Below are 55,111 nucleotides of genomic sequence, written 5' to 3'. Positions count from 1 at the left end.
CCATTCCTACTCCATAAACTCCCATAACTATCACGCCTTTTACGACACTCCCGCTTAGGGTGGCAGTTATAATTGCAAACCCAAGGTAGGGAGCAATACATCCTATCCACGTAGTCCCGAGAGCAGAACCTAAGAGAACGTCGGAAATATAGCCACTACTTGATGAAAGTTTGGATGGAGAAAGGGATAGTGTTCTCATAACCTTTTGATTGAAAGTAGTGCTTATCAATGACGTTCCTACTACTATGAAGCCTAAACCCCCTATGAAGTACAAGGCATTTCTAATTTGAGATACATAAGAGCCCAGAGTACCTGCCAAGGCACCGAGGACGGCAAAAGAAACAACCATTCCTGCTATCACAATTTCAATTTTTCTTTTTGCAAATAAAAGTGAAAAAGTGCCTGCTATCAAGGGAAGCACGCATGGAGAAAATACGCTAAGAATACCTGCCGAGAATATTGGTAAGAGAACAGCTAAGGATAACTTGCTCGGAGGATGTTCTTTCTCTTCTGTTGGTGTTTCGTTCCTTAGAGGGTCTTCTATACTATTTTTTACAAAAAACTCAAGACTGTCTGGGTTAAGAGCCCCTATAGCGAGGCCCTTTAGGATTTTCTCTCCATTTTCAACTTTGAAGATCACCATTGTCGGTGTACCGGGAACTCCTACACCTATTGTCTCTCCCTTTTCTTTCGGAGTATAATAACCACTGTTGTCAGGTTGAAGTACAAGAACTCTATCATAGACTTTGTATTGGAGTGTTGTGAGGGTTCTTCCTTTATACACATCAATGGAAATTAGGTTTATGCCATTTAGGCTTTTTATAGCCTTTTGGGTTGGAAATACACTCTTTTTCATGTAATTACATGCTGGACAACTTTTTGAATGGTAAAAGATAAAGAAGTATTCCCCCTCATGTGCAGAAATTAAAGAATTAAGTTCTTTTTCATTTGAAATTGCTTTAAATTTTAAGCTTCCATAAGTGACATCTTCACCAGCTACCAACTGCCCAAGAGCCACAAGTACAATGAGAAGCAGAACAACCCTTCTCACGTTTTCACCCCAAAAATTGTAGAAAAATGAATTAAAAGGCTTTTCTTGAAGCTTTTTTCATTAAAATGTCATCACAACATAGCCTTCTTTAAGATACTCTGCTATTATCTTTCCCACGTATTCAACTTTTGCATATTTCTCTAGTGAGACCTCAAATCCTTCTAATTCGGCCACTCTCTTACATGCAAGTGGCAGTTTCCCTAATTCTTTCAGCTTTTCTATCCAAGAAAGGAAGCGTTCGTCTCCTTTAGCTATTGCCCTTTCTATTGGGCCAAAGAGAATTACTTCAACATTATCTACCCATCTGTATTTAATAGCATTTACTGCCCACATAAAACCAGGCAGAGCCTTTTCATCGTCACTTGAGAGTATCACCAAAACTTTTACCATGCTTATTCCTCCAGGGCCTTAATAAACTCTTCGAAGGTTTTCACGGAAATTTCTTTTCCACTTGCTATAACATTTATGTTGCCGCATTCATACTTAGCACATAGGCCAATGCACCCTTCAACACTGGTATTGTAGCCCCTCTCTTCTAAGGACTTGATAATATCATCTAATTTATCCCCGGCACAGAACTTACATACTTTAGCTTCCATGAACATCACCAATCTTAATGATTTAGGTTATTTTATTGCGTTTACCTTTATCAACATGAGAAAAGTCGGGGAGGGAGAGTTTTCATTGTGAAAAATCTTAGTTTTCCTTGAAAGTTCACTTGTAGATCTTTTGGTCTTTGTACTTCTGACCTCCTCCCTGTCTTTAAGGTGAGATAGTATGCGGAGAGTTTTGTACGTCTTCTTGTCCGCTGGAAGATGATTCTTTTGCGTCAAGTACATTAGTATCATTAATTACTATGCAACAGAGTAAAAAGTATTTAAACTTTTCGGGCTCTCAGCTCTCCCTTTCAGAAGGGGTCTTCCCATCCAAAAAAGATAAATTCATAAAGCCTTTTTCGTATTTCCTTTCGGTGAGAGGTATGATGGATTTCTCAAGACACTTTCCGATCATTGGTATAGAGGGTCAAAGGAAACTGAGCGAGAGCACGGTTGGAGTAGTTGGTGCTGGAGCATTAGGGAGCTGGGAAGTCTATTTCCTCCATAAACTTGGGGTTGGAAAAATCGTTGTAGTAGATCGAGACTTTGTAGATGATAGTGATCTCCCTAGAACGATTTATACTAAAGAAGACATCGGCAAACCAAAAGTTGAGGTTTTAAAAGAGAGATTTGGTGTTGAAGGGTATTTTGAAGATCTAAATCCAGCAACAATAGGAATTCTTGAGAAGGTGGATTTAATAATTGATGGGACTGATAATATTTATACTCGCCAGATAATAAACGACTATGCTGTAAAGAATAACAAACCATGGATTTACGTAGGAGTTCTGAGTACATATGGTAATATAATGCCGATAATTCCTGGAAAAACAGCTTGTTTTAGGTGTTTTATGCCAAAACTTCCTGAGAGACCAATGCCAACATGTGCCGTCGCTGGGATAATGAGCTATGTTCCTTCATTAGCCGCTTCTATAGCAGTTGGTCTTGCTGCAAAAATCCTTTTGGGAGAAGAAATTAAAAGCGAATTAATATTCTTTGACACGAAAACACTTGAATTCGAGAGGGTTGAAGTTCCTAGAAGAGAAGACTGTCCGGCCTGTGTAAAGAGGGAATTTACATTCTTAGAAAAACATATGAAAATTGAAAGACTTTGTGATGGTTCAATCCAAGTTACACCTCCAGAGAAAATGAATGTAAATTTGGAAGATCTTGCGGGAAGGCTTGAAAAACTTGGGATAGAGTATTTTAAAACTTCTCAGTTTCTCCAGTTTGAGGATGATGAATATGAGATACTAATCTTTAAAAGTGGGAGGATGGTCATAAGGGGAGCTGAGGAAGAGAGAGAAGCAAAGAATTTATTTGCGCGCTATTTAGGTGGTTAAAGTGATAATAGTTAGATACGGAGAAATAGCAATAAAACGTGGAAAAAGAAAAGAATTTGAGAGAAAACTCGCAAAGAACATTGAAAAGGCCTTAGAGAGGAAGGGGATAACTGGGAAAATTAAGCTTATACGAGGGAGAATTCTTGTTGATGCTCCAAATGAGGTTGCAGGAATTATAGCAAAAGTTCCAGGCGTTGTTTCGGTTTCTCCAGCAGAGGTTATGGACTATAACGAGATCTCAAACTATCTTAGAGAGGCTTTAAAAGGGAAATCACCAAGAAGTTTCAAAGTTGAGACGCAGAGGCTTGATAAAACTTTTCTAAGGACCTCTATAGAGGTGAATAAAGAAGTCGGAGCATTTGTTGTAAATGAATTTGGTTGGAAAGTGGATTTGGAGAATCCTGAACTTGTTATTGGAATCGAGATTATTGGTGGGAAAGTATATGTATTCTTTGAAAAGATTAAGGGGGTTGGAGGTCTTCCCGTTGGAACTCAGGGAAAGGTAGTTGTTCTTTTAAGTGGGGGAATAGATTCTCCGGTTGCGGCTTTTCTCATGCTTAAACGGGGTGCTGAAATAATTGCCGTCCATTTTGATCAAGGAATGAATGCGAGAAAGGTTGTTGAGAAAGTGGTGAGGATTTTAAGTGATTACTCTCCAAAGCCTATAGAATTAATAATCGAAAACCATTTTGAGATCCTCAAACCTTATGTACTTACTTTAAATAAGCTTGGCCGAAGAGAGTGGACTTGCGTGGTCTGTAAAGTTGCCATGCTAAGAAGAGCGGCAGAAATAGCAAGAGAGAGGGGAGCACTTGCAATCGTTACAGGGGATTCCCTTGGTCAAGTTGCCTCACAAACGTTAACAAATCTTTACTTTGAAACGATGAGTGTGGATTTTCCGATACACAGGCCACTTATTGGTTTGGACAAAGAGGAGATTGTGGAAATAGCTAGAGAGATAGGAACTTATGGAGCGTTTCTTGAATATCCCTATTGTGACTGTCCATTCAGGCCAGAAAGAGTTGTCACTCAAGGTAAGCTGGAAGAATTTGAGAGAATCAGAAAAGAGTTGAAAAAGGAAAAAATAATTTGAAGTAAATACTTAAATAGTTAGGAAAACAAATTAGTTCTGGTGATGGAATATGTTGACTGAAAAGATGTTAAAGGCCTTGAATGAGCAATTGAATAGAGAAATGTACTCAGCATACCTCTATTTTGCCATGGCAGCGTATTTTGATGATCTAAACTTCGAGGGCTTTTCTAATTGGATGAAAGCTCAGGCAGAGGAGGAAGTTGGACATGCATTAAGGTTTTATAATTACATCTATGATAGAAATGGGAGGGTAGAACTTAAAGAAATTCCCCAACCTCCGAAAGAGTGGGAATCTCCAATTGAAGCTTTTAAAGCGGCTTATGAGCATGAGCAGTTTATAAGCAAGTGTATAAATGAATTGGCTACACTAGCAGAGGAAGAAAAGGACTATTCAACTAGATCTTTTCTTGAGTGGTTTATTAATGAACAAGTTGAAGAAGAAGCCAATGTAAAGAAAATTCTTGATAAGCTGAGATTTGCAGAAAATAGCCCCCAGATACTGTTTATGCTTGATAGAGAACTTGCATCTAGAGGGCCAAAGTTACCGACTCTTTTAATGCAAGGAGAGGGATGAATTCTCATTTTCACTTTACTTCTAATTTTTGTTTCTGAGCAAAGTTTTAAGATCCTCTTGTCTTTTTTGTTATTGCTCATTTTTGAGTAGAAAACTTTTAAAAGTACTTTCTCTTACACAAAAATGTACCGATAATGGACGGTGATGGTCATGTTAAAAGCTGAAAATCTAAAGGTAAAAGTGGAGGACAAGGAAATTCTCAAAGGTATTAATCTCACCGTTGATGATGGAGAGCTTCATGTTGTGATGGGTCCTAATGGGAGCGGGAAATCAACACTAGCCTTAACAATAGCTGGTCATCCTAAGTATCAGGTGATAAATGGGAAAATTATTTTTGATGGAGAGGATATAACTAACTTGCCTCCTGAAGAAAGAGTTAGAAGAGGAATTTTCTTGAGTTTTCAGCATCCTGTTGAAGTAGAGGGAGTGAAAGTTATTCAATTCTTGCAGAGGGTATTGAAGAACCTCAAAAACCTTGATGAAATCCAAGCTTATGAAATTATTTTTGCTGCAGTTCAGGAACTTGGTTTGGACGATTCGATGCTCACGCGCTTCTTAAATGTTGGATTTTCTGGTGGAGAAAGGAAAAAGTTGGAGATGCTACAAGCTTATCTTGTGAGACCAAAACTTCTTATTCTTGATGAGCCAGATAGTGGAGTTGATGTTGATTCTCTTAAGGTTATTGCGAGGATTATAAATAAGCTTCACGAAGAAGGAACTGCAATTTTACTTATAACACATTATGGTAGGATTTTGGAGCATTTAAAGCCCCACAGAGTACACGTGATCAAAGATGGAAAAATAGTTGCATCTGGAGGTATTGAACTGGTTAAGACCATCGAGGAGAAGGGTTTTGCGGCGGTGGAAGCATTATGACTGAACGATCAAGGCTTGAAGAAATTCTAAAAGCTGGTTCGTTAGAGGAAATTCTTGGAACTGCAGTACCTTACCCTAAAGAAATTGAGCTCAAAGGGAAAATAAGTAGAAGTATTATTGAAGAGCTTTCAAAAATAAAAAATGAGCCAGAATGGATGTTCAGACATAGACTTAGAGCATTAGAACTCTTTGAAAAATTGCCCATGCCAAAGTGGGTTGTAGGCATTGAAGAGCTTGATCTTGAGAACCTTGTCCTGTACACGAAACCCGAACTTGAGAAGGAAGTTAGAGATTGGGAAGATTTGCCGGAAAACATAAGGGAAACCTTCGAGAGGTTAAATATTCCTGAGATAGAGAAAAAGTTTCTCTCTGGTTTAACGGCAGTTTTTGACAGTGAGAGTGTTTATTCTCAGCTTAAAGACGAATTTGAAAAGAAAGGAATAGTCATGCTTCCTATGGAGGAGGCTGTTAGAAAATATCCAGATGTAGTGAAACGTTATTTTGGTAAGGTATTTCCTGCAAGAGAGCACAAATTCTCTGCGTTGCATCACGCTCTCTGGAGTGGAGGGGCCTTTGTTTATATTCCCAAGGGAGTTCGTGTTCCATTTCCTATTGAGGCATTCTTCGTCATAGGCTCGGCTTTAGAGGGACAGTTTGAACATACTCTCGTCGTTGCAGATGAGGGAAGTTATGTTCACTTTATCGAAGGATGTTCTGCACCGATGTATAAGGGCTTCTCATTTCACGATGGGATGGTTGAGATTTATGCTCATAAAAACGCCACAGTCAAATTCACCACCATACAAAACTGGAGCCGTAATGTCATAAACTTCAATAATAAGAGAGCGATAATTGAGGAGAATGCTTACGTAGAGTGGATTGAAGGGAGTATTGGCAGCATGATAACATATACGTATCCTTCCAGCGTTCTCAAGGGTGATTATTCGAGAACTGCTCAGTATGTTGTCTCACTTAGCAATGGACCATTCATGAAAGATACTGGTGCAAAAACCTTTCATGTAGGTAAGAATACCAGTTCAAAGATAGTCTCCAAGAGTATAAGTGCTAATGGGGGTATAAACACCTATAGAGGCCTTGTAAGGATAGTTAAGGGAGCAAAAAACTCAACAGCAACTGTCTCATGTGACTCACTAATATTGGATGAGGAGAGCAAGGCTTATACATATCCGCACAACCAGAATGATGAGCCAACAGCCAGCATAATTCACGAGGCAACTACCGGAAAACTTAGTGAGGACAAACTTTTCTACTTAAATGCAAGGGGCATAAAAGAGGAAGAAGCGAAGAGCCTCATAGTTCTTGGTTTCATCAGTGAAATACTTGAAGGATTACCCTTTGAATACGTGGAGGTTCTAAAGAAAGTCATAGAGCTTGAATTCGGTGAAGTAGGAGGTGTTGGGTGATGGTCGCTAAGGAATTTCCTAATGAACGCATAAGTCTCGAAAACCTTGAGTACCAGAAATACGGGGATAGTCCAACAATAAGAAGCTATACTAAGTGGGAACTCTTTGAGGAGAACTCTCCCTTAAAGCTTCCAACTGAAGCAAAAGCTGGAAGCGTCATGGTAAATCCTCATGTGTTGCTTTCTGGAAGTGAGGCCTTCTTCAACTTACCGGAAGGTGTTGAACTTGCTGAAGGAAAATTAGGGCTTTCACATCCAGAGGAGTCGCGAATACTAGGTTTTCACTTCTATGCTTTAAAAAAGTCATATCGCTTGAAGATAACTAGAGATCTAATAAAACCGCTCATAATAGTTTCCCATCTTTCGGAAAGAGCTTTTGTAAGTCATCACCTTAGCATAGAAGCGGATAATATCAAAGTACCCATAATTATTTATGATCTGGCTGAAAAGGGTACTAAGTCTTTTGTAGTTGAGTTAAAGACCAGAGACAGCGAACTTGAGATACTCACTGTAGGGAAGCATAAAAGTATTTCTCACTATCTGCTAAGGGCGAGTCTCGGTATTAATGCTAAAGTCAGAGCTTTTACTGTTATTAGTGGCGGAAAAATGAGTCATCATAGAGAAGACTATTCACTAGAAGGAAGGGGTAGCGAACTTATCCTACGCGGAATGCCGATAGCGATAAACTCTGCCGTGGATTATCTTACTAATGTTCTTCAGCATGGGGAAGGAACTGAGAGTGAAACTAGAGTTCATGGGTTTTCTTATAAAGAAGGTTGGCTTGTACATAGGGGAACTGCGAAAGTCTTTGAGAGTGCTAAAAACTCTTCCAGTAGGGTTATTTCCACCATAACTGTCATGGATGAAGGTTCTCTTGGGGTAAGTGTCCCAATGCTTGAGGTAGATACCGGAGAGATTGATGAAGCTTCGCATTCTTCAGCTATCCATCAGTTTGATGAGGATGCGCTGTTTTATCTACGATCTAGAGGCTTGAATGGAGAGGAGGCATTAGATCTATTTGTACATGGTATAGGGGAGGCGTTGAGTGGCCATCTTGAGAGGCTCAAAGGTAAGGCGAGAAGCAACGTAGTGGAGCTCATTGAAGGGGTGCTTTGAGTATTTTGGTATTTTAATTTTTATCTCAAGATTGTTTAATACTGCCATTCTTTGTTCAGAAAAAGGCTATATAGGTTCGCTTCCAAAACCATATGGTGTTCCTATGTCTCTAAAAGAGGTTCTAAAGGAAGAACCCCATACGGGGTACATGCTGACGAATGAAGCGATTGTCAGGGCCGCTCTGGAAGCCGATGTCAAGGTGACAGCCTTCTACCCCGGCTCCCCCCAGACGGAGATTCTGGACACGTTTGACAGGGTTTCCCGCTACCGCGACGACATCGTGGTCGAGATCGCCGCGAACGAAAAGGTCGCCCTGGAGACCGTCGCAGGAGCGGCTTTCGTCGGTCTGAGGGGCTTCACCTCGATGAAGAGTGTCGGCGGAAACGTTGCCTCCGATACGCTCTACTCCCTCGCGTACACCGGCGTGAAAGCCGGCCTGGTGGTGGTCATAGCGGACGACCCCTACGCGCACTCCTCCCAGTCGGAGCAGGACGGCAGGTGGTTCGGCTACACAGCTTATCTGCCCATGCTTGAGCCGGCAAGTCCGCAGGAGGCCTACGATCTCGTCAAGAAAGCCTTCGAGATAAGTGAGAGGTACGGAAGCGTTGTACTCGTCCGAACCACGACGAGGGTGAATCACCAGAGCGCCCTGGTGAAGGTCGGGAAGCTTGAGAGGAAGCCCTTCGAGAGGGTTTCTTGGAAGGAGAACAGGAGGGGCTACGCGACCGTGGGTTCCCTCGCCAGAAAGTTCAAGGCCCAGCTTTTGGAGAAGATTGAAAAAATGAAGGAAGACCCCGAGCTCTTGGCCCTAAACCGCGTCGAGTTCTTCGATGGAGAGGAGCTCAGGAAGGCGAAGCCAGAAGAAGCGAAGGGAGTCGGCATCATAACCTCCGGCGTTCCGTACTTCTACGTCCTTGAGAGCCTTGGGAAGCTCGATGGAGAAGCCTACTTCCTCAAGCTCGGTGTCCTGAATCCTATACCGGAGAAGCTCATCGGCGACTTCATAGAGGGGCTTGATAAGGTTATTGTGGTTGAAGAGCTGTTTCCCTACATCGAGGGCTTTGTGAGGAAGATAGCCAAGGACAGGAACCCGGAGCTTGAGATCATCGGTAAGAAAAGTGGTCACTTCCTTGAGATGCTGGAGTACAACGTGCCGGTGGTCATAAGGGTTCTGGCAGAAGTGCTTGGGAAGGAGCTCCCATTCGATTACGAGGGGCACTTTAAGAAGATGTGGGAGCTCGCCAAGTTCGCCCCGCCGAGGATGCCCACCTTCTGCGCCGGCTGTCCACACAGGGCCACCTTCTGGGCGCTCCGGAGAGCAATGGGTAGGATAGAGAACTACTACCTAGCCAACGACATCGGCTGCTACTCCATGCTGGCTCTGGAGCATATCGGCTGGACGGACTCCCTCCTGGCCATGGGGGCTTCCCTCGGCATAGCTCACGGCGTCCAGCATTCGGCCGAGGAAAGGGTCGTCGCCGTTGTCGGCGATTCGACGTTCTTCCACGCGGCACTTCCGGGCATAGTCAACGCGATCAGAAACAACTCTAAGATGACACTAATAATCCTCGACAACGCGGTAACGGCAATGACCGGCCAGCAGGCACACCCTGGCAGTCCGAAAAAGGTGAACCCCTATGAAAAGAGGCTCGACATAGAGGCCGTTCTGAGGGGCTTGGGCATAGAGAAGATAGTCGTCGTTGACTCCTTCCAGGCGAGAAAGAACATCGGCAAGTTCAGGGAGGCCCTTAAGTACGACGGCCTCTCCGTGATAATATCTCGTGGGGAGTGTGCCCTCTACCACTTCCGTGAATACCGTCGTGCCGGAGGAAAGATAGTCCCCTACTTCGTGGACAAAGACGCCTGTGAGAGGGCCTACAACTGCATCCGCGAGTTCGGTTGCCCGGCGATAGTCATAGACGAGGTAGACAAGAAGGCCAAGATACTCCCAGAGGTCTGCGTCGGCTGTGGCGTCTGCGCTCAGCTGTGTCCGCACAACGCGATCCACTCGACGGCCACCCTGTACGGCGGCGAGGATAAACCGTACGTGACTATCGAGGACTACCGTGAGCTGGAGAAGATTATGCTCGGGAGGGGGCGGAAATGAACATCATCTACTGCGGTGTCGGGGGACAGGGCATAGTGTTGATGTCCAACATAGTGGGGGAAGCCTGCGCGAGGAAGGGAATTCACGTCGTCAGCGGCGAGCTTCATGGCCTGTCCCAGAGGAGCGGTTCAGTGATAGTCCACCAGCGCATAGGCAGAGGTCTTTCACCGCTCATACCCTACGGCGAGGCGGATGTGATTTTGGCCCTTGAACCCATGGAGGCCCTGAGGTATCTCTACTTCCTCAAACCAGGAGGGACGGTCATAACCAACATGCGCATTATCCACCACCCCTACGAGACAGAGGGCTTTGTGAAGGGGAGGATTAAGGAGTACGTCACCTACGACGAGATAATCGGCAAGATAAGGGACTCGGGGGCAAAACTCTACGAGATAGACGCCCTCAAGCTCGCCGAAGAGGCCGGCACTGCCTTAGCCCAGAACGTTGTCCTCGTCGGTGCCCTCAGCGCCCTTCCCGGGTTCCCAATAGACAAAGAGACCATGCTCGAAGCGGTTAAGGCCAGCGTGCCGGAGAGGGCCGTTGAGGCAAACATCAAGGCCTTTGAGTTGGGCTACGAGGCCATGAAGGCGCTTCTCTGACTTCCCTTTCTTTTGATTGACGTTTTCTCTTTTCCAAGCCTAGCCCTTAGCTGGGAGGAGGTCAGATCCAGAGCGGAACATTTATTTTCTCCGAAGTTTAAGTCCCCTCATGATGAGGTGTCTCAAGTACTCCGGAATAGCCGGCGTTGTAGTCTATTGGCTCTTTGTCGCATGGAGCATAAGCCGAAACCCATGGTTTTCCTTCTGGAGCAACGCCCTGAGCGACCTTGGCTCGCCAGAGATGGCGCGGGCTCCGGGCATATACAACTACGGGCTCGTGATAACTGCTGTGTTCATGCTTGCGTTTTCGGTGTACTTGATGCTCTCCGCGGAAAACAAGCTTAGAACCGTTGGAGGGGCTTACATAAGCATCTCCGCCATCTTCCTTGCGCTCATCGGTGTTTTTCATGCCGGGACGCGGCCCCACGGCTTTGTCTCGACCTACTTCTTCGTGCAGTTCTTCCTTGGAATGCTCATCTACGGGACGGGTTCAAAGGATAGGGCTGTTCGCTACGGTTCAGGGCTTCTCTTTGCGCTGGCGGTGCTGGGGACTTTCATCAACTGGCCGTCGGTGGCACTGATAGAGACCTACGAGATAGCCCTGATAATGGGATTTACGGTTCTCACAGCCATCAGGGGGTGAAGCCTTTTTCGCTTAATTTTTTTCACTTTGCAAGCATAACCGTTAATAAGGCACTCATCTAACTTCCAGTATAAGTCACTTGACGTTCTTCTTGATTTTTAGTGTTTCGTGACTAAAAGGTGTGTTTAACATGAAAGGAAAAACGATAGCAGGCCTTGCTCTGCTTTTGGGAATTGTAATGGTTGGGGCATTTATTTCGGGCTGTATCGACCAGGGAAACGTCACCAAAACGGTAACCAGGAGCAATACTACCGAGCCAACGCAGACTGCCCCGAACGAATGGGAGGCCGAGGAGGAAAAACTCACCTCTCTGATTGACACATACGACAAGGAGATAACGGACGCGAAGGAAAAGCTCATGAAGGTGAGCTTTGAACTTGATAGTCCGGAGATTGATAGCTGGGAGGCCCAATCAAAGAAGCTGCTCGAAATGGCAAAGGCCGAGAGAGATCCGTCGGTTAGGGTTTTGATTCTCCAGGATGCCGCCAAGTTCAAATACTATCAGCTCCTCAACTTGCGCACCCTCGCAGGAATTGGTGCCGTTGAGAGAGCCTACTGGGAGAACGCGACCACCGGCGAACCCATAGAGGCGTTCTACAACGTGAGGGGTTCCTTCTTCTACGCCTCCGAAAGCGAGGTTTCAGAGCTTGGAAGGGCTGAGATGGTTGAGAAGATGGGGGCGGTTAAAGGCTACCGGGTCGAGAGCCTTGAGATATACCACTTCGGCACGGGAAGCACGCTCCGGAGCATTCGGGAAGGTGGAAGAACCATCGGAGCTGGCCAGGCGGCTTTTAGGCTCGGAGCAGAGAACGGAAGATGGCTCAAAGCCTTTGGAAACTCCACGCCTCCGGCTATAAGGCTCGTCGACCTCGAAACGGGAAAGACCATCGCATGGGTTAAACCCGACGAGAACGGCTTTTACATGATACCGCCCGTCAACACGACCATTCTCGGCATCCCTGACGATGACGGCTTTTGCTACAGGCCCCTTCCCCTAGACACCAACACCATGAACACGATTCCAGAGGAGCCGGAAGATCCACTGATATGCCCCTCACCGGAGATAGCGCCGTTTATCTTCGAGCCGATCGGCACCGACGTTACCGAGCCCGTTCCCTTTGAGGATGCCTATGTAATGCCCGGCGAATACACGGTGACGGTTCTCGTGATGAAGGCTGACCTGAAGCAGCTGGCCGAGCAGCTCGTGAACGTAAACGCGAGAATCGGGATAGAAAAGACGGACATCAGGAGAGGCTTCACGACAATTGGTGATCTTCGCTCAGGGCTCGCAAACGCCGGGATCGTAAGGAACGAATTAAAAGCTTCCATAGAGACTGATGTGGGAAGTACCTGCTCTTGCACCTTCAGCCCACTCCTCAGGAGTATCTTTGGAAAGACCTTCGGAGGCGAAGCCTTTGGAGAGGTCTCTGAACCGGAGGTGATCAACGTCACCGACTTCGGGAACGGTCCGTACATCCCGGTTGCGTGGGCGGGGCTTGAGAACTACAGCTCTGTAGTCAAGGTTTACGTCATGAGGAACTCCAATGGGGAGACCCTCGTGGCGGTAAGTGACCCCAGCCTCAAGACTAAGGATGGGGAATTGAACGGGAAGAGGCTTGCACCTAGCTATCTCGACCGCGTTTTCCTTGAGGTCATCACCGGCAGAAACCCCCAGACGGGGAAGGAAATAAAGGTAATCGCCTTCAAAATCCTTAACACGGACGGCACCGTCGGGATAAGGGCAACTGGGATAGTAAACCGTGGAAACGTGAGAGTTCTGGTCTTTCCAGCCGAGTGGAGCTAAAAATGAAAAGGGAAGTCAGTCCTTTTTTTCTCCTCTTTTTTTGATGTTTTACGAGCTTGAGTTCTGCAGCGCGCCGCCGATGGTGCCTATGTAGTACGCTTGGAGCAGTTCGTAATCGTTCTGACTGTGCTCGCGGAAGAAAACATCCGTCGCGTTTGTGCCGCAGTATTTCAGTATGGCTTCCCTGCCGCCGGGGTGCTGGTCTATGAGGGCTGTGACGTTGTACACTTTGTTCTTGACCACCACCCAGCAGTCGGTTTCGGTGTTGTGCTTTGCCACTTCCTCTGGGGTGAGAATCACTGCCGCAGATACCTCGGAGCCGCTTGGAATACCCTCCTGGGGTGCGAATGCCATTAGAAGGAGGGCCGAGATGAGGAACGTCCAGCCGGTGACTGCGGCCTTTCTCATCTCCGGTTTTCTGAGGCTTCCGAACCTTCCTAGGGCTATGTAGATGCCGGCCGCTGTGTGGACGTAAAAGAGGGGAATGAATAGGTATGAAGCTATGGTGTGGACTCTTCTGGCCGTTTCATAGTCCATCAGCGACCCAAGGGCCGACGCCGGGTCATTCATCGCCAGCCCCGTTGTCATCAGCCCCAGGCTGGCTGTTATGAGCAGTTCGCCGGAGACTATTAGGGCTTTGGTTACGCGCTTCACTCTCCCACCTCAACACTCTTTGCAGGTACTTATGCCTAGGATCTTATAGAGAGCACAGAAGCCGGTCAGTCCCGTCACCAATGAGACCAGTCCGACTATCAAAAGCATGGTCTCGTAGGGCACGTCCATGCCCGCCCAAACTCCGAGCAGTGCCATTCCTATAACTATCCTTAGAGCCCTGTCGAGGGTTCCCTCGTTCCTCTCCATTGAAATCACCTCAATTTTTTAGAAATTTCGAAACAGTTATATTTATTTCCCAGGAAATTGAAGGTAAAAGCCTTCAAAATGAAGGTGGTTTTTATGGATGAACGCGATCTGCTGATATACCTCCTGCTGAGGAAGAGCGGCAGAATGAAGGTGTCCGAGATAGCGAGGGAGCTCGGAATAAGCCACCCCTCCGCCAGGGAGAGGCTTGAAAAGCTTGAGAGGCGCGGAGACGTAAGGGTCAAGGCACTGCTGAACATCAGGAAGAAGAACTTTGTCTCCGCGGTGGTGAACCTTCGCGTGAAGAGCATGGACGAGGCGGAGAAGCTGGCGGACGTTTTTGCAAAGTGTCCAAGAACTGTTTTCGTCGCCACGACGACCGGCAAGTACAACCTTAACCTGGCGCTCATAGCGGAGAGCTATTCCGCCCTTGAGGTGACCATAGAGAACACGATACGGCCGATGGAGTCCGTCAAGGAGATGGACGTTTCCCTGGGCTCGTCCCCGGCCTACCCCGAGTTTGTAGACTTCAAGCTGGAGCCGACGGGGAAGGTTGCTCCCTGCGGCAAGGTCTGTACGGAGTGCTACATCTCCGGCAAGAAATGCTCGGGCTGTCCCGCGACGGTTTACTTCATGGGGCTGGAGGGGAGGGGGAATAGGGGCTAGGCTCCCTCTGTCTTCTCCCTTACCTCCTCCCTTATCGGCTTCAGAGCTCTAGCGTACTTCTCAAGGGTTCTGAAAAGCCGTTCAACCCGTTCTTTGTACTTCTCGTTCTTCAGTTCTTTACCCTCGAACAGGTCGTCGACGTTGTAGAAGAGAACCTGTCCCACGGGGATGCAGTGAACTATACAAGGAGAACCTTTGAACTACCGAAACTTTTTTAAACTTACTAGCGTAATAAGGTCTCGAAGAGACCACTCCAAGGGCAACCATTAGTGAGGGTTTCATCGTGTCCCTCCGCCCTCGGAGGGAAGACGCCGTAAGGCGTCCTTTATAATACCACCGCTGAGGTGGTTGAAAACTCTTGGAGTGGCCTCTAAAACGATAACCCCGAACCGCTTTGCGGTAGGGGTAATGGGCCTAAGACCGGGCCTGCGGGCTGAACCGAAAGCGGTAACGCGAGTAAGTGATGGGCCCGCAAACCAATGAAGGCCTTGAAGGGTGAGGGTTATGACTCCCGAGAGGAGCCCTCGCCCTTCAGGGCAGGGAGGAGGTCAGCTTCCAGCGGTGGGTGTAGGCCAGGAGGTAGTCCCTTACATCTATGAGCTCGGCCTCCCAGCCCAGCCCTTTCGCTTTCCTAACTATGTATTCCGCAACCTTTTCGCTCTTTCGCCCCTCCCTTGCTGTTCCGAGAATTATCTTAACCTTCATACTATCACCGAAGAAAGTTATCCATGCGATATTTTAAATTTGCCCTTCAAAATGACATGTTTTGAATTTCGGAACTTTTCATTTTGTTAGGCAAACCCATATAAATTAGGCATGCCTAATAAAAGACGGTGATGTAGAAATGGTGAAGGTTGGAGAAATAGTTCCGGATTTCGAAGCGGATGCATACCTTCCAGAGAAAGATGAAATTGGGAAGATAAAGTTTTCCGACTACAGGGGCAAGTGGGTTATCCTTGCTTTTTATCCTGCTGATTTCACATTTGTCTGCCCGACGGAGCTTGAGGAACTGGCCGACTATTACGAGGAGTTCAAGAAAGAAGGGGCTGAAATCCTAAGCGTTTCTACCGATACTGCCTATGTCCACAAGGCTTGGCACGACACTTCTCCGGCCATCAAAAAGATACGCTACCTGATGCTCGCTGATCCCGCTGGAAAGATAAGCCGGCTCTTTGGAACCTACATAGAGGATGAGGGCGTTTCATGGAGGGCTACTTTCATAATAGACCCCGACGGGAAAGTGGTTCACATGGAGATGCACGATTTGAGCATAGGGAGGAGCGCGAGGGAGATACTCAGAAGGCTGAGAGCTTCCAAGTATGTCAAGGAGCACCCCGGGCAGGTGTGCCCAGCAAGCTGGGAGCCAGGTAAGGAAACACTGGAGGTCAGCCTCGATTTAGTAGGCAAAATCTGATACCTTCTTTTTATTTTGAAAATTTCAATAAGGCTTTTATTGAATTTTGAAGGGTACAGTTTTAGGGATCACACATTTTTGTGGAACTTCTTTGAAATTCTTTAATTGGAAGTTCTTATCTCGAAACCGATATATCTGATATATGGCCTATTTGTATTGCTCTGTTGAGGTTTTATCACTTGAGTCTAAACTCTTCAATTTGGTAAAGGTAAAATTCATAAGCTCGCCGAGATATTTTAGACTGGCCTAAAGTGGAGGTGAAATAGATGATAGGTCAGTTCCTGATAACATTTAGAGAAGCACTTGAAGCTGCCATAATAGTAGCAATTATTATTGCGTATCTTAAACGAACCAAGAGGGGAAATCAGGTTAAAGATGTTTGGATAGGGGCTGGTCTTTCAATATTAGCTAGTGTACTACTAGGTGCAATAATTCTCAAGATCTATGGGGGCCTAGAAGAAAAAGAACTTTTTGAAGGGGTAGCCTCCTATCTAGCTGTTATAGTGCTTACTAGCATGATATATTGGATGGCCACAAAAGGGAAGAATATTAAGATGGAAATAGAGAATAAAGTCAGCAAAGCAATAAGCCCCCTGGCTTTAATTAGTTTCACGTTTATAGTGGTTTTCAGAGAGGGTTTAGAGACTGTTCTGTTTCTCACGCCCTTTGCTACGCAGGATTTTAGTAGTACTTTGATAGGTTTAATAAGTGGCCTTGTTGGAGCATTGGCTTTAGCGTACTTGATTTATGGTGTTGGAATGAGAATAAACCTTAGGACTTTCTTCTATTATAGTTCAATACTTCTTGTATTTGTAGCTGCAGGTTTAGCAGGCTATGGAACTCACGAACTCATAGAATGGGCAGAAGAGGAGGGAGTCTCATTGGGCTTCTTTGAGGAGACAGCATATGACCTTGGAATTCCAAAGGATAGTGTATGGTCTCATAAGGGAGTTATAGGGTCAGTGTTTGCTGTACTTTTTGGATACTCAACAAGTATGGAATGGGGAAGAGTCCTTGTGCAGTTTGGATATCTACTACTTGCTTTATATCTAGTGTTTAGAGCATATGAAAAAGAGCCAGTAGCGAGCATGAGAAATGAGAGACTCAAGAGTTCTGCTTGACTTTTCTTTATTCATTTTTGTCCAGCAAGGCATAAAAAGGGTGAATCACTATTCAGGTTTGGTGAGAGAAATGAACGTGAAAGAGTTCAAAAAGATAGCATTGGTTGGTGCAACTCCGAATCCCACTAAGTATGGGAATATAATCCTTAGGGATCTTCTTGGAAAAGGTTTTGAAGTGTTACCAGTGAATCCAAAGTATGAGGAAATTGAGAATGTAAAATGCTATAAAACTGTGAAAGATCTTCCAAAAGATGTTGATGTTATAGTCTTTGTAGTTCCGCCCAAAATTGGCCTCCAAATAGCAAGGGATGCTGTAGAAGCAGGCTTTAAAAAGCTATGGTTTCAGCCAGGAGCTGAAAGTGAAGAAATTAAAGAATTTTTAGAAGATCAAAATATTGAATATAGTTTTAAGAAATGTATAATGGTAGAGACAGGCGAGAAGAGAATGTTTTTGGAGGTGTGAAAGTGTTCTATTATGTAAAGAAATTTGAGGAGGATCTTGACTTCCTATGGGAACGCTTTAAGAAAAGATTGGAAGAGGAGGGTTTCCTACTCATTGGAGAGAGAATCCCGGTGGCAATTGTCGAAAGAGAAGACGGAATCGTGGCGGATTATCACTTACTTTTCATATGTGATAAGGAGCTTGTTGCAGAGTTGGTAAAGATAGATCCCAACATAGGAGCCCTCTTACCATGTACAGGCTTTGGGTATAGGAGGGAAGATGGTAACTATTTGGGGGTTACTCTACCGAGTGTAGCGTGGAAAATCGCTGGAAAAGAAATCAGTGAATTAATGAAGCCTATGGAGGAGAGAGTGAAAGCAATAATTGATTCTCTATAATATTATCCCCTTTTTAAATTGCTTCCAAGATTGGAGGTATAATGGTTTTCCTCTTTTCTAAAGTCTACCCAAGAGTTTTTTCCATTTTGAGAATAATAAGTTCAATAAACTTTCAATTATATGTTACCTTGGTGATGTGATATGGCGAAAGTAGTTTTGAATATCAAAAACATGAGTTGCCAGCACTGTGTAATGACAATTAAAAGAGCTTTAGAGAAAATTGGGGCAAAGGCGGAAGTCAGCTTGAAAGAGAAGAAAGCTGTTGTTGAGTACGACGAGTCAAAGCTCAAAGTTGAGGATTTAATGAGTGCCATTTCAAAGTTTGGTTATGAAGCGGAGGTGGCTTGAAATGCCTATTGATCCAGTCTGTGGGATGGAAGTTAGTGAAGAAACGGAGCTTAAAGTGGAATTTGAAGGAAAGGTTTATTATTTCTGTTCTCCACACTGCAAAGCCCAGTTTGAGGCAAATCCTGAAAAATACGTTAAGGAAGAGAAAATGAAGCATGAGCACGAAATGCACTCCCATGGGCACGGACACAAGCATAAAAGGCATGGATGTTGTCATTGAGCTTGGGAAAGGCAACAAGATGATTAGCGTGCCATTCAATGCCATCTATTCTTTTTTCGTGTGAAATACGTTTATAACCCTCCTTTCGTATTCCCCATCATGACCCACCACTACGGCTATGTGAGTGCAGTTTTAGCGGCTCTGCTCTTTGGAATGGGCTCAACACTGAATAAAATCGCCCTTAGAAATGTTCATCCGATGATAATAGCGGGAAGCATTTATCTAACAGCGGGGATAGTTTTAATGCTCCTCCGCTTTACGCCGCTCAAAGACAAAATCCTCGAAAGGCTTGAATTTAAGGTTAAAACTCAGGAATACTTCTCAGGGCGAGACCTCTTGCTATTGACTTTTATAGTACTTTTTGGCTCCTTCTTAGCCCCTCTTTCATTTATGTTTGGCTTGAATAAGACAACAGCTGTTAATGCATCCCTCTTACTCAACACTGAGACGTTGTTTACTGTTTTAATAGCCCTTTTAGTCTTTAACGAAAAAGCCTCAAAAAGAAGCATTATCGGAATTCTCTTAATCTTAATTGGAGCTGTTGTGATCTCAACAGAAAACTTTAGAGAAGTAGAGCTAAGCAAAGGCATCCTCGGGAACATTTTAATAATCTTAGCAGGTCTTTCATGGGCGATAGACAATAATTTGAGCAAACTGTTAAGCGTTAAGAGGGATCTGCTTTTGGTAACCTCACTAAAAGGGCTGTTTGGGGGAAGCGCGTTATTAATCTTGGCTTCTCTGATTGGAATTCCCATCCACATTCCGTTTCAAAGCCTTCCATACATTTTAACGGTCGGTGCCTTTAGCATAGGCTTTTCCATCGTGCTATTTCTATTTGCTTTAAGAGAAATTGGGGCTATGAAAACAGGGGCAATTTTTTCAACTTCCTCATTAATTGGCGCTCTCTTTGCTTTTCTAATCCTTGGAGAGAGCTTCACGGCAATTAAAGCATTTTTTGGCCTTTTGATGTTCATTGGAGTGTATTTGTTATCTTTAGAGTGATCCCAAACCCTTATGTGAAAAAACACTCATTAATTTGTGGGTGATGGTATGGAGCTCAAGTTACCGGAACCGAAAACTCAGGGTGAGATGAGCGTTGAGGAGACCATATTTAAGAGAAGGAGCATAAGGAGATACAGGGAAGAATCACTAACTCTTGGAGAGCTCTCCCAGATTCTCTGGGCGGCTTATGGGATAAACGCATGGGGAAAGAGAACCTCTCCGAGTGCTGGAGCAAGGTATCCATTCGAGGTATATGTTGTGGTCAGCAACGTTGAAGGCTTAACACCTGGATTCTACCACTATGATGGGAAAAGGCACGTTCTTAAACTTATAAGGGAGGGAGATTTGAGAAAAGAACTCGTCCAAGCGTGCCTCGGGCAGAAGTGTGTTGCCACCGCTCCGGTGAACATTGTGATGGTTGCCCACTATGAGAGAACCACGAGCAAGTATGGTGAGAGGGGAATAAGGTATGTGCACATCGATGCCGGTCACATGGGGCAGAACATTTACCTACAGGCAACAGCTTTAGGTCTTGGAACCGTTGCAGTTGGAGCTTTTCGCGATGATGAGGTTAAGAGAGTGCTGGATGTTGAAGGAGACCCGCTATACATCTTTCCCATTGGAAGACCTGCAGAGTGAACTACCCTCCCTCCCGGAAGGAATCTTCCCCAAAAGATAAAAAATGTTAAGAAAATTAAAAAACAAGTTCTACCCAATTCTCTCTTTTCTTTTTGTATATCCTAATTAGTCCTTTTTCTTCGAGTCGTTTAAACATCCGCCAGGCAGTTGTTTTTGGGATTCTAAGGACATCTTTGATCTCTGCTTGGGGAGCTTTGCCACCTCTATCGTAGAGGTACAGGAGAACTCTTATCTCGTCTCTTGAGAGATCCATCTCTTCAATTTTCTTTTGGAATTCTTCTCTAGTTAATGGAAGAGGCACAATTTTTTTGGCACTTTTGGGAGACCGTTTCTTAAATAGCAAATATCCTCCGAGAACCAAGATCGCGAAGAGAGGTATTGTGTAGAGGTACCATCGTGTGCCCTGCTGGGATGAAGGAGGGGATGGACTATTTGGGATTTCTGAGTATGAGGCGGTTAATGGGAAATCACTTTCGATTATATATGAAATGCTGATATTTCCTGGGGGCATCGTGAGTTTGTTTTTGTTGATTTTAAGTGGAACTGTATTTAATCCTACTATTACCGCATTTTCTGGGAAGTTTATTGTTATCGGTACGTCAGATGTCAAATTAACACTCCAAAGAGCTCCCTTTTTAGATGTTAGATCAGGAGTATAATAAATCACCATTATGGTGGAGGCATTTTCAAAATATATGGATAGGAGGGAATTATTTAATTTATATAGGAGAGGATCATTATTTTCGTTTCTAACCATTAAACCCTTGATGTTTTTTCCCATTAGGGGAACATCCACCATTACCGTGTATTCCTCAGGAGTAATGATTTGAGCAACTTTAACATAACCATCTTCGTAAATGGTAAGCTCTAAGGTTTCTGTTGTATACTGGGCTAAAGTTAAGGGTAAAAAAAGGAAGAGTAAGAGTATGCTGATCCCAAGTTTCCTGATCACCTGAAACCCCTCCAAACGCTATTAGTTCTCTTCCTCGTTGTCCGAGGAGTCTTCGGACTCATCGTCTGTGGGATTAAGCATGTCGCCTTCTTTTTCCCATTCTTCGGTATAATTCTTTTCATGATCTTCGCTTTTGTCTTTGTCTCTTCTCTCATCCTCATACCATTTTTCTGTATAGTTTCCTTCGTAATATTCCCTTTCTTCCTCATAGTTCTGTTCATATTCTTCTGTGTGGTTATACTTCCCATAGTGTTCATCCTCATATTCTTCCTCATCGTCTTCTTTGTGTTTTTCCTTCTCACTTTCCCATTCACTGTTCTCACAGTACCGCTCATAGTTTTCCTCATCGGAGTGATCCTTATATTTCTCGCAATACTCTTCTACGTATTCTTCATAAAATTCTTTCTGGACTTCTCTGATCTCTTTTATAATGTCTCTTAGCTCTTCATTAAGCTCACTTATCAATTCCAGCGCTTCTTCATATTCTCCTTCTTCTATGAGGCTGTTCACTTCTTCTGTGATCTCTCTCAGCTCTTCCTTATAGTCCTCTAGGATCTCTTTGATCTCTTTCTCATATCCTGGTGGGTATGTAACATTGGAGATCATGGTTAGGTTTTCAATTAAGTTCATGAGTTCAATAGTTCTGTTTAGCTGGACATTTAATTTGGAGATGAACATTATTGCTATTTCATCGGCTTTCATTGAAAGCATTTGTGGAATTAGTTCTTCTTCAATTGCTTCACTTAACTTTTCTTTAAGCTCTTCGGCAATTTCCAGATCCTGTTTCAGTACTGTAATATTTCCATTGCTTATATCAATTGCTACCCTTTTGTATGCTTCTGAGGTTTGGTTGTATAGGTCAAGAAAGATTGAAACATCGATTCCAAGTTGTGAAGCTTCAGTCAAGAACTCTTCAACATAGGAAAGATATTCTTGGGCTCGTCTAAGCTCTTCTTGGGCCTCTACTAAGAGTTCCTCATGTTTTTCGGTTTCATTCTTAATTATTTCTTTTTTTTCTGGCATTAACTCTTCAATAATATCCCTGTAGCCTTCCATAGCTTCCATTGCTAGGGTTATTGCAAGTTGATAATCTGTGCTGTTATATGCCATCCACGCGCTTTCTTTAAGGTATTCTGTTTCATTGAAATTTAGAAGTATTTCATTGTCTATATTGGCTGTGACGCTGATCATAGCTCCAGTATAGTTTGAGAGTCTCTCAATGATGAGGAGCAATCCATATGCCTTCTCTTGCAGGCTTACGTTTAAAGTCATGTTTATAGTAATGTTTCCAATTGTTTCTGTTTTCCCATTAATTGGTGTTGTTTCGTTTGATACGGTAACATTACTTGCTAGTCCTATGCTTCCGAGCAACAACAAAGCGAATATTGAAAGAGTAATTATTTTCTTTGATATCTTCATTGTATCACCCTGTATTATATATTCCTTCCTTACTATTTTAGGGAAACGGCGAAATTTAAAGGTTTCATAGAGTTTCATTAGGTTTCTTTGGGCAAACAATACCCTAACCTTTCTGTGAACTTTGAGCCGGGTTGGCATTCTTTGCTTTTTTCCAACTTGGCCCCCCTACTTCTATCATGGAGAGGTCAATGATAAGATTTATAAATACTTGCACAATTGTTCAAATGTAGAGGTGACAAAAATGACGGAGATATGTAAAGTGTATGAAGAGCACTTGGACAAAATAATTGAAGCTAAAAAGAAACTACCGGAGGAGGAGTTAATTTTGGATGTTGCGGATTTTTTTGATGCTTTAGGCAATCCAACTAGGTTGAAAATACTTTTTGCACTTTTGGAGGAGGAATTATGTACATGTGACCTCTCAAATATTACGGGGCTTTCTGTCTCTGCGGTATCACATCAGCTCAGGATTTTAAAAGATAGGAAAATGGTGACCTACAGAAAGGATGGAAAGAATGTTTTCTACAAATTAAACGATGAACATGTTAGAGAAATTCTGAATGTTGCGTTGAAGCACATGGAGGAGTGAAAATGCCAAAAAAACTTAAGCTCGAGGGCCTTGGCTGTGCAAACTGTGCCTACGAAATTGAGGAAGCGCTGAAAAAGGAAGGCTTTGAGTTTGCGCTGGTGAACTTCACAACGAGTGAGCTGGTTATTGAGGGCGACGTGGAGAAGGCCAAAGAGATAGTGAAAAAGGTCGAACCGAGTGTTAGGATAATTGAGAAGGAAGAGCATCACCATAACCATGACGACAGACATCACCACGATCACGACGAAGACCCAAGAAAGATGCTCTATCTCATAATACCTTCGCTCGTGCTCTTCACAGTGGGGATGCTCTTGAGATACTATTACAACTACGACAATGCCTTTGTGCTTGGAATATTTGTTACAAGCTATCTCTTAGTGGGCTGGAAGGTGCTGAGAAACGCTTTTGTCAACTCGGTGCATGGAAACGTCTTTGACGAGAACTTCCTCATAGCTATAGCCACACTGGGAGCGTTTGCCATCCGTGAATACCCTGAAGCTGTGGGGGTTATGCTGTTCTACATCGTTGGCGAGTTCTTCCAAGATATAGCTGTTAACAGATCAAGGCGCTCAATTAAAGCATTGCTATCTTTGAAAGCTGAGTATGCTAACTTGAAAATTAGTGATAAACTAATTAAAGTCAAGCCGGAAGAACTTAAAGTTGGAGATATAATTGTTATCAAGCCTGGTGAGAGGGTTCCTGTTGATGGGATTGTTTTAGAAGGAAGTTCAAATGTTGACACTTCAGCATTAACTGGCGAAAGCGTGCCAAGGACAGTAAAGGAAGGGGATGAGATTCTCTCGGGAATGGTGAACTTGAGCGGTCTTTTGACAGTCAAAGTTACAAAAGAGCTTAGGGAGTCAACTATTTCAAGGATTTTGGAGCTTGTTGAGAATGCAAGTGCAAGAAAGGCTAAAACGGAGAAGTTTATCACGCGTTTTGCTCATTATTACACTCCAGCAGTTGTGGGGTTAGCTACACTCGTTGCTGTAATTCCCCCATTAGCTTTTGGGGAACCCTTCTCCAAATGGCTTTACAGAGCTTTAGTCCTCTTGGTGATATCATGTCCTTGTGCCCTTGTACTTTCAATACCCCTCGGCTACTTTGGTGGAATTGGGAAGTCAGCTAGAGAAGGAATACTAGTTAAGGGGTCAAACTTCCTTGATGCTCTAGGTAGGGCAACGATTGTCGCCTTTGACAAAACCGGGACGTTAACAAAGGGCGTCTTTAAAGTTACAAAAATAGAGACGAGAAACGGCTTTAGTGAAGCAGATATTCTAAATTCCGCTGCTTTAGCTGAGGCTCACTCGAATCATCCAATTGCAAAGGCGATAAAAGATGCGTATGGAAAAGAAATCAACGAAGCTCAAATAAAGGAGTATGAAGAAATAGCAGGACATGGTGTCAGGACAAAGATAGACAGCGTTGAAGTGATGGTTGGAAATGACAGGCTTTTGCACAAGTTTGGGATAGAACATGACACATGCAGAGTCAAAGGTACTGTGGCCCATGTTGTGATTAATGGCAAGTATGCTGGTTACATAGTAATTTCAGATGAAATAAAGGAGGACGCTCCAAAGGCCGTGAAAGAGCTCAAACGTCTTGGCGTTAAGAAAGTTGTGATGGTCACAGGTGATAACAAAGATGTTGCTGCTGAAATAGCAAGACAAATTGGTCTGGATGACTTCTACGCCGAGCTTTTGCCTGAAGATAAAGTCAAGGTCATTGAAGAGCTTGAGAAAAAGAAGGCACCTAATGAGAAGATCATTTTTGTAGGGGATGGGATAAACGATGCCCCAGTGCTTGCAAGAGCTGATGTGGGTGTTGCAATGGGGGCCTTAGGAAGCGATGCCGCTATAGAGACAGCTGATATAGTTATAATGGATGACAAGCCTTCAAAGTTGCCAAGGGGGATAAAAGTTGCAAGGAAGACACAGAGGATAGTGTGGCAGAATATAATCTTCGCCCTTGGGGTAAAGCTGGCATTTATAAGTCTTGGAATCCTTGGAGAAGCAACCATGTGGGAGGCAGTCTTTGCAGATGTCGGCGTTGCGCTGATAGCAGTCTTCAACGCGATGAGGATTTTGAGGTGATGGAGATGCTCTATGTGCTTGGTGTTATTTTATTTATTTTTCTGTCCCTGTATTCATGGTTTGGGATAAAGAAGGCTTATGAGAAAGGAAATACTCTGGCTACAAATGTTGCAGTTGCTATATGGGCGGGTGATACAATCCACTTTTTCTTGGTTCTTTGGGCGTCGTTAAAGGAACTCTGGCTGATGCCGATTAACAAAACAGTTGCTTTGGCGGGTGGGATAACTATGGCAGTTCTTGGAGTCGCAATAATGCTTCTCGGCATGCTGGAGTTCCGCTCATTTAAGAAAATGTCTGGCATGGAGTCATCAAGGCTAATAACATCGGGGATCTACAGATACAGTAGAAATCCGCAGTATGTCGGATGGTTTCTAGCGCTTTTGGGAATCTCAATTGCGGGGCGTTCTCTCCTTGCGCTTTTGCTTACGATAGCACTTATCATTGGAATTCACTTGTATAATGTTAAGCTTGAGGAGCCCTATCTGGAGCGTGTATTTGGAGAAGAGTACTTGAAATACAAAAAGAGCACTCCAAGATATTTTGGATTCCCAAGGAAAGTTCGCTGAGTATGGGAGAGGTTTAAAAGCAGTCTGGAGTAAATTATCATTAGGAGATGTGAATGGGTGCATACATCTTAATGAAACTTCTTGAATCCGCCCCAAGCAAGTACGATAGGGGCATTCAGATTCTTACACTCGGAAAGCTCGATGAAGCATACGACCGATTGACCGCTTTTATAAAACCAGGCCAGAGGGTGCTTGATTTAGGGTGCGGGACGGGAGCACTCACGATACGGGCCGCCATGAAAGGTGCAGAGGTTAAGGCTATCGACATCAACCCTCAAATGCTTGAAATTGCACAGAAAAAGGTGGAGAAGGTGAAACTTACGCACAGGGTTGAGCTGTGCGAGATGGGGGTTGCGGAGCTTAATACTGAATCCACGGGGAGCTATGATGTAGTGATGGCGGGGCTGTGCTTCTCTGAACTGGGTGAGGATGAGCTAAGCTATGCCCTGAAGGAGATAAAGAGGATACTGAAGCCCGGGGGACTTTTGCTGATTGCCGATGAAACTGTGCCCCAGAATCCTCTGAAGAGGATTATTAATCTGTTGGTCAGATTGCCCCTTGTTGTGGTTACCTATCTTCTTACCCAGACTACAACAAGGGCGATAAAGGATCTTCCCAGAAGGGTGGAGGAAGAAGGATTTATAATTGAATCAATCAGGTGGAGCTGGATGGGAGATTTCGTGGAGATAGTTGCAAGAAATCCCGGGAGATGAGGATATGCTTAGATATATTATTGTAAACATCGTGGGGACTCTTCTAAGGGGGTTTCCAATGCCCTGCAGGACAGGCTTGATTAAAATAGGAAATCCTGATGAAGATTCACCTGTCTTTCTGACTGCCAACTACTGTGTAACGGTTGAGCGGGTAAAAAGGGTTCTTGAAAAGAGTGCTATAGACTGCTACCTTCTAGTAGCCAACAGCAAAGGTATTAATGTGTGGTGTTCCGCTGCGGGAGGGTATCTTACTCATCACGAGGTCATATCAGCTTTAAAAACGAGCGGAATTGAAAAACTTGTAAAGCACAGAAATGTTGTGCTTCCTCAGCTTGCCGCGGCAGGCGTTGAGGCAAGAAAGGTAAAGGAAAAAACCGGGTGGAATATAATATGGGGGCCCGTCTATGCAAAAGACATCCCCGGGTTTATTAAGAATGGCTACAAAAAACCTCCAGAAATGCGAGAGGTTAAGTTCCCTCTGCTGCACCGCATTGAAATGGCGGTTATGTGGGCTTTTCCTTTTTCCATAATAGTGGCTTTTTTGGCATTTTTCTTATGGCGCAGTGCTGTGCTACCACTATTTGCTCTCACATGGCTGCTGCCCATCATGATTTTTATCTCGTTCCCTCTATATTCCAAGTTTTTAAATCTAAGAAAGAATGGCATTGGCGTGAGTAGATACACCGTTATCTTTGATTTTGGTAGAGTTCCCCTAATTCTAGAGGGAGTCTTTATTTTCCTCCTCATTGTGTATGGCTTTTTCACAGGACATCTAAGTTTTGAATTCCTTCTTCGCTGGGGTTTTGTGTCGTTCATCATAATTATGCTCGTAAGCATAGATTTAATGGGCAGCACCCCGGTCTATAAGAGCGGCCTGCATGAGGAACGTCTTTTGAGGGTGGCCCTGGATGAAGAAAAATGCACGGGTTGTGGAGTCTGTGTGCAGGTGTGTCCAAGGAACTGCTATGAAATCGAGCGAGTCGCCATGATGCCCCGAGCGGAGAGATGTGTCCAGTGTGGTGCGTGTATCGTCCAATGTCCCTTTGATGCCCTTTACTTTGTGAGTCCCGAGGGTAGGACAATACCGCCTGAAGTTACCAGAAAGTTTAAGCTCAACCTTATGGGCAAGAGGCTTGTGAGGATATAACTGATGTGTTCCTGAAACACACTTATGAGGAAGTTTCTGGAAGCCGGCATTCTCTTCCTCCTGAAGGGAGAGGCTTAAAAAAAGAAAATGTAAAAGCTTAATTAGTGAATCATCTAATGTTTAAGGGGATACCCATGAGGGAATTTTCCAAGAGAATACTTGCAGTTTTTTCACTAGGTTTCATTCTGATGTTCTACTCTGAAATGATGTTCTGGGCGCGTTGGAGGCCGGAAGATACTATTTTGGGCCTTTTGGTGACGTGGTTTGTTTATTCTGTTCTGGCGTTCTTCGTGCTCCTATTTTTTGAACGTTTTTGTGTGGATGACATTTATTCGATCTTTCTTCTCGGGGCACTATTTGGTTGGCTCGTCGAAGGAGTTGTCGTTCAGACAGCCTATGAGGCCTTTCCTTTCCAGCTCGTATGGACTCCTTTAGCATGGCATGCGCTGATATCTGTCCTTGTTGGTCTCTACTTTGTTGGGAATGCTTTAAGTGAATGGAAGTTCAAAAAAGCAGCAGCTTTTTTTGCACTTATCGGGGTTTTTTGGGGTGTATGGGCAATCTACTGGAAGTTTGAGGATGGTTATGCGATAACCACAGCTGAATTTGCAGTTTATGCATTCTCAACGGGGATTGCTCTGATGGCATCGTATATAGTCTTCAACTTGGTTCACCCTAGAACCTTTGAGCCGACCAAACCAGAAACATGGATTTTTAGTGGGGTTTTGGCGTTTTTTGCTTTATCAACGGTTGTGGCAATTCCATTTTCGCCCCTTGTGCTTTTGCCGCTCCTTGGGGTCTCATTCTATGCTCTCAAAAAGCTTAGTGGAAGAGAGAGTATTCTTTTTCAGTTCTCTAAGATAAATCCTTGCAGATATGTCATGGTCCTCTTCATGCCCCTCTCGGCAGTAATAGTGTATGCATTTCTTAGGGAAGTTTGGCTTGAGGTGAACGTTCTTGTTGCCCTCACAACCTCTAGTGTGGGCATTTTCATCTTTCTGAAAGCTATTTATAAGGCCTTGCAGATTTGACTTTTCATTTTGTAAAATTTGCCTAATGGAAATTTTGTTTCTGATAATGATAATCCTATTAACCTTTCGAATTGATAAGGATATTGAAAATAAAAAAAGGTGATACAAAAATGAAGGATGAATGCAAAGGTCATGAAAAGAAAATAAAGCATGTTCGTGGAATGTCTGTGGTGGAAAACTTGGAAAGTGAATACACTTATGTGAAAGAAGTGGAGTTAAATTTTGAGGATGCTGTAGAGAGAGTTAAAGAGGAACTTAAAAAAGAAAGTTTCGGCGTGCTCAGTGAGATACGTGTGGATAAGTTGTTTAAAGAAAAAATGGGCCTTGAAATAGAGCCGTATATCATCCTAGGGGCATGCAATCCAAACTACTCAAGTCAACTCATAAGTATTGATATCAATAGCGGTGCATTTCTCCCATGTAACATACTGGTGTATGTCAAAGACAAGAAAACATATGTGAGTGCAATGTTGCCGACTAAAGCTATAGAAATCACAGGAAATGAAGAGTTACTAAAAGTGTCAGAGCAAGTTGAAAGAATTTTGAAAAATGTTGTTGACAAAGTTTAATTTTTTACTGTTATTAATTAAAAAGTGTTATTAAGGATCTAAAGTATATATGAAATATATGGTGGTCAATATGAAAGAGAAAAAAATTGATGAGAAACACGGAAATATGGAAAATCATGTAGAAATGAACCATGAGAGACATGAAAAAGACCATATGCAGATGGAACATGAGAGCACGCATGAAGAAGTAGAACATGGAGGGCATGAAATGCATGCTCACGAGGAGCACGAGATGCGTAAACATGAACATGGAGAGCACAAACATTCACATGCAGAACATCACAAAATGATGATGGAAGATTTCAAGAGGAGGTTTATAGTTTCTGCAATACTCACAATTCCCATATTACTTCTCTCTCCGTTAATTCAGAAGTTTTTGGGATTTACATTCACATTTAAGGGAGACCATTATGTCCTCTTTACACTTTCGGCAATAGTGTACTTCTACGGAGGTTGGCCATTCCTTAACGGCATGATAGATGAGCTCAAGAAAAAATTACCTGGAATGATGACTCTCATAGCCCTAGCAATTACAGTAGCGTTTTCATATAGTGTTGCTGTAACCTTTGGACTTCCGGGGAAAACTTTTTACTGGGAGCTTGCAACACTTATTGACATCATGCTTCTGGGCCACTACATAGAGATGCGTTCTGTTCTTGGTGCATCGAGAGCATTAGAGGAGCTAATAAAGTTAATGCCAACTGAAGCCCACTTAATAACTCCTGAAGGAGTTAAAGATGTCCCAGTAAGTGAATTGAAAAAGGGAGATATTGTTCTTGTTAAGCCTGGAGAGAAAATACCTTCAGATGGTATTATAATAGATGGAGAAACAAGTGTAAACGAGGCAATGCTCACAGGTGAGTCAAAGCCAGTTTATAAGAAGGTAGGAGACGGTGTAATAGGTGGTTCAATAAATCTTGAAGGTGCTATAAAAGTTAGGATAGAGAAAACTGGAAAGGATACATATCTAATGCAGGTGGTTGAACTTGTAAGACAGGCCCAAGAGACGAGATCCAGGACTCAAGACTTAGCAAATAGAGCAGCTTTTTGGCTTACTCTTATAGCGATAACTGCAGGGAGCATAACTCTTGGTAGTTGGCTTTACTTAGGAATGCCATTTGTTTTTGCTCTTGAAAGAATGGTCACCGTCATGGTTATAACCTGTCCGCATGCGCTTGGACTGGCAGTTCCTTTAGTGGTTTCGGTCTCCACATCAATTTCAGCGAAGAAGGGAATACTTATTAGGAACAGAGAGGCCTTTGAAAGAGCAAAGGATGTTCAAGTGGTTGTATTTGACAAGACAGGAACACTTACCGAGGGAAAATTTGAGGTAACTGACGTTATTCCACTTGATGAATTTGAGGAGGGAGAGCTAATAAAATATGCTGCTACTTTAGAAAGTCATTCCTCTCACCCAATAGCTCAGGGAATAGTAGAAAAAGCTAAAGAGCTTGGCATTGAGTTCTATGATATAGAAGAATCCAAAGTTCTTCCAGGTAAGGGCGTTCAGGGGATTATTAATGGTAAAGAAGTGTTCGTCGTGAGCCCAGGCTTTCTAAAGGAGAAAGGCCTTTGGAAAGATGATGAACGTGTTAACAAAGTTCTCGAGCAGGGCAAGACAGTGGTATTCTTGCTTATTGATGGTAGGCTCGCAGGTGCTTTGGCTTTAGCCGATAGAATAAGGCCAGAATCCCGAGAAGCTGTGAAGAGGCTCCATGAGATGGGGATTAAAGCATACATGCTCACAGGCGACAATGCTAAAGTCGCAAAATGGGTGGCGGAGGAACTTGGTTTAGATGGATTCTTTGCTGAGGTACTGCCACATCAGAAATCTGAAAAAGTACAAGAGCTCCAAAAAGAAGGTTTAATTGTTGCAATGGTAGGAGACGGAATAAACGATGCTCCAGCTTTGATTCAAGCTGATGTAGGGATTGCTATTGGAGCTGGAACTGACGTGGCAATAGAAAGTGCAGATATAATTTTAGTTAAAAACGATCCCAGAGATGTCATAACAGCGATACATCTTGCAAGGGCAACCTATGGGAAGATGGTGCAGAACTTGGCATGGGCTACCGGATATAATACGTTTGCAATCCCTTTGGCAGCGGGGACACTTTACAGCTATGGAATACTATTAAGTCCAGCAGTTGGTGCTTTGTTAATGAGCTTAAGCACAGTTATAGTGGCAATAAATGCGAGGTTTTTGAAAGTCTAATGTAGTCACATTGGATTTTCTCTATTTTTATCATTGTTTTGTTTTCTAAGGGGTTAAGTTTAAATAGTATAATGACCGACTGGTCGGTAGGTAAGAGGGGATTGAAAATGCAAAAAATAGTTAAATGGATTGCTTTTCATCCAAAAAGTGCTATAGCACTGGTTTTGGTCATTACACTTATCTTTACTTCTTTCACTGCTAATCTACAAGAGGAGACTAGTTTAGAGAGTCTGTTTCCTAATTACCCTGAAGTGGGAATAATGGAAGATATACAAAATGATTTTGGAAATCAGGAACCGGTGATAATACTTATTCGGGGGGAAGATGTCTTAACGCCGGAATATTTTAGGAAAACAGCAGATATCACAGAGAAAATCTGGAAAGATGCCATCATTAACTCTGCTTTAATGGAGCCCAAAGATGAGAGTATAACGTCTCTTCCTGAATTTTTGGCTGTCTATCAGCTTTCACTGAAAGGAAACTTTAATCCTTCCAAAGAACAGGTTTTGGAAGAAATACGCTCTTTTGTATCAAAAGACGAGATAATCAGAACTTTTAACGCTTTTCTGGAGGACCCAAACGTTCCTCAAGTTATGAAAGATTATGTTCTCGTTTTTCTGCCGAAGACCTTTGATGGAGATGTTATGAAAAGTAATAAGATGGTGATTTACATATCTTTAGATGCCGCCCTCTCGAATGGTGAGCTTGAGAAGACCGAGCTTAGAATTGAGAGCACAGCCAAAAGCGTTGATGCAAAAACTCTAACCTACGGTTTCAAGCTCTTGAACTACTACTATGTAAAAACGGAGGAGCGTTTAATTCCTGCATTTTTAATTGCGTTGATTTTAATCCTAGCCTTGATGATACTTAACTTTAAGGGCTTAAGCGATGTTGCAATCTCGCTAACAACACTCTTTTTAGCGATGCTTTGGACTTTTGGTCTAGCTGGGCTTTTGGGATGGAAAATTGACGTAATGGCTGGCATGGTGCCCATATTAATTCTTGGTTTGGGCATAGACTTCTCTTTTCACGTGCTCATGAACTACAGGGAGAAGCTTAAGGAAACTTCTGACCCTAAGAAGTCCGCTTATTTAGTGCTCTCCACAGTTGGAATTGCTCTTCTTTTGGCGATGGTTACAACTGTTGTAGGCTTTTCATCGAATGGAATTTCTAAAATTCCAAGCATGAGGCATTTTGGATTTCTTTCGGCTTTTTCAATTCTGGCGATTTTTGTGCTAAACTTAACATTTGTCCCTGCTATGAGGGAGTTGCTGGACTTAAGAAAAGCCAAAAGGCAGTTTAAAACCTCTAAAAAAAGAGAACTTGTTAAAAATGGTGTAATCAAAAGGCTTCTCTGGCTCATTAAGAAGCCTTCGATAGTGGTTATCTTTCTTATCATAATTTTTGGTGTAGCTCTACCTGGCTGGGTTTTGGGTTTTGGAATGAAAGCTTCGTATGATCCCACAGGGGAGTTAGCTACAGATTTAGACATAACCAAAGCTCATGATATCTTAAATGAAGAATTCGATGTTGGCACGGAGACTGTTTTCATACGGGTTGACGGCAAGTTAACGGACCCAAAATTCTGGGAAGAACTTGAAAAAGCTGTTGAAAATATGAACGATGACAAATATGTTGTTGTCTATGATGGAAAAGCTCGTGTGGAATGGATTTTAAGCCTGGTTCCATTCTTCACAATGGAAGATCAAAGAGTTGCGGGCGCTTACATCTTAGTGGATAAAAATAGGGATGGTAAAATCGATGGTGATGTAACCCCTGCAGAGCTAAAAGCTTTCTTAAGCGCTCTCTATGAGACTCCAATGGGGAAGTATTATCTCCACAAGGATGAAAATGGAAACTTTGATGGCTTAATAATAAGGGTTGCAACAAGGACAAAGCTTGGTTACCATGGCAAAAAGCTTTTGGAAGAGCTTAAAGAAGACTTTAAGGCCATTAACGCGAATGTAAGCTTTACGGGGATGCCAATAATCTGGGCCAGAGGGCTGGATGACATTAGGGATTCAATGGCAAACTCTATTTTCTTATGCTTAGCATTTGCTTTCATAGTGCTCCCAATAGCGTTTGGTCTTTTCCACCGTTCCCTATTTTTAGGATTCCTAACGGCTCTCCCCCCATTCATAACCATTGGATGGCTCTTTATGACGATGAAGTTCTTGGGAATTCCACTAAATATGATGACTGCAATGGTTGGAGCAATAATAGTTGGTATAGGAATAGATTATCCAATTCACATAGCAAATCGCTGGGCACTTGAAAGAAAAGAAGGTAAAACTCTGGAGGAGTGTTATGCAATTTCTCTATCTAGCACAGGAAAAGAGGTGCTGTACTCTGCTCTAACGACTCTCGTTGCCTTTGGAGTTTTTATTCTTATACCCATACCAGTAATTACCCAATTCGCCATTACAACGCTCTTTGGATTAATATACAGTTTTGTGGGGGCAGTACTAACTTTACCACTTCTCTTGAGGTTATTTTGGCACAGGGGTGATTGAAGTTGTGGAGATTATGGGGGGGTTGTTGAAAAATGAGGAGGAAAGAAACTAAAGAGAGGATTTTAGAGGTTGCTCTTGAACTTTTTAGCGAGAGAGCTTATGATAATGTTTCAATGGAGGAAATTGCGAAAAAAGTTGGACTCTCAAAAGGAGGGCTTTTCTATCACTTTTCCTCAAAATATGAGCTTGCTAAAGAAGCGTTGTTTTATGGATTTGACCAGTGGGCTAAGACAATATTTCCTAAAATTCTAAGTGCAAAGTCGCCGGAAGATAAGTTTAAAGCGCTGGTTGATTATTCATTTGAGTTTATTTTGAATAACCCAAAACTTTCGCGTTTTTTCTTAGAGGTTTATGAAGAGAGTATCAAACATGGAAACGAGTTGGAACAGTGGAAGGGATTTTATGAGGAGTATTTAGAGCTCTTCGATAGTATTTTTGAGGAACTTGGAGTCTTAAATCCAAGGGTAAGGGCAATACTTTTTGGGGCTCTTTTGGATGGTTTGACCATCCATTATCTAATGGCAGGGGAATATTTTGATATCAGAGATCTGAAAAAGGAAATTCTTGAAATCTTTCTTACTGGGAGAAAGGCCTGAGGGGTTGATGTTCATAATACATTGAAGATAGTGGGGTTAAAAAGAGGTAGGAGAGAGGGAAGGGATTCTAGACTGAAAGTAAAAAACTTATATTACTTTATTTTTTGTGAAATTGTAGGTTGTTATTTTTGCACTTTGGTAAAAATAAGAGATATAACTCTTTATAGATAAGTAATGAGTGAGGCGAGCAAAAATGATGTTTGAAAATTTTGGAAATTATCTCGTTCACATGGGAGAATTTGAATGGGGGTGGCACGACATGATGGGATTTGGTTACTTTGGGATCGTCGGGGCAATATTCATGCTCTTATTCTGGGTTGCAATAATAGTGGCAGTAGTATGGTTCATTAAGTGGATAATCGAGCAGAGCTCAAGTGGAGCTACAAAGACATCAAAAAATCGAGCACTTGAAATACTTGACGAGAAATATGCAAGAGGAGAAATAGACGACGAAGAATACGAGAGAAGAAAGAGGAAGCTCCTAGAAAGTTAGTTCATCCCATTTGTTTGCATATTTTTATATTTTTTAAGTTATCCCTCTAATTTTGTCAGAATATAGATGAATCTGCTTGATAAATGAAGGCGGTGGGAAATGAATTCTAAAAGATACGACGAGCAGGAGATTCACACAATTGTTAAGAGCCTTAAAAATACACAGGTTGAGTTTTTAGAGTGTAAAGCACCCCGAGGTTTTTCTCATTGTGTCAGGATAGCAGTGCTTATTGATGCAAGGGTTGAGGAGGTTTTTTCCCTCGTGTCCAACATCAACAATCACGCGCTGTTCTGGCCGGAATATGAGTTTAAATCGGGGGATGAGGGAAAATTGAGGAAAAACCTAATCTATCACACCCGCGAAAAAGGAGCAGAAAAATGGACAAAATATCAGATTGTAGACTTCAAGGAAAACTCTTTCTATTCCGGGGAGATGATGGAAGAGGAGACATTTTTAAAGAAATTGAGGTATGAACACTATTTCATCCCTGTGGATAATATGACCCTAAGTATTGAGAGCGTATATTACTCCCTTCGCTATGGTTTTCTGGGAAAAATCTTGAACCTCCTCATGGCAGAGCGCATCATCAAAAAAAGGCTTTTAAAAGCTCACTTAAAGCTAAAAGAAGTGGCAGAAAAAAGAAAGCTCCGCAGTTAAGCAAACACTGCTTTGTATAATCCAACTATTGCGTCGCCGACCTCACAATAGACATCCATATAGCTGGCTTTCACTTCCTTGAATATCTTTGAACCCATCTCTTTTATCTCCTCTAATGAAAACCCAAGGTGGGTGTCTTTTAAAGTTTCTTTGAGCTCCTCATGCTCATGTTTGAGGACATCAACTATTATCACCCTACCGCTTTCTTTTAAAACGCTCTTCATACTTTCTAGTACTCCGTTAGGATTGAGGAAGTGGTGGAACGCCAGAGTGGAGAGCACGATGTCGAATTCTTTTGGAGCATTTATGCTGTAGTGCTCGTTGGCAATCTCAATCGACTCCTTAATTTTCTCGGCAACTCCCCAAATGGGGGTTATGCCTTTTTCATTAAGCCTTTTCAGCATGCTTGGTGTTATGTCGAAGCCGTAGACCTCGACTTTTACGTCCTTTTCCTCAAGCTTCCTCTTGACTCTCTCCGTGAAGAACCCTGAACCAGCTGCGACGTCAAGAAGCTTAATTTTCCCCTTGTTTAGCTTCAGAATTTCTTTAACGATGTCGTTAACTATCGTTTCTATGCACTCGTCTCTGAGATACTCTCGCACTATGTCGTCTCTCTCCGGCGCTTCGATCTCGAAATATTCTATCTGCTCAACGAGCTCTTTTGCTGACTTCTCGTCAAAACCGAGCTTTTTCAAGAATCCTTTAACCTCACTGATGCTTGGTATCATTTTCTCACCGTCCCAAAGCCCCTCTCCAGGTCTTCAATGAGATCCTCAATGTCCTCTATTCCAACTGAAACTCTGATAAGGGAGTCTTTTATACCAACTTTCTCTCTTTCCTCCTTTGGAAGAGAGGCATGGGTCATCAAAGCTGGAAGCTCGATTAGTGATTCCACTCCTCCCAAGCTTTCAGCCAATGCAAAAATCTCCAAGCTCTCTACGAACTTTATTGCTTCCTTCAATCCTTCTTTAAGCTCGAATGAGAGCATTCCTCCAAAGCCGCGCATTTGCCTCTTCGCGAGCTCGTGCTGTGGATGTGAAGGCAAGCCTGGATAGTAAACCCTCTCAACCAATGGGTGCTCTTCCAAATACTTCGCAATCCTCATGGCGTTTTTCTCGTGCCTCTCCATCCTAACAGCAAGCGTTTTAATGCCTCTCATAACGAGCCAGGAGTCAAAGGGTGACAAAATTGCACCGACTGCGTTTTGATGGAACTTCAACTTTTCATAAATCTCATCACCATTTACCATCACGGCTCCTCCAACAACATCGGAGTGCCCTCCTAGGTATTTAGTGACGCTGTGGAGAACTATGTCAGCACCTAAGTCAAGGGGATTTTGGAAGTAGGGACTCGCAAATGTGTTGTCCACAACCACGAGTAAATCTCTCTCATGAGCAATCTCAGATATTGCCTTGATGTCAGCGAGCTTTAAGAGGGGATTTGTGGGAGTTTCGAGCCAAATCATCTTTGTGTTCTCTCTTATTGCACTTCTAACATTCTCAGGTTCTCTTGCATCAACGTAGGTAAACTCAATCCCAAAGCGCTCCATAACTTGGTTAAACAGTCTCTTAGTGCCACCGTAGAGATCGTCGAAAGCTACAACATGGTCTCCTTTCTTTAGTAATGCTAAGAGTATTGTGGATTCAGCAGCTAACCCTGAGGAAAAAGCCAACCCATACTTAGCGTTTTCAAGTGCTGCTAATTTTTTCTCAAGGTTATCCCTTGTGGGGTTGCCGCTTCTTGAGTAAACATAGCCTTCCTCAACTTCTCTCACACTTTTCTTTGCGAAAGTGGTTGAGAGGTGAATTGGGGAAACCACATCTCCATGCTGCATCTCCTTTGGATCTTCACCAACATGAATAGCTTTAGTTGAAAATCTCATCTCAATCCCTCCAGAACTTTTTCGTCATCAATCTCAAAACCGTTCTCAAGAAGCCATTTATCATTGAATATCTTTGTTAAATAGTTCCTTCCAGTGTCTGGGAATATTATAACGACCTTTTTTCCTTTTACTCCATTTTCTTTCAGATATTTTATTGTCCCATATAAAGCAGCTCCTGAAGAGCCGCCAACTAAGATACCTTCTTTCCTCGCCAAGAAGCGCGTCATTGCAAAGGCTTCCTGATCATTGACGACAACTATATCATCCACTAGGCTCAAATCAACGGTTTCTGGGAGAATGTCTTCTCCAATTCCTTCTACCAAATATGGATGGGCTTTTTTCACAGCCTCTTCTAAGCTCATTCCCTTCTTTACGAGATTGTATATTGAACCGACAGGATCAACGCCTATTATCTTCACGTCCCTTCTCTTTTCTTTTATGTAGCGTCCAATGCCAGTGATTGTTCCACCGGTACCGATGCCAGCGAATAGATAGTTTATGCTCCCTTTTGTTTGTTTCCAAATCTCTCTTGCTGTGGTTTCATAGTGTGCCAGAGGGTTGTATTTGTTGAAGTACTGGTTTGGAATGTAAGCGTAAGGTGTTTCTTCAATTCTCTCATCTAGAATTTCCCTAAGTTCATCAATCTTCTCCTCTTTTACAAGCTTTTGTACGTATTCCACTATCTCTTTAAGTTCTTCTCGAGTTACTGGCCTTTTTTTCTTCCAGATGAGGTTTCTTACAGCCTCAGCTACCTTGTAGTAAGAGTTTGGATCACCTGGGGCAACAGCAGTAGGTGTTCTGATCACGAAAGCTCCTAGGGCTTTGAGAAGAAACTCCTTTTCAAGACTCATTTTATCTGGCATCGTGAAAACTGTTAAGTATCCTTCATCTGCCGCCACCAGTGCTAAACCCAAGCCAGTATTCCCTGAAGTAGGCTCTATTATAACCCCGCCTTCAACTATTTTTCCTTCTTTTTTAGCGCCTTCAATCATGTATTTACCTATTCTGTCTTTTATACTTCCTCCGGGGTTGAAAAACTCTACTTTGGCATATAGCTCATTCTTGACGTTGAAGTACTTCTCTATCTTTTTAAGCCTGACTAAGGGGGTCTCTCCGATAGTCTGTACGATGTCATCATAAATACTCAATTTTGTGTAATTTTCTACCATCTTAACCCTCACCTACCCATTAATGAATAAAAATGCATATATATCTTTCGGTTGTGGCAAAGCCGCTTTTTGAAAAATTGAAAATATTTCGGCTAGATTTAACAAAAGGTTTGGAATAAAAGGTTTTGGACATAAATGTAGAATGGAGAAATGTTATTCATCCTGAAGACAAATTATAAAATGGTATATAAGGATGCTACCTTGATTATTTCTCTGTAGGTTTTGTGGCAATTATGAGCCTCACGATGTCAAAGAATAAATTCTCGACCTTTTCTACCTTAAAACCTGCTTTTTCAATATTTTTTTGAGTTTCCCTGAGCATCGAAGTGCCGAGAAGTGTTTTGATGAAAGGTTCCATGAGATAGAGGGGGATATTTAAAAATCTCGAGTTGCTTTTCATATGTTCCAAAAATATGGCAGTTCCTCCGGGTTTCAGGACCCTATATGCTTCTTTCAGTCCTTTAATTGGGTCAGGAACTGTACAAAAAACAAAGGTGCTTACAACAGTATCAAAGATATTGTCATCGAACTCCATATTTTGAGCGTCCATGTAGAGCAACTTAACATTATCTAATCCAAGTTCTTTCTTTCTTTTTTCAGCTTTTTCAAGCATTCCTCGACTGAAATCTATACCTATTACTTCAACACCTTCTGGATAATATGGAAGATTTTTTCCAGTTCCAATACCGATCTCAAGAACTTTGCCTTTAGCTAAGCTTAAAGCTTTCTTTCTATACTTTGAAAATGCTCTCATTTCCATAGGACTTTCAAAAAGATCGTAAATTTTTGAAAACCGATCATATTTTTTTGCTGGAGTATCCATTTTCTTCACAGTTTAGAGTTATGAAAACTTTCAATTAAGTTTATTCCTTCGATTTGGTAAACTTTACTATGGTTAATTCTCATAATGCAAATAATAAGCCTATTATCCATCGCCATCTTATCTGAGTGTGAGGATATAAAAAAGGTGATGTAGAAATGGAATGGAAGTCAATATTAATCGGGTTTATAATTGGAGCGCTCATAGCACTTCCTTATGGTTTAGCTCATTCAGGAGCATTTGATGAGGATGAAAGGGACGGTTTTTGGAATAAATTTGGACCAATGATGGGTCCTATGCATGGTGGAATGATGGGACATGGCATGATGGATGAACATGAGGAGATGGAGGAATACATGGAGACAGGCAACTTTGCTGAAATGCACGAGGAAATGGAAGAAGAGATGGAGGAGTACATGAGTGAAGACTGGAAAGAGATGCATGAATACTGTGAAAGGTTTATGGGTATAGAGGAAGATTCAGAAGATGAGTGAATTGATTAGCATTTTTATATTTTTGTAACCTTTTTTAGGAGGAAAGATCATGAGAAAGGGCCTTTTTGGGATTTTAATTTCAGTAGTACTAGTTCTGTCCATCTCATACTACGGCTTGGTTTCTAAGGGCCAATATATTTTTTCTGGATACATTGTTGAAGGTAGGCCTGTCGAGGTTCAAAATGCCATAGTTCTTGCTGACACTGATTGTATACCTGATAAAGAGTATACGACTCTTACATGCACTGCGATAATTGATATTGGGGGAGAAATTCTGAAAGTACGTTACACCCACCCTATTGATGTGCCATGCCTCTCAAGAGGGGATAAGGTTAATATATCTATAGAAGGGGATTCAACACTGAGGCTCATACGTGTAGGTAAACCCTCAATGGAGCACTAAATTGCCCACTAATCTAAAATTACTCTTTAAGGAGTGTGGAAAAATGAAAAATAGGGCTATTTTAATATTGTTTGGTATATTGGGTGTGGGAAAAGGTGCTCTAGCAGAAAGTGTTAATGAGTTTACTAGCCTAACAACCTTTTCAGTAATAGCACTTGGGATTCTAAATGCATTTAGGCCTTCTGTTTTCTTGATGATAGTATTTCTCTTATCAATGATAGCTCTACTGGATGAAAATAAAATACTTAAAGTGGGCCTTTCCTTTACTGCAGGCGCTTTTCTAGGTTATACCATAATAGCCTCTGCTTTGATGAATCTTCACGGAAAATTCCTGTTTTTAAGGTATTTTGTAGTAGCTTTTGGGATTATAGTAGGAATTTATAAAATACTTTCTTCACTTGGCTATGTGAAAATCTCTCCTAACAATCCTTTGAGAGAAAAAAGTAATAGGATACTAGAAAAAGCGACTTCACCGTCTAGCGCTTTTTTAGTAGGAGGTCTCATGTCTTTCTTCTCGCTTTCATGTATTCTTCCTTCATACCTCTTAGTGACTTCTCTCCTTTCGGATGGATTTTCATTAGGTGTTAGAGCAGCTCTTTTGGCTATATTTGTTGGGATATCAGTCTTTCCTCTGGTCTTGGTCACCCTAGGGTTCCATTACGGCAATAAGTATACAAAACTTGGAGTAGCAGTCGACAAACTCTCAAAGATGAGCGGAAGAGGGGATCTAGCCATGGGTGTGATTTTGGTTACTGTGAGTATTCTTTATCTTTTGTTCCTTGGATAGTCTAACCTTCTCTAAATTCTCTCTTGCTTTTTTAAACTCTCTAAAACAAGTTTCGCAGCAGAAGAAGTACACTTTATTGCGATACTTATATACTATAGGTTCCTCGACAATGTCCTTTCCACAATAATCACATTTAAATGGGACTCTTATCTTTATTGGTCTCTCTCGTTCTCTCATCTCTAGTACTGGCATTATCTCAATTACTTCAAACCCGGCCTTCTCAACAACTTGCCTAAGCTGCTCCATGTTTTCTACTGCAATCTTTATAATATACTTTTTGCTTGTAAACTTATTAATCTCGATAATCTCATCAAATTCTTCAAGTTTTTCAGGAGTTTCGGTTTTGATGATCATTATTACTATATTCTCCGCTCTCTCAAGTTCTGGAGAAATTTTTATTGTATACCCTCTGATTATTCCCTCTTTTTCTAATTTTTCTATTCTTGCTCTTACAGTGGGCCTACTTACTCCTAAAATCTCTGCTAATTCAGAGATGCTAAGCCTTGAGTTGTCTCTCAGTAGATATATGAGTTTTAAGTCAATTTCATCAAGCTTTACCATTTAGACCCTCCTGCAGGTATTCACATTTATCATGGTTATCAAACTATAAAAATTTTCCTATGTTATTTTACATTTTGTTAAGAAATAACTTCAATAATTCTTCTAATAGACTATATAACAGAGGTGAATCTCATGGACGTGAATATTAAAATTACCGGAATGAGTTGTGCTTCCTGTGCTAAAACTATAGAGGTAGCGCTTAGAGAATTAGAGGGTATAAAGGATGTTAAAGTAAACTTAGCGACAGAAAGTGCGTATGTTAAATTCGACGAATCTATGGTTAATATAACTCAAATCATTAGAGCAATAGAGAGTGTTGGCTATGGTGTCGTAAGAGAAAAGAGAGATGCAGTAATTAAAATCGGCGGCATGACCTGCGCCTCATGTGTAAAAACGATAGAAGTTGCTCTAAAGGAGTTGCCAGGAGTACTGGATGTTAAAGTAAACCTTGCCACTGAGAAGGCAACTGTCAGTTATGATCCAACATTAGTGGATATGGAAGATATTCAAAAGACCATAGAAGAGTTTGGTTATCAATTCTTGGGTGTTGAAGGGGAAGAGAGTGTGGATATTGAAAAAGAAGCAAGAGATAGACATCTAAAAGATATGAAGAAAAAGCTTATTGTCGCTTGGACATTCGGCGGAATTATAACTCTAATGACTTATAGATGGCTTTTGGGCTTTGACTTTGAGATTCCTTACATGCTTTGGATACAGTTTGCCTTAGCAACGCCAGTCATAGCATACTCAGGAAAAGAAATGTTCCTAAAAGCAGTTAGGTCTTTAAGACATAAGACGCTCAACATGGATGTGATGTACTCAATGGGTGTAGGCTCAGCGTACATTGCTAGTGTGCTTGCAACACTTGGTATTTTGCCCAGAGAATACAACTTCTATGAAGCTAGTGTGCTCTTATTAGCATTCTTGCTTTTGGGTAGGTATTTGGAACACGTAGCAAAAGGCAGAACTAGCGAGGCAATTAAGAAGCTCATGGGTCTGCAGGCCAAGAAAGCAACTGTAATCAGGGATGGAAAGGAAATTGAGATACCTGTAAGTCAAGTTAAAGTTGGAGACATTGTGATTGTTAAACCTGGGGAGAAAATACCGGTCGATGGTATAGTCCTTGAAGGGGAAAGCTATGTTGATGAATCTATGATTACAGGAGAACCGATTCCAAATTTGAAGAAGAAAGATGATGAAGTTATTGGTGGAACTATAAACAGAAACTCTGTCTTAAAGATTGAGGCAAAAAGAGTTGGAGGAGACACGGTTTTAGCTCAAATAATTAAACTCGTTGAGGAAGCTCAGAACACTAGACCACCAATACAAAGGATAGCTGATAGGATAGTGACTTACTTTATTCCTGTAGTATTGACAATAGGCTTAATTTCCTTTGCATATTGGGGATTCATAGCAAAGCAACCTCTTATCTTTGCATTCACTACGCTGATCAGCGTCTTAGTGATAGCATGCCCATGTGCCTTTGGACTGGCAACTCCAACGGCCCTAACAGTTGGAATGGGCAAAGGGGCTGAGATGGGAATTTTAATTAAGAACGGTGAGGTCTTGGAGATAGCGAGAAAGGCCACAGTAGTGCTCTTTGACAAGACAGGAACCCTAACTAAAGGAAAGCCAGAGGTTACGGATATAGTGACTTTTGGCATAGACGAGAAGGAGCTTTTAGAATTGGTGGCATCTGCCGAAAAGCGCTCAGAGCATCCCTTGGGAGAAGCAATCGTTAGAAAAGCCCAAGAGCTTGGCTTGGAGTTGGAAGAGCCTGAACAGTTTGAGGCAATTACTGGAAAAGGTGTTAAGGCTAAGGTGCATGGAAGAGAAGTCTTAGCTGGAAACAGAAAGCTCTTCAGAGAGAACGGATACTCAATAGAGCGCATTGAAAAGACGCTCCACAAGCTCGAAGATGAAGCGAAAACTGCCATAATAATAGCTATAGACGATGAGATAGTCGGCATCATTGGAATTGCAGACACAATAAAGGAGCATGCAAAGGAAGCTATTGAGGAACTGCACAAAATGGGCAAGAAAGTAGGCATGATTACTGGGGACAATAAGAGGACTGCAAATGCAATAGCAAAGCAACTCAACATAGACTACATCCTTGCCGAGGTCCTTCCGCAAGACAAAGCCAACGAGGTCAAGAAGCTCCAAGAAAAGGGAGAAGTGGTCATTTTTGTTGGAGATGGTATTAATGATGCCCCAGCACTTGCTCAAGCAGACATAGGCATAGCAGTAAGCTCAGGAACCGATATAGCAATGGAAAGTGGTGAGATAGTCCTTATGAAAAATGACATAAGGGATGTTGTCAAGGCAATAAAGCTTAGTCAAAAGACCCTTTCAAAGATCAAGCAGAATTTCTTCTGGGCAATGATATACAACTTAGTCCTAATCCCAATAGCTGCAGGACTGGGTTATATCTTACTTGGAATCCAGTTCCAGCCAGAGTGGGCTGCAGGTGCAATGTCATTAAGTAGTGTGAGCGTTGTGAGTAACTCCCTCTTATTAAAGAGGACTAGGATTTGAGGTGGTTAAGAATGATTAAAGAATTTGATGGAGATTTTGAAGTGATCAAGAGGGCTAAATATACCCTCCTTTGGTTTTCTTCTCCCGGCTGCCCTCCATGCAAGATGATTGAACCATTTATGCATGAACTTAGTGAGAAGTACAAGGAAGTAGAATTTTGGGAAGTTGATATAGAGAAATATCCTAGGGTGGCCCAGACTTTTGAGATATTGAATGTTCCAACGTTAGTTTATCTAAAGAAAGGTGGAGAAGTTGACAGGCAAAACTTAGTGAGGAGAAAAGAGGAAGTGGAAGAAAGACTAAAAAAGCTACTCAAAGTTTAACTTCAAACGAGTTTGAACCTTTCGCCAAGCTTTTATATTTTTAAACGAATCCTAAATTGGTGAACATTATGAGAAAGCCAATTGTTATTTTAATTTTAATTTTCATTGCAGTTGCAGGTTTAGTGTATTTCCAGAATTCTTCTAGGGAAAATAAAGAAAGAATAATAAAACTTAAAGCTACCTTTCGAATGGGAGGGGCTATTTATAAGGGTTATGAGATGCGAGAAGACACGCTTGTTTTTAAATTTGAAAGAAAAGGAGATTTCTTTACTCAGGCCATAGAAACTAAGGAAGTCACCACTGGGGAGAAACTTTCCCCCAAGAGGGTTATTATGGAAGTCACAACTAATGGGGAAACTAAAACGTACGAGGCAAAATTCATTGATGAAAGTGAGGAAATAGCACTTTATGAAGCTTCTGAATTGGAGTGAGAACTTGTTCCTCTTATCCTCTTTTAACCCCCTATTTCAACTCTAGGTATTTTTTGAGCAAAATTAAGAATGTTCCGATACCAACAATGGACATACCAAAAATTCCATTAAGTTCTAGTACTATATCATAAAAAAGAAGAAATGGGCCTAAGAGCCCCAGCACAAGCGCAAGTAGTTGTTTTGTGTTTAAATTCCTCATTTGGCCGTATAAATGGACAGTGATTACAGGGCCTAAAAGCAATGGAATTACAAAAGGAATTTTTGTATTTGGTATGATCAAATAGAGAATAAAAAGGGAAATAGTAAAGAATGTTCCATATAACATTGGGTGTCTTTGGACAAACTCCCACTCTATGGATAGGTTTTTTCTTATTCTTTTTACCTCGAAAATCAAAAAAAGAGCAAGCAGAAAAGTTAGGAAATACTGAATCAATGGGGGTGAATAGGGGTTCAACAGGAAAAACGTTATTATCAAAGCAGATACAAAAGCTACAAACGTTATTTTCAATCCTCTTTTTGCTAATAATGATTTTTCTTTAAAGTCTGGATAAAAAATCTCAATTAAGAGAATTGGGATGGAAATACTGAAGACTGCGTGAAAAATGGAGAGCCAAACTGCCCATACCATATTTGTCTCGAAGATTCTACCATAGGTTGCCAAAACTCCTAAATCCATCCAGTTTGGGTCAAAAAAGGATTTAACAGCCAAGCCTTCTTCTATGATGCCATATGCAATTCCAAGGAGCATAAGTCGGAGATAACCTCTGTCCCATCGTATCCATGCTTCTCTAATTAAAAGAACACCCCCTCCATAAAAGGCCCATAAAAAGAGGAGACTGAAGGGGTTTATGATTTCCAGAGGGGGAGTTGATCCACTCATTACTTCACCGAAGAAAGGTGACAGTAGTGAGAGGAGCAAGGCAACTTTGAGTTTTCTCTCCATGTATTAAGAATAACAACAAAGATATTTATCATTTAGGGAAGACCCTCCCGGAGGGGTTGAAAAGCCCAATCAAAATGGGCTTTAATGAAGCTCCTCAAACCTCCCCACCTTAAAAAACAGGGAGGAGGTCAGGGATGTGGTGGGGACATATGCATGATGGATTATGTAAACGGGTTATGGGTGAATCCGAGAAAGGTCCCAAATATAAACAGCGAACTTAATGAGGATCAGCCTTTCATAACTCCAGAGGGCAATGAATTATGGTTCACCGGGCAAAGTCGGCTTGGATATCCCGGCCCTGCAATATTTAGATCTTTGAAAACAAAAGACGGATGGAGGGAGCCAGAGGAAATAGTTTCTAACTTTGCTGGGGAGCCGGTGCTGGATGCGCAGGGGAACTTATATTTTGTGCATCATTATGTCACAAAAAATATGAAAATCATAGAAGCAGATATTTATGTGGCTTATAAAAAGTGAAACTCATTGAACTTTTCTCCTCCCTGTATTTTTGTTTCAATAGTGATATGAGGGCCTCTGTTTCAAAGTATGTTTATAATCGGGCGGGAAGACCTCTTTCGGAAAGGGATAAAAGGCCGAAAGGTTTAAATACTCTTACCAATAGTAACGACTGGTTCAGTGATTTAAGAGGTAGCCGGCGATTCCTCCGTTGGGAGGATAGCTGGTAGTGGCCGCGTGAACCGGCCCGTGAGAGTGAGGCTACCGGTAACGGGATGCCAAATGAACTCTCACGAAGCCTCGTCCGTAAGGGCGAGGTAGTTCACTTAGGTAGAGAGAAGTTTAGGTATGACAACTGTGTTCGTGGTGTCCTTCTCTCTTTTTGTCTTCTTCAATCTTCTTTTTCCAGTAGGGATCAATTTCAAGAACTTGGTGAATAAATGCCTCAACTATATCTTTGATTTTGCCATGAGCTCCAGTAATAACTTCAATACCGAGGTTGTTGAAATATTCTATTGCTCTCCTTCCCATTCCATAAGCTAAAATTACTTTGCTGTCGTTCTCCTTGATGAAATTTGGCAAGTCTCCAGGTCCATGTTTATCAAAAGGCACTTCCACAACTTCAGTATTTTTAATTTTACCATTTTCAAGATCAACAAAAACAAAGTATTTAGCTCTTCCAAAATGCCTACTTACGTTGCTTTCTAGGCCTTTGTCATCCTCAGCAGGTATTGCTATTCTCATTTACACCACCAAAATAATGAAAGAGGTTTCAAATATAAACTTTGTGCATATGCACATTTTTTGTGAACCTTTGGTTAGTAACACTAATATTTAAAAAATATTAAAAATGTGTCACTATAATGGCTCTTGGTGATACCGTGTTCATGATCAATCAACTTATTAAGGAAGGAAAAGTTGAAGAAATCCTTGAATACGCTAGGCAATTTCATGGACATGTCTGTCCGTATCTTGCTCTTGGCATTAGGGCTTCATTAATAGCTATGGAAGAGCTTGGCGTTAGAAGAGTTGATCATTCTGAAAGTGTTGATGAAAGCATCTTGGCAATAGTTGAGATTAATAGTTGCTTCACAGATGGTGTTCAAGTGACAACAGGCTGTACATTGGGAAACAATTCTCTTATATATTGGGACCTCGGAAAAACTGCTCTCACGCTTGTCAAACGCTCAACCTGGGAAGGAGTTAGAGTTTATGCTGATGCAGAAAAATTGAGAAAGCACTATCCCTCGGGCGCTGTGGAACTCTTCACTAAAGTTGTCAGAGAAAGGAAAGGAACACCTGAGGAAAGAAAACGCCTTTGGGAACTTTGGGAAGAGGCGGCAAGGGCCATGTTAAAACTCCCAAAAGATGAATTTAAGATTGAAAAAGTTAGGGTTCCGCCAGTTGAACAAGCTCCAATATTTGAAAGTGTTCGCTGTGCTAAGTGCAATGAGCTTGTAATGTCTACAAGGGCAGTATCTTTCGATAGTGAGCAAGTTTGTTTGAGATGCGCGGGAGAAAGATATTATGCCGTAATTGGGAGGGGGATAGTGGAGGTTAATAGTTTTAGGAGGTGATAAAATGAAGAAGATTCCACTTTTGCTCGGTATGTTGTTGATTCTTTTAATCAGTGGATGTATAAATAGCTCACAAAGCTCAATAACTAGCAGCACTTCTACAAGTACTCAATACATCACTGTCACTGATTTGCTGGGAAGAAACGTTGAGGTTCCATCAGAGGTCACTAAAGTTGTTGCGACAGGACCTGGTGCTTTAAGACTAGTGGTTTACCTAAATGCCACTGATAAGGTGGTAGGTGTCGAAGAGTTTGAGAAGCGTTATTCTTATGGTAGGCCCTACATAATGGCTCATCCGGAACTTAAAAATCTCCCTATTATAGGACCCGGGGGACCAGGGAAGCTTCCTGATCTCGAGGCATTGATTAATCTCAAACCAGATGTTATATTCATAACCTATGTTGATAGCAAAACAGCCGATGAAATACAGGAGAAGACCGGTATCCCAGTAATTGTCCTTAGTTATGGCCAATTGACCACATTTGAAGATGAAGAGCTATTTAGATCTATTGAATTAGCAGGTAAGATCCTTGGAAATGAGAAGCGTGCTGAAGACGTTCTGAACTTCATTAGGTCTATACAGGAAGACCTCATAAAGCGTACTGAGAACACTAAAAGTCCCAGTGTCTACATTGGGGGTATAGGTTATAAGGGAGCACATGGGATAGAGAGCACCGAAGCCAAATACCCGCCTTTTGTCGTATTACATGCCAATAATGTGGCCGAGGAGCTTGGCGAAGGTCATAAGTTTATAGACAAAGAAAAGCTCCTTGAGTGGAACCCAGAATATCTATTTCTTGATGAAGGCGGGTTAAGCCTCGTGCTTGATGACTACAACAAGAATCCAGAGTTCTATAACTCATTAACTGCTGTAAAAGAGGGTAACATCTATGGTATACTACCATACAACTTTTACACAACCAATATTGGGACTGCTCTAGCAGACACGTATTTCATTGGGAAAATACTATACCCGGAGCGTTTTAGGGATGTGGATCCAGTAGAAAGGGCTGATGAAATATATACATTCCTAGTTGGAAAGCCAGTTTACAAAGAAATGGCCACTCAATTTGGCGGATTTGGTAGAATTGAATTGGCAAATGGGACTGTTGAATATTCCTTACCCACTTCACCGTGATGCATATGAACTATGAGCATTACATTGCTAGAAAAGTGTTGGTTGGTATTTTTCTTTCTTTTCTTCTTGTTTTTGTTAGTCTCTATTCCATAGCGCGTGGTGGTTATAGACTTTCCTTAGAAGAGGTTTTCAATGCGCTCGTTGGAGTAGGAAGTGAAAGTGCCCATCTTGTCATTTGGAATATTCGTCTTCCTAGGGTGATCGCAGGAATTATTGTGGGAGCATCTCTGGCCATAGCAGGAGCAGTTATGCAGGGCTTTCTTAGAAACCCTCTGGCGACCCCATTTACAATGGGGGTTTCTCATGGGGCTATGTTTGGCGCATCCTTTGCTATATTATTAGGGGCAGGTTATGCAGAAAGTTCAGGCAGGATAATCCTAGACAATCCTTATACAGTTGTTCTCTTTGCTTTCTTTGGAGCAATAAGTGCTACAATAGTTATCCTAGCTCTTGCTAAGCTAAAAGGTCTGAGTCCTGAGGCAATAATTCTAGCCGGGGTTGCTATGAGTTCCCTTTTTATTGCCCTAACAACACTTGTCCAGTATTTTGCTAATGAGTTGCAACTTGCTGCCATGGTTTATTGGAGCTTTGGAGATCTTGGTAGAGCAACATGGCAGGAAGATATGATACTTTTAGCTGTCTTTATTCCCGTGCTCACGTACTTCATTATAAAACGCTGGGATTTAAATGCCTCTGCTATAGGAGATGATGTGGCTAAATCAGTTGGTGTTGATGTTGAGAGAGTTAGATTGATCTCTACCTTCCTTGCGGCCATGATTACGGCAGTGAGTGTAGCTTTTGTGGGAGTTATAGGATTTGTGGGGTTGATAGCCCCACATGCTATTAGACTCTTAGTCGGAGGGGATTATCGCTTTTTAATTCCATTATCGGCTCTAGCAGGAGGTCTTCTTCTCCTTGTGGCTGATACTGTTGCAAGGTTAGTCTTTTCACCAATGACCCTACCTGTTGGTGTTGTAACGTCTTTTCTTGGTGCCCCCATGTTCATTTACCTTCTTATAAGGATGGAGGGACGGCGATGAAAGCTGTGAAAGTTAAGGGACTTTATTTCACATACAATGGTTCTGATGTGTTAAAGGGGATAACTCTTGAGGTTGAGGAGGGAGAATTTGTTGCTATCCTTGGGCCGAATGGTGCTGGAAAAAGTACTCTATTAAAGTGCATTGCAGGGCTTCTTCAGTGTTCTGGAGTTGAAGTCTTGGAGAGGTCTATTCAAGAATATTCTAGAGATGAACTGGCAAAACTTCTTGCATACGTCCCACAGAGGATTATTCCTGGGTTTATGACAGTTTTTGACATGGTTCTTCTAGGTAGAAGGCCATATATGGGTCTTAGACCTTCTAGAAGAGATATAGAGGTGGTGACTAGTACCCTCAAAAAGCTCGACATCTCACATCTTGCTTTAAAACATAGCAATAGGTTGAGTGGTGGAGAACTCCAAAAAGTAAGTATAGCGAGGGCCTTGGCTCAAGAACCGAAAATCCTTCTAATGGATGAACCAACTAACAATCTTGACTTAAAAAGCCAATTAGATGTCATGGAAATAGCAAAAAATTTTGTGTCATCTGGTGGAACATCAATAATCGTTATGCATGATGTAAATCTAGCTCTTCGTTTTGCTGAGAGATTTATTTTCATGAAAAATGGAGAAATAGTAGCTGATGGAGGTAAAGAGATTCTCAAACCAAGACTCTTTGAAGAAGTTTATGGAGTAAAGGTGGTTATTCACGAAGTCTCTGGTGTCCCAGTGGTTATTCCACTTCATAAACATTCTCTGCCATAGGCAAAGATTTAAAGAGTTGAGATGTGGAATATGCTCTCCATCAATCTTCCGAAGAGATAACTCAAAAACGCTGCTCCCAGTCCAGTTGTTACCATCTCTCCTATCTTTTTTCTTATTGAAATTCCTGAAAGGATTGAGATTGCAGTTGCAACAAGAGCTAACGCTGTACCAGCTAATAGGATTGAGAATGGCAATGCAATAAGGGAGGATGAAGCGAGAAAATAGGGAACCACTGGGAAGGCAACTCCGGTTAGATATGCTAGACCTGTATAGATGGCAGAACGGATTTCATTTTCTTCTCCTCCCTGCACAAGAAGGTTGATGATTGCATTTTCATTTGAAGAGAGTTTTTCCGCGACTTCTGTTGCAATATTTTTTGGCATTCCACTTTCGAGCAACTTTGTCATAAGTTCCTCCTTAGCCCTTTCTGGGGAAACTTTGAAAAGAACTTCCAGTCTCTGTCTTACGCTCTCGTTTACCTGTCGCTGGGAGCGAACTGAAATAAAAGCTCCTATTCCCATGGAAAGGGCTCCAGCAACCCCTACTATTAGGCCGCTTATTCCTACTATCTTGGGATTATAGAGGTAAACTGCTGAAAGTCCTGTAACTGCTCCTAAAAGCTCAACAAGTCCATCGTTCATTCCGAGGACAAAGTCCCTTACGTGCTCAACGTGAAAACGTTTTTTGCTTTCATAGAAAAAGCGCTCATGCTCGAGTTCATCTAGAATTATGCTTGAGACTATCTTTTTTTCTTCATCATTGAGTTTGTATTTTGTGAGAAATTTGAAGTATTTTTGAATGGCAGAGTTCTCACCCATTTCGAGAAGTGAAACCATTGTACCTGGGCCTAGCAATTTTCTAAGAAACTTTACATAGAAAAGCTTAAACTTGCTGATTTTGACCTTTTTTGGTACAATCTTCCTTCTAACTAGGAAATCATACCAGAACTTTGCATGGCTTGACTCTATCTGGGATAATCTTAAAAACTCTTCTTTTAACTTTGGATCCTTCTCTCCTCTGCTGAGGAAAGCGTATAGTACTGAGTCGCTATATTCGTCCTCATAAAAATTACTTGCTTCTTTTAACATTTCCTCCATTTCAACCCCCAAAAGATATAGAAGAGCTTTGAGTTAATAAAATAAACGGAAGACTCACTCAGCTGGGGCATAGTAGCATCTCTTTGGAGATATGATCTTCCCTTCTTTTTTGAGCTTTTTGATTGCTTCACTAACTTCTTTTTTATCTAGCCCGGCAATTTTAGCTATATCTCCGGGTCTCAGAGGTTTTCCAGCTTCTTTCAAAACTTTGAAAACAATTTCTTCACTCATGTCATTCACCTCTTAAGTTCGGTATTAAACATTAATAAGTTCGAATTTATAAATTTAGCGGGAGAGTTAGGGGCAGTACAGTTCTTCATGATCTTGAAACTTTTACCCTTTAGGAGCAGTGATGCTTCTGCTCTCCTCCCGTCTTGAAGGGCGAGGCTTCCAACGAATTAACCCCTTCCCCACCCTAAAGAATGGGACTTTCAGAAGGGGTAACGCCGAGACTCCAGCCGTAATCCTTATTAATTTACTGAAAGATATTTCATTTGGTGAATTCCATGGGCTCTCCAATAGAGGAGTTTATGAGAGAGGTAGATGTAAAAGAGCAGATTAGAGAGAGGTTAAAACGAATTGCGAGTTTGTCTCTTAAAGATATTTTGGCCTATGCAATTAGCTGTGAAAAAGAAGCAACAAAATTATACATGTTCCTTTATGAAAATGTTCCTACTCAGTATCAAAAGGAGTACTTTAAACAATTTATTGATACAGAACGTTCTCATGATGAGAAGGTTGAGAGAATATTCAAAACATTGTTCCCAAACGAGGAGCCTAAGATTGTAGAGTCTGGTATGTGGAGGAAACTATTTGAGAGGAAACTGAAGACAGTAAAAGATTATCTCGATATTCTTAAAATTGCAATGGAATCAGAAAAGTTAGCAGAAGAGATGTATCTGATATTACAAAAACATTCTGAAAACTTGGAGCATAAAAGAATATTTATGAGACTTGCAAACGATGAAAAAGAGCATTATATGTTTGTAGCAAAGGAGTATGATTTTTATAGAAAACTTAAAGCGGAGAGTGAGTTAAAGGAACTAATTAGTGAAATTGCTAGGGAAAAGGAAAAAGAAAAAAAGCAGAACACTGAAAAAGATTCATATACTCAAATATACTCCCAAACACCATAGCCCTTAAAGTTGTGGACTATTGTCTTTGTGGTTGTTAATTGTTCTACAGAGTAGCCGATTCCTTCTCTCCCAATACCACTATCTTTCATACCTCCAAAAGGATAATAACCAATTCCATGCCTAGGGTACTCATTTATGAAAACACTCCCCACCTCAAGCTTTCGTGCAACTTTCCTTGCTCTCTTCTCGCATTCGCTAAATACTGAGGCATCTAATCCAAAGCGGGAAGAGTTTGCAATTTCAACAGCTTCATCTTCATCTTTGACTTTAATTATAAGTGTTAATGGTCCAAAGACATCTTCTTGAAACGCTCTTAGGTCTTTAACTATCTTTTTATCAGCTTCTAGAAGAATAGGCCATACATAGTTTTCTTTTCTCTTGAATCGAGTTAATGGCTTTGCTCCTTTTCTAATAGCATCCTTGTAAACTTCTTCAATGTAATCTGCGGTCTTTTTATCAATAAGGGGTCCCATTATGGTATCTTCATCTTCAAGTGGGTTTTTTGGCTCTATTTTTTTGAGTTTCTCTATTATCTTAGTCTTGAGTTCCTCATAAATTTCTTCTTGGGCCAAGATAAGTCTTATAGCATCGCACCTCTGTCCAGAGTAGCTTACCATCCCCTTGATTATTTTTTCACTTGTTAATTCTAAGTCAGCATCATCAAGAACTATTGCTGGATCTTTTCCACCGAGTTCTAAATGATATGCTTTTATTCCCCCAGTTTTTATGATGTGTTCTCCCACTTCAGTGCTTCCTGTGAATGTAATGGCTCTTATGCGTTTGTCTTTTACAACTACATCCATTAGTTTGCCGGGAATCGTTAGGAGAGCAAAGCTTTCTTTTGGAAACCCGCTTAACTCAAGAACTCTTATGAAAAGAATTGCCGCTAGTGGATCTATTGAAGCGGGTTTCAGTATCACGGCATTTCCACTAAAGAGTCCAGGTATGACTTTTGTTGCAGATATAAATAAGGGGTAGTTAAATGAGCTTATGGCTAAAATCACACCATATGGCTCTCGTTTTACAATTCCCTCACTTTCAAGTGTTTCTTCACTCCAATCTCCTGGAACGTAATCACCAAGCATACGTCGTGACTCAAATGTGGTTTTTTCTAATCTTTCAATTGTGGCTTTTGTTTCTCCAATTGCATTTGTTTTTGGTTTTCCTGCGTCCAAAATAAGGACGTTTACAAAGTCTTCAAAGGCATCTTTCATAAGTTGAGCTGCTTTTAGAAAGCTTTCTATTCTCTTTTCTCCGGGATACTCTCTTATTTTCTCGCGACCATACTCATAAATTCGTTTCATGACTTCTTCTACTTGTTCTTCACTAAGTTTTGAGACTCTTGCTATTACTTTTCCATCTATAGGGCTTTTAACTTCATAAAAACTCTCTCCGTAAGTCCACTCTCCTGCTATGTAAGTTTTGAACTCAGGGATGCCATCTTTTCCAATTTGGTATATCTCATTAAAAATCCTATGCTGGACTAAATTATTCATTTTTAACCACCATTATCCATTTATGCACAATACTATATAAGTATTTATTTGATCAAATTGCAAAGTTTTATTCGATTAGAGCTTTCAAAATACCCAATTTATTTCGAAAATATTAATAACCCTGAAGACAAAATATATATGGTGGTATTATATGGAGATAACGGATAAAGAAG

Annotated in this window: 64 protein-coding genes (2 of these 64 cut by a window edge); 44 read left to right on the top strand and 20 right to left on the bottom strand. The window is 41.9% G+C overall.

Translation table 11 applies throughout. The features are described from left to right. The 4 genes in view from K1720_RS01480 to K1720_RS01465 are tightly spaced (at most 60 nt apart) and all read right to left on the bottom strand, a layout consistent with a single transcriptional unit that may run on beyond the window. Nucleotides 1–1,051 carry the 5' portion of a cytochrome c biogenesis protein CcdA gene (locus tag K1720_RS01480; protein ID WP_251949467.1) on the bottom strand. The gene continues 215 nt to the left of window position 1, outside the view, so only the first 1,051 of its 1,266 coding nucleotides appear in the window; the start codon lies at nucleotides 1,049–1,051; the stop codon falls past the left edge of the window. A 60-nt stretch (nucleotides 1,052–1,111) separates the two neighbouring features. Next, complete coding sequence (locus tag K1720_RS01475) at nucleotides 1,112–1,441, bottom strand: hypothetical protein (protein ID WP_251949466.1); 330 nt, start codon at nucleotides 1,439–1,441, stop codon at nucleotides 1,112–1,114. Between the two features lie 2 nt (nucleotides 1,442–1,443). After that, nucleotides 1,444–1,650, bottom strand: a complete 207-nt coding sequence (locus K1720_RS01470) for a hypothetical protein (RefSeq protein WP_251949465.1) — start codon at nucleotides 1,648–1,650, stop codon at nucleotides 1,444–1,446. Between the two features lie 27 nt (nucleotides 1,651–1,677). Then, complete coding sequence (locus tag K1720_RS01465; RefSeq protein ID WP_251949464.1) at nucleotides 1,678–1,899, bottom strand: hypothetical protein; 222 nt, start codon at nucleotides 1,897–1,899, stop codon at nucleotides 1,678–1,680. 134 nt (nucleotides 1,900–2,033) lie between these two features. Between K1720_RS01465 and K1720_RS01460 the strand changes: the two genes are divergently transcribed. From K1720_RS01460 to K1720_RS01415, 10 genes are all read left to right on the top strand, one after another. Further along, complete coding sequence (locus tag K1720_RS01460; RefSeq protein ID WP_251950443.1) at nucleotides 2,034–2,990, top strand: ThiF family adenylyltransferase; 957 nt, start codon at nucleotides 2,034–2,036, stop codon at nucleotides 2,988–2,990. A gap of 1 nt (nucleotide 2,991) precedes the next feature. Next, nucleotides 2,992–4,083, top strand: a complete 1,092-nt coding sequence (gene thiI, locus K1720_RS01455) for a tRNA uracil 4-sulfurtransferase ThiI (protein WP_251949463.1) — start codon at nucleotides 2,992–2,994, stop codon at nucleotides 4,081–4,083. A 49-nt stretch (nucleotides 4,084–4,132) separates the two neighbouring features. Next, nucleotides 4,133–4,657, top strand: coding sequence for a ferritin (locus tag K1720_RS01450; protein WP_251949462.1), 525 nt, complete (start codon nucleotides 4,133–4,135; stop codon nucleotides 4,655–4,657). Nucleotides 4,658–4,807: 150 nt separating this feature from the next. Continuing rightward, complete coding sequence (sufC, locus tag K1720_RS01445) at nucleotides 4,808–5,533, top strand: Fe-S cluster assembly ATPase SufC (RefSeq protein WP_251949461.1); 726 nt, start codon at nucleotides 4,808–4,810, stop codon at nucleotides 5,531–5,533. Beyond that, entirely contained in the window at nucleotides 5,530–6,957 is a 1,428-nt protein-coding gene (gene sufB, locus K1720_RS01440; protein WP_251949460.1) for a Fe-S cluster assembly protein SufB, read from the top strand. Before sufC ends, sufB begins: the two co-directional genes overlap by 4 nt. Next, the gene (locus tag K1720_RS01435) at nucleotides 6,957–8,072 is read left to right on the top strand and encodes a SufD family Fe-S cluster assembly protein (RefSeq protein WP_251949459.1); all 1,116 of its coding nucleotides are present in this window, start codon (nucleotides 6,957–6,959) and stop codon (nucleotides 8,070–8,072) included. Before sufB ends, K1720_RS01435 begins: the two co-directional genes overlap by 1 nt. 103 nt (nucleotides 8,073–8,175) lie before the next feature. Further along, nucleotides 8,176–10,179, top strand: coding sequence for a thiamine pyrophosphate-dependent enzyme (locus K1720_RS01430; protein WP_251949458.1), 2,004 nt, complete (start codon nucleotides 8,176–8,178; stop codon nucleotides 10,177–10,179). Next, nucleotides 10,176–10,778, top strand: coding sequence for an indolepyruvate ferredoxin oxidoreductase subunit beta (gene iorB, locus K1720_RS01425; protein ID WP_251949457.1), 603 nt, complete (start codon nucleotides 10,176–10,178; stop codon nucleotides 10,776–10,778). Before K1720_RS01430 ends, iorB begins: the two co-directional genes overlap by 4 nt. A gap of 109 nt (nucleotides 10,779–10,887) precedes the next feature. Then, nucleotides 10,888–11,421, top strand: coding sequence for a DUF998 domain-containing protein (locus tag K1720_RS01420; RefSeq protein ID WP_251949456.1), 534 nt, complete (start codon nucleotides 10,888–10,890; stop codon nucleotides 11,419–11,421). Nucleotides 11,422–11,551: 130 nt separating this feature from the next. Beyond that, nucleotides 11,552–13,225: a hypothetical protein gene (locus K1720_RS01415; protein WP_251949455.1), complete on the top strand. Its 1,674-nt coding sequence runs from the start codon at nucleotides 11,552–11,554 to the stop codon at nucleotides 13,223–13,225. Between the two features lie 48 nt (nucleotides 13,226–13,273). Here K1720_RS01415 and K1720_RS01410 read toward each other — a convergent pair whose 3' ends face one another. Together K1720_RS01410 and K1720_RS01405 are read right to left on the bottom strand one after the other, a co-directional pair. Further along, nucleotides 13,274–13,879 (bottom strand): cytochrome b5-like heme/steroid binding domain-containing protein, encoded by a 606-nt coding sequence (locus K1720_RS01410; protein WP_251949454.1) that lies wholly within the window; start codon nucleotides 13,877–13,879, stop codon nucleotides 13,274–13,276. 9 nt (nucleotides 13,880–13,888) lie between these two features. Further along, nucleotides 13,889–14,086: a YgaP family membrane protein gene (locus K1720_RS01405; RefSeq protein ID WP_251949453.1), complete on the bottom strand. Its 198-nt coding sequence runs from the start codon at nucleotides 14,084–14,086 to the stop codon at nucleotides 13,889–13,891. 93 nt (nucleotides 14,087–14,179) lie between these two features. Between K1720_RS01405 and K1720_RS01400 the strand changes: the two genes are divergently transcribed. Continuing rightward, complete coding sequence (locus K1720_RS01400) at nucleotides 14,180–14,749, top strand: Lrp/AsnC family transcriptional regulator (protein WP_251949452.1); 570 nt, start codon at nucleotides 14,180–14,182, stop codon at nucleotides 14,747–14,749. Here the strand turns inward: K1720_RS01400 and K1720_RS01395 are convergent. Next, nucleotides 14,746–14,913, bottom strand: coding sequence for a hypothetical protein (locus tag K1720_RS01395; RefSeq protein WP_251949451.1), 168 nt, complete (start codon nucleotides 14,911–14,913; stop codon nucleotides 14,746–14,748). The genes K1720_RS01400 and K1720_RS01395 overlap by 4 nt on opposite strands. Nucleotides 14,914–15,280: 367 nt before the next feature. Then, nucleotides 15,281–15,454, bottom strand: coding sequence for an NADPH-dependent FMN reductase (locus K1720_RS01390; protein WP_251949450.1), 174 nt, complete (start codon nucleotides 15,452–15,454; stop codon nucleotides 15,281–15,283). Between the two features lie 139 nt (nucleotides 15,455–15,593). Between K1720_RS01390 and K1720_RS01385 the strand changes: the two genes are divergently transcribed. The 8 genes from K1720_RS01385 (at nucleotide 15,594) to K1720_RS01350 (ending at nucleotide 20,333) form a co-directional block, all read left to right on the top strand. After that, nucleotides 15,594–16,163, top strand: coding sequence for a peroxiredoxin (locus tag K1720_RS01385; RefSeq protein ID WP_251949449.1), 570 nt, complete (start codon nucleotides 15,594–15,596; stop codon nucleotides 16,161–16,163). 266 nt (nucleotides 16,164–16,429) lie between these two features. Beyond that, entirely contained in the window at nucleotides 16,430–17,284 is an 855-nt protein-coding gene (locus K1720_RS01380; RefSeq protein ID WP_251949448.1) for an FTR1 family iron permease, read from the top strand. 70 nt (nucleotides 17,285–17,354) lie between these two features. Beyond that, nucleotides 17,355–17,747, top strand: a complete 393-nt coding sequence (locus K1720_RS01375; protein ID WP_251950441.1) for a CoA-binding protein — start codon at nucleotides 17,355–17,357, stop codon at nucleotides 17,745–17,747. Between the two features lie 2 nt (nucleotides 17,748–17,749). After that, nucleotides 17,750–18,124, top strand: coding sequence for a DUF302 domain-containing protein (locus K1720_RS01370; protein WP_251949447.1), 375 nt, complete (start codon nucleotides 17,750–17,752; stop codon nucleotides 18,122–18,124). Nucleotides 18,125–18,265: 141 nt separating this feature from the next. Then, a complete protein-coding gene (locus K1720_RS01365) occupies nucleotides 18,266–18,472 on the top strand; it encodes a heavy-metal-associated domain-containing protein (RefSeq protein WP_251949446.1) in 207 nt (68 codons plus the stop codon). 1 nt (nucleotide 18,473) lies between these two features. Next, on the top strand, nucleotides 18,474–18,692 hold the full coding sequence (locus tag K1720_RS01360; protein WP_251949445.1) for a YHS domain-containing protein: 219 nt from the start codon (nucleotides 18,474–18,476) through the stop codon (nucleotides 18,690–18,692). 99 nt (nucleotides 18,693–18,791) lie between these two features. After that, on the top strand, nucleotides 18,792–19,694 hold the full coding sequence (locus K1720_RS01355; protein WP_251949444.1) for a DMT family transporter: 903 nt from the start codon (nucleotides 18,792–18,794) through the stop codon (nucleotides 19,692–19,694). A gap of 48 nt (nucleotides 19,695–19,742) precedes the next feature. Then, on the top strand, nucleotides 19,743–20,333 hold the full coding sequence (locus K1720_RS01350) for a SagB/ThcOx family dehydrogenase (protein WP_251949443.1): 591 nt from the start codon (nucleotides 19,743–19,745) through the stop codon (nucleotides 20,331–20,333). 55 nt (nucleotides 20,334–20,388) lie between these two features. Here K1720_RS01350 and K1720_RS01345 read toward each other — a convergent pair whose 3' ends face one another. Next, nucleotides 20,389–21,285, bottom strand: a complete 897-nt coding sequence (locus K1720_RS01345; protein ID WP_251949442.1) for a helix-turn-helix transcriptional regulator — start codon at nucleotides 21,283–21,285, stop codon at nucleotides 20,389–20,391. A 21-nt stretch (nucleotides 21,286–21,306) separates the two neighbouring features. Further along, nucleotides 21,307–22,704 (bottom strand): hypothetical protein, encoded by a 1,398-nt coding sequence (locus K1720_RS01340; RefSeq protein WP_251949441.1) that lies wholly within the window; start codon nucleotides 22,702–22,704, stop codon nucleotides 21,307–21,309. A 241-nt stretch (nucleotides 22,705–22,945) separates the two neighbouring features. On the opposite strand from K1720_RS01340, the gene K1720_RS01335 reads away from it, so the two are divergent. The 12 genes from K1720_RS01335 (at nucleotide 22,946) to K1720_RS01280 (ending at nucleotide 35,886) form a co-directional block, all read left to right on the top strand. Then, nucleotides 22,946–23,293 (top strand): ArsR/SmtB family transcription factor, encoded by a 348-nt coding sequence (locus K1720_RS01335; protein WP_251949440.1) that lies wholly within the window; start codon nucleotides 22,946–22,948, stop codon nucleotides 23,291–23,293. Between the two features lie 2 nt (nucleotides 23,294–23,295). Next, entirely contained in the window at nucleotides 23,296–25,386 is a 2,091-nt protein-coding gene (locus tag K1720_RS01330; RefSeq protein WP_251949439.1) for a heavy metal translocating P-type ATPase, read from the top strand. Nucleotides 25,387–25,391: 5 nt separating this feature from the next. Further along, nucleotides 25,392–25,952, top strand: a complete 561-nt coding sequence (locus K1720_RS01325) for a methyltransferase family protein (RefSeq protein ID WP_251949438.1) — start codon at nucleotides 25,392–25,394, stop codon at nucleotides 25,950–25,952. Between the two features lie 53 nt (nucleotides 25,953–26,005). Next, nucleotides 26,006–26,665: a corrinoid protein-associated methyltransferase CpaM gene (gene cpaM, locus K1720_RS01320; protein WP_251949437.1), complete on the top strand. Its 660-nt coding sequence runs from the start codon at nucleotides 26,006–26,008 to the stop codon at nucleotides 26,663–26,665. 4 nt (nucleotides 26,666–26,669) lie between these two features. Then, the gene (locus tag K1720_RS01315; RefSeq protein WP_251949436.1) at nucleotides 26,670–27,812 is read left to right on the top strand and encodes an HgcAB-like fusion protein; all 1,143 of its coding nucleotides are present in this window, start codon (nucleotides 26,670–26,672) and stop codon (nucleotides 27,810–27,812) included. A gap of 134 nt (nucleotides 27,813–27,946) precedes the next feature. Continuing rightward, nucleotides 27,947–28,843, top strand: coding sequence for a hypothetical protein (locus tag K1720_RS01310; protein WP_251949435.1), 897 nt, complete (start codon nucleotides 27,947–27,949; stop codon nucleotides 28,841–28,843). 110 nt (nucleotides 28,844–28,953) lie between these two features. Then, complete coding sequence (locus tag K1720_RS01305) at nucleotides 28,954–29,412, top strand: DUF302 domain-containing protein (RefSeq protein ID WP_251949434.1); 459 nt, start codon at nucleotides 28,954–28,956, stop codon at nucleotides 29,410–29,412. A 70-nt stretch (nucleotides 29,413–29,482) separates the two neighbouring features. Beyond that, nucleotides 29,483–31,627, top strand: a complete 2,145-nt coding sequence (locus tag K1720_RS01300; protein WP_251949433.1) for a heavy metal translocating P-type ATPase — start codon at nucleotides 29,483–29,485, stop codon at nucleotides 31,625–31,627. Nucleotides 31,628–31,734: 107 nt separating this feature from the next. Further along, a complete protein-coding gene (locus tag K1720_RS01295) occupies nucleotides 31,735–34,140 on the top strand; it encodes an efflux RND transporter permease subunit (RefSeq protein WP_251949432.1) in 2,406 nt (801 codons plus the stop codon). A gap of 32 nt (nucleotides 34,141–34,172) precedes the next feature. After that, nucleotides 34,173–34,736: a TetR/AcrR family transcriptional regulator gene (locus K1720_RS01290; RefSeq protein WP_251949431.1), complete on the top strand. Its 564-nt coding sequence runs from the start codon at nucleotides 34,173–34,175 to the stop codon at nucleotides 34,734–34,736. A gap of 193 nt (nucleotides 34,737–34,929) precedes the next feature. Next, a complete protein-coding gene (locus K1720_RS01285) occupies nucleotides 34,930–35,229 on the top strand; it encodes an SHOCT domain-containing protein (RefSeq protein WP_251949430.1) in 300 nt (99 codons plus the stop codon). 99 nt (nucleotides 35,230–35,328) lie between these two features. Further along, on the top strand, nucleotides 35,329–35,886 hold the full coding sequence (locus K1720_RS01280) for an SRPBCC family protein (RefSeq protein WP_251949429.1): 558 nt from the start codon (nucleotides 35,329–35,331) through the stop codon (nucleotides 35,884–35,886). Here K1720_RS01280 and K1720_RS01275 read toward each other — a convergent pair. The 4 genes from K1720_RS01275 to K1720_RS01260 form a co-directional block, all read right to left on the bottom strand. Beyond that, nucleotides 35,883–36,614, bottom strand: coding sequence for a class I SAM-dependent methyltransferase (locus K1720_RS01275; RefSeq protein ID WP_251949428.1), 732 nt, complete (start codon nucleotides 36,612–36,614; stop codon nucleotides 35,883–35,885). The genes K1720_RS01280 and K1720_RS01275 overlap by 4 nt on opposite strands. After that, nucleotides 36,611–37,768: a cystathionine gamma-synthase gene (locus K1720_RS01270; RefSeq protein ID WP_251949427.1), complete on the bottom strand. Its 1,158-nt coding sequence runs from the start codon at nucleotides 37,766–37,768 to the stop codon at nucleotides 36,611–36,613. Before K1720_RS01270 ends, K1720_RS01275 begins: the two co-directional genes overlap by 4 nt. Next, nucleotides 37,765–38,949 carry a PLP-dependent cysteine synthase family protein gene (locus K1720_RS01265; RefSeq protein ID WP_251949426.1) on the bottom strand — a complete coding sequence of 395 codons (1,185 nt, stop codon included), beginning with the start codon at nucleotides 38,947–38,949 and terminating at the stop codon, nucleotides 37,765–37,767. Before K1720_RS01265 ends, K1720_RS01270 begins: the two co-directional genes overlap by 4 nt. A gap of 193 nt (nucleotides 38,950–39,142) precedes the next feature. Continuing rightward, nucleotides 39,143–39,760: a class I SAM-dependent methyltransferase gene (locus K1720_RS01260; protein WP_251950439.1), complete on the bottom strand. Its 618-nt coding sequence runs from the start codon at nucleotides 39,758–39,760 to the stop codon at nucleotides 39,143–39,145. 155 nt (nucleotides 39,761–39,915) lie between these two features. Here K1720_RS01260 and K1720_RS01255 point away from each other — a divergent pair, with 155 nt between their 5' ends. The 3 genes from K1720_RS01255 to K1720_RS01245 are packed head-to-tail and all read left to right on the top strand — an operon-like array spanning nucleotide 39,916 to nucleotide 41,441. Beyond that, entirely contained in the window at nucleotides 39,916–40,251 is a 336-nt protein-coding gene (locus tag K1720_RS01255) for a hypothetical protein (protein WP_251949425.1), read from the top strand. A gap of 49 nt (nucleotides 40,252–40,300) precedes the next feature. After that, nucleotides 40,301–40,654 (top strand): hypothetical protein, encoded by a 354-nt coding sequence (locus tag K1720_RS01250; protein ID WP_251949424.1) that lies wholly within the window; start codon nucleotides 40,301–40,303, stop codon nucleotides 40,652–40,654. 43 nt (nucleotides 40,655–40,697) lie between these two features. Further along, nucleotides 40,698–41,441, top strand: coding sequence for a cytochrome C biogenesis protein (locus K1720_RS01245; protein WP_251949423.1), 744 nt, complete (start codon nucleotides 40,698–40,700; stop codon nucleotides 41,439–41,441). Here K1720_RS01245 and K1720_RS01240 read toward each other — a convergent pair. Further along, complete coding sequence (locus K1720_RS01240; RefSeq protein ID WP_251949422.1) at nucleotides 41,382–42,002, bottom strand: TRASH domain-containing protein; 621 nt, start codon at nucleotides 42,000–42,002, stop codon at nucleotides 41,382–41,384. The two genes, K1720_RS01245 and K1720_RS01240, sit on opposite strands and share 60 nt — an antisense overlap. A 132-nt stretch (nucleotides 42,003–42,134) precedes the next feature. On the opposite strand from K1720_RS01240, the gene K1720_RS01235 reads away from it, so the two are divergent. The 3 genes from K1720_RS01235 to K1720_RS01225 all read left to right on the top strand — a co-directional run bounded on the left by K1720_RS01235 (nucleotide 42,135) and on the right by K1720_RS01225 (nucleotide 45,294). Continuing rightward, nucleotides 42,135–44,540, top strand: coding sequence for a heavy metal translocating P-type ATPase (locus K1720_RS01235; protein ID WP_251949421.1), 2,406 nt, complete (start codon nucleotides 42,135–42,137; stop codon nucleotides 44,538–44,540). A gap of 11 nt (nucleotides 44,541–44,551) precedes the next feature. Beyond that, on the top strand, nucleotides 44,552–44,863 hold the full coding sequence (locus K1720_RS01230; protein ID WP_251949420.1) for a thioredoxin family protein: 312 nt from the start codon (nucleotides 44,552–44,554) through the stop codon (nucleotides 44,861–44,863). Nucleotides 44,864–44,931: 68 nt separating this feature from the next. Beyond that, nucleotides 44,932–45,294 (top strand): hypothetical protein, encoded by a 363-nt coding sequence (locus K1720_RS01225; RefSeq protein ID WP_251949419.1) that lies wholly within the window; start codon nucleotides 44,932–44,934, stop codon nucleotides 45,292–45,294. Between the two features lie 31 nt (nucleotides 45,295–45,325). Here the strand turns inward: K1720_RS01225 and K1720_RS01220 are convergent, their stop codons facing one another. Then, entirely contained in the window at nucleotides 45,326–46,237 is a 912-nt protein-coding gene (locus tag K1720_RS01220) for a hypothetical protein (RefSeq protein ID WP_251949418.1), read from the bottom strand. A gap of 153 nt (nucleotides 46,238–46,390) precedes the next feature. Between K1720_RS01220 and K1720_RS01215 the strand changes: the two genes are divergently transcribed. Further along, nucleotides 46,391–46,714, top strand: a complete 324-nt coding sequence (locus K1720_RS01215) for a hypothetical protein (protein ID WP_251949417.1) — start codon at nucleotides 46,391–46,393, stop codon at nucleotides 46,712–46,714. A 321-nt stretch (nucleotides 46,715–47,035) separates the two neighbouring features. Here the strand turns inward: K1720_RS01215 and K1720_RS01210 are convergent, their stop codons facing one another. Then, nucleotides 47,036–47,437 carry a NifB/NifX family molybdenum-iron cluster-binding protein gene (locus K1720_RS01210; RefSeq protein WP_251949416.1) on the bottom strand — a complete coding sequence of 134 codons (402 nt, stop codon included), beginning with the start codon at nucleotides 47,435–47,437 and terminating at the stop codon, nucleotides 47,036–47,038. A gap of 119 nt (nucleotides 47,438–47,556) precedes the next feature. Here K1720_RS01210 and K1720_RS01205 point away from each other — a divergent pair, with 119 nt between their 5' ends. Genes K1720_RS01205 through K1720_RS01190 form a run of 4 tightly spaced genes read left to right on the top strand, consistent with a single transcriptional unit; the run spans nucleotide 47,557 to nucleotide 51,209 of the window. Next, entirely contained in the window at nucleotides 47,557–48,270 is a 714-nt protein-coding gene (locus K1720_RS01205) for an FmdE family protein (RefSeq protein WP_423837315.1), read from the top strand. Nucleotides 48,271–48,274: 4 nt separating this feature from the next. Then, nucleotides 48,275–49,408, top strand: a complete 1,134-nt coding sequence (locus tag K1720_RS01200; protein WP_251949415.1) for an iron ABC transporter substrate-binding protein — start codon at nucleotides 48,275–48,277, stop codon at nucleotides 49,406–49,408. Nucleotides 49,409–49,413: 5 nt separating this feature from the next. After that, a complete protein-coding gene (locus K1720_RS01195; protein WP_251949414.1) occupies nucleotides 49,414–50,448 on the top strand; it encodes a FecCD family ABC transporter permease in 1,035 nt (344 codons plus the stop codon). Continuing rightward, nucleotides 50,445–51,209 carry an ABC transporter ATP-binding protein gene (locus tag K1720_RS01190; RefSeq protein ID WP_251949413.1) on the top strand — a complete coding sequence of 255 codons (765 nt, stop codon included), beginning with the start codon at nucleotides 50,445–50,447 and terminating at the stop codon, nucleotides 51,207–51,209. The genes K1720_RS01195 and K1720_RS01190 overlap by 4 nt, the downstream gene beginning before the upstream one ends. 8 nt (nucleotides 51,210–51,217) lie before the next feature. Here the strand turns inward: K1720_RS01190 and K1720_RS01185 are convergent, their stop codons facing one another. Then, complete coding sequence (locus K1720_RS01185) at nucleotides 51,218–52,306, bottom strand: VIT1/CCC1 transporter family protein (RefSeq protein ID WP_251949412.1); 1,089 nt, start codon at nucleotides 52,304–52,306, stop codon at nucleotides 51,218–51,220. 54 nt (nucleotides 52,307–52,360) lie between these two features. Further along, nucleotides 52,361–52,537, bottom strand: a complete 177-nt coding sequence (locus K1720_RS01180) for a helix-turn-helix domain-containing protein (protein WP_055283015.1) — start codon at nucleotides 52,535–52,537, stop codon at nucleotides 52,361–52,363. Nucleotides 52,538–52,812: 275 nt separating this feature from the next. Here K1720_RS01180 and K1720_RS01175 point away from each other — a divergent pair, with 275 nt between their 5' ends. Beyond that, the gene (locus K1720_RS01175) at nucleotides 52,813–53,442 is read left to right on the top strand and encodes a ferritin-like domain-containing protein (RefSeq protein ID WP_251950435.1); all 630 of its coding nucleotides are present in this window, start codon (nucleotides 52,813–52,815) and stop codon (nucleotides 53,440–53,442) included. On the opposite strand, the gene gapN is transcribed toward K1720_RS01175, so the two are convergent. Then, a complete protein-coding gene (gapN, locus tag K1720_RS01170; protein WP_251949411.1) occupies nucleotides 53,418–54,938 on the bottom strand; it encodes an NADP-dependent glyceraldehyde-3-phosphate dehydrogenase in 1,521 nt (506 codons plus the stop codon). The genes K1720_RS01175 and gapN overlap by 25 nt on opposite strands. 151 nt (nucleotides 54,939–55,089) lie before the next feature. Here gapN and K1720_RS01165 point away from each other — a divergent pair, with 151 nt between their 5' ends. Further along, a protein-coding gene (locus K1720_RS01165) for a ferritin-like domain-containing protein (RefSeq protein ID WP_251949410.1) crosses the window boundary here: on the top strand, nucleotides 55,090–55,111 show its beginning. Its footprint extends 503 nt past the window's final position; the window shows 22 of its 525 coding nt (coding positions 1–22); its start codon is at nucleotides 55,090–55,092; its stop codon lies off the right edge, out of view.

It is taken from the genome of Thermococcus argininiproducens (assembly GCF_023746595.1).
Taxonomy (GTDB): domain Archaea; phylum Methanobacteriota_B; class Thermococci; order Thermococcales; family Thermococcaceae; genus Thermococcus_A; species Thermococcus_A argininiproducens.
This window is presented reverse-complemented; position numbering and strand designations above follow the sequence as displayed.

Coding starts and splice junctions, on each gene's coding strand:
- K1720_RS01365 (WP_251949446.1), top strand. CDS start 18,266: ATGGCGAAAGTAGTTTTGAATATCAAAAACATGAGTTGCCAGCACTGT.
- K1720_RS01330 (WP_251949439.1), top strand. CDS start 23,296: ATGCCAAAAAAACTTAAGCTCGAGGGCCTTGGCTGTGCAAACTGTGCC.
- gapN (WP_251949411.1), bottom strand. CDS start 54,938: ATGAATAATTTAGTCCAGCATAGGATTTTTAATGAGATATACCAAATT.
- K1720_RS01295 (WP_251949432.1), top strand. CDS start 31,735: ATGCAAAAAATAGTTAAATGGATTGCTTTTCATCCAAAAAGTGCTATA.
- K1720_RS01270 (WP_251949427.1), bottom strand. CDS start 37,768: ATGAGATTTTCAACTAAAGCTATTCATGTTGGTGAAGATCCAAAGGAG.
- K1720_RS01225 (WP_251949419.1), top strand. CDS start 44,932: ATGAGAAAGCCAATTGTTATTTTAATTTTAATTTTCATTGCAGTTGCA.
- K1720_RS01275 (WP_251949428.1), bottom strand. CDS start 36,614: ATGATACCAAGCATCAGTGAGGTTAAAGGATTCTTGAAAAAGCTCGGT.
- K1720_RS01230 (WP_251949420.1), top strand. CDS start 44,552: ATGATTAAAGAATTTGATGGAGATTTTGAAGTGATCAAGAGGGCTAAA.
- sufC (WP_251949461.1), top strand. CDS start 4,808: ATGTTAAAAGCTGAAAATCTAAAGGTAAAAGTGGAGGACAAGGAAATT.
- K1720_RS01175 (WP_251950435.1), top strand. CDS start 52,813: ATGGGCTCTCCAATAGAGGAGTTTATGAGAGAGGTAGATGTAAAAGAG.
- K1720_RS01305 (WP_251949434.1), top strand. CDS start 28,954: ATGAAGGATGAATGCAAAGGTCATGAAAAGAAAATAAAGCATGTTCGT.
- K1720_RS01210 (WP_251949416.1), bottom strand. CDS start 47,437: ATGAGAATAGCAATACCTGCTGAGGATGACAAAGGCCTAGAAAGCAAC.
- K1720_RS01250 (WP_251949424.1), top strand. CDS start 40,301: ATGAGAAAGGGCCTTTTTGGGATTTTAATTTCAGTAGTACTAGTTCTG.
- K1720_RS01195 (WP_251949414.1), top strand. CDS start 49,414: ATGAACTATGAGCATTACATTGCTAGAAAAGTGTTGGTTGGTATTTTT.
- K1720_RS01200 (WP_251949415.1), top strand. CDS start 48,275: ATGAAGAAGATTCCACTTTTGCTCGGTATGTTGTTGATTCTTTTAATC.
- K1720_RS01360 (WP_251949445.1), top strand. CDS start 18,474: ATGCCTATTGATCCAGTCTGTGGGATGGAAGTTAGTGAAGAAACGGAG.
- K1720_RS01325 (WP_251949438.1), top strand. CDS start 25,392: ATGCTCTATGTGCTTGGTGTTATTTTATTTATTTTTCTGTCCCTGTAT.
- K1720_RS01385 (WP_251949449.1), top strand. CDS start 15,594: ATGGTGAAGGTTGGAGAAATAGTTCCGGATTTCGAAGCGGATGCATAC.
- iorB (WP_251949457.1), top strand. CDS start 10,176: ATGAACATCATCTACTGCGGTGTCGGGGGACAGGGCATAGTGTTGATG.
- K1720_RS01415 (WP_251949455.1), top strand. CDS start 11,552: ATGAAAGGAAAAACGATAGCAGGCCTTGCTCTGCTTTTGGGAATTGTA.
- K1720_RS01420 (WP_251949456.1), top strand. CDS start 10,888: ATGATGAGGTGTCTCAAGTACTCCGGAATAGCCGGCGTTGTAGTCTAT.
- K1720_RS01310 (WP_251949435.1), top strand. CDS start 27,947: ATGAGGGAATTTTCCAAGAGAATACTTGCAGTTTTTTCACTAGGTTTC.
- K1720_RS01235 (WP_251949421.1), top strand. CDS start 42,135: ATGGACGTGAATATTAAAATTACCGGAATGAGTTGTGCTTCCTGTGCT.
- K1720_RS01405 (WP_251949453.1), bottom strand. CDS start 14,086: ATGGAGAGGAACGAGGGAACCCTCGACAGGGCTCTAAGGATAGTTATA.
- K1720_RS01375 (WP_251950441.1), top strand. CDS start 17,355: ATGAACGTGAAAGAGTTCAAAAAGATAGCATTGGTTGGTGCAACTCCG.
- K1720_RS01430 (WP_251949458.1), top strand. CDS start 8,176: ATGTCTCTAAAAGAGGTTCTAAAGGAAGAACCCCATACGGGGTACATG.
- K1720_RS01315 (WP_251949436.1), top strand. CDS start 26,670: ATGCTTAGATATATTATTGTAAACATCGTGGGGACTCTTCTAAGGGGG.
- K1720_RS01340 (WP_251949441.1), bottom strand. CDS start 22,704: ATGAAGATATCAAAGAAAATAATTACTCTTTCAATATTCGCTTTGTTG.
- K1720_RS01460 (WP_251950443.1), top strand. CDS start 2,034: ATGGATTTCTCAAGACACTTTCCGATCATTGGTATAGAGGGTCAAAGG.
- K1720_RS01380 (WP_251949448.1), top strand. CDS start 16,430: ATGATAGGTCAGTTCCTGATAACATTTAGAGAAGCACTTGAAGCTGCC.
- K1720_RS01185 (WP_251949412.1), bottom strand. CDS start 52,306: ATGGAGGAAATGTTAAAAGAAGCAAGTAATTTTTATGAGGACGAATAT.
- K1720_RS01215 (WP_251949417.1), top strand. CDS start 46,391: ATGATGGATTATGTAAACGGGTTATGGGTGAATCCGAGAAAGGTCCCA.
- K1720_RS01400 (WP_251949452.1), top strand. CDS start 14,180: ATGGATGAACGCGATCTGCTGATATACCTCCTGCTGAGGAAGAGCGGC.
- K1720_RS01355 (WP_251949444.1), top strand. CDS start 18,792: ATGACCCACCACTACGGCTATGTGAGTGCAGTTTTAGCGGCTCTGCTC.
- cpaM (WP_251949437.1), top strand. CDS start 26,006: ATGGGTGCATACATCTTAATGAAACTTCTTGAATCCGCCCCAAGCAAG.
- K1720_RS01255 (WP_251949425.1), top strand. CDS start 39,916: ATGGAATGGAAGTCAATATTAATCGGGTTTATAATTGGAGCGCTCATA.
- K1720_RS01465 (WP_251949464.1), bottom strand. CDS start 1,899: ATGATACTAATGTACTTGACGCAAAAGAATCATCTTCCAGCGGACAAG.
- K1720_RS01205 (WP_423837315.1), top strand. CDS start 47,557: ATGGCTCTTGGTGATACCGTGTTCATGATCAATCAACTTATTAAGGAA.
- K1720_RS01180 (WP_055283015.1), bottom strand. CDS start 52,537: ATGAGTGAAGAAATTGTTTTCAAAGTTTTGAAAGAAGCTGGAAAACCT.
- K1720_RS01435 (WP_251949459.1), top strand. CDS start 6,957: ATGGTCGCTAAGGAATTTCCTAATGAACGCATAAGTCTCGAAAACCTT.
- K1720_RS01290 (WP_251949431.1), top strand. CDS start 34,173: ATGAGGAGGAAAGAAACTAAAGAGAGGATTTTAGAGGTTGCTCTTGAA.
- K1720_RS01450 (WP_251949462.1), top strand. CDS start 4,133: ATGTTGACTGAAAAGATGTTAAAGGCCTTGAATGAGCAATTGAATAGA.
- K1720_RS01300 (WP_251949433.1), top strand. CDS start 29,483: ATGAAAGAGAAAAAAATTGATGAGAAACACGGAAATATGGAAAATCAT.
- K1720_RS01335 (WP_251949440.1), top strand. CDS start 22,946: ATGACGGAGATATGTAAAGTGTATGAAGAGCACTTGGACAAAATAATT.
- K1720_RS01280 (WP_251949429.1), top strand. CDS start 35,329: ATGAATTCTAAAAGATACGACGAGCAGGAGATTCACACAATTGTTAAG.
- K1720_RS01220 (WP_251949418.1), bottom strand. CDS start 46,237: ATGGAGAGAAAACTCAAAGTTGCCTTGCTCCTCTCACTACTGTCACCT.
- K1720_RS01240 (WP_251949422.1), bottom strand. CDS start 42,002: ATGGTAAAGCTTGATGAAATTGACTTAAAACTCATATATCTACTGAGA.
- K1720_RS01350 (WP_251949443.1), top strand. CDS start 19,743: ATGGAGCTCAAGTTACCGGAACCGAAAACTCAGGGTGAGATGAGCGTT.
- K1720_RS01390 (WP_251949450.1), bottom strand. CDS start 15,454: ATGAAGGTTAAGATAATTCTCGGAACAGCAAGGGAGGGGCGAAAGAGC.
- sufB (WP_251949460.1), top strand. CDS start 5,530: ATGACTGAACGATCAAGGCTTGAAGAAATTCTAAAAGCTGGTTCGTTA.
- K1720_RS01285 (WP_251949430.1), top strand. CDS start 34,930: ATGATGTTTGAAAATTTTGGAAATTATCTCGTTCACATGGGAGAATTT.
- K1720_RS01475 (WP_251949466.1), bottom strand. CDS start 1,441: ATGGTAAAAGTTTTGGTGATACTCTCAAGTGACGATGAAAAGGCTCTG.
- K1720_RS01190 (WP_251949413.1), top strand. CDS start 50,445: ATGAAAGCTGTGAAAGTTAAGGGACTTTATTTCACATACAATGGTTCT.
- K1720_RS01245 (WP_251949423.1), top strand. CDS start 40,698: ATGAAAAATAGGGCTATTTTAATATTGTTTGGTATATTGGGTGTGGGA.
- K1720_RS01260 (WP_251950439.1), bottom strand. CDS start 39,760: ATGGATACTCCAGCAAAAAAATATGATCGGTTTTCAAAAATTTACGAT.
- K1720_RS01470 (WP_251949465.1), bottom strand. CDS start 1,650: ATGGAAGCTAAAGTATGTAAGTTCTGTGCCGGGGATAAATTAGATGAT.